The following is a 40,996-nucleotide window of genomic DNA, read 5'->3' as shown; positions in this document are numbered from 1 at the left end:
GGCGTATATTAAGGATCTACAGATTTTGTGCAACCCTTTTCGACATTTTCTTTCAATTTATTTTAAATAAAAGGGTATTCGTTCATAAAACCATCAAAGAACGCTCTTTTTGGTTGTTAAATAACCAAAACAACACAATAACAAGCTGGTTACTCTCATAGATCAGGCATAACCACGGGTACCGAACGCACAATTTTCATCTCTTGGGAATCGATCGCCACTTGATAGGCAATAACCTCTACTCCTTTCTCAACCACTTCAACAAATGCTTTTACATACTTTTTATCTATATGAGCAGCAGGCGTAACAGAACTTATTCCAGTATGGCTCACACAGAAGAACATTACTGCTCGATGACCTTCTTCAACCATTTTCGCCAGTTCGTATAAGTGTTTGCGACCACGATCCGTCACCGCATCGGGAAAATACCCCAAACCGTCCTCTTCTAATAAGGTGACGTTTTTCACTTCCACGTAACACTTACGACCATCATTGCCTGTGAGCAACCAATCAATACGGCTTTTCTCACCGTATTTCACTTCCGCTTTTTGTTCAGGGTAGTCAGCAAGTTCTTTCACCACACCATTGACAATGGCTTCACCAACCAACTTATTTGGGTAACCGGTATTAATACACGCTAGATACTGAGCGTCGACTTCCACCAGCTCCCAGGTGTAAGCCAGCTTACGCTTTGGGTTATCACTTTTAGATAGCCAAACACGAGCCCCATCCTGCTGACATCGTTTCATGGAGCCCGTATTTGGGCAATGAGCCACCACAACGTCACCGTTTGGCAATTCGATATCAGACAAAAAACGCTTATAGCGCTTAATCAATTTCCCTTCTATTAAGGGTGTTGGAAATTTCACAACAGAACTCCAGAATTTTTTTATGGGAACCATCACAATCTAAAACAACCACTCTCATATAAGGAAAGGTATTTTCATAGACCTTAAACAGACACCAACGTTAAGAGTGCCCTAGGCGGTTGCGCAAAACCAATTGGTGCAATAGGATCATTAGAGCCTTGATTTGGAGTTTTGCTTTGTGATGGATACGGTTCGTAATGTTAATCAGCATTTTTGGAGTAGCAAGGGTATTCCATTCCTTACAATACGCACAACTCAAAACAGCACGCAAAGCTATAAAACACACTGTCACTCCGAACTATCCATTGGCATCATTGAGTCAGGTACAACACTGTTAACCCTACCAAACAATGAGATGATGCTTGAAAAAGCGGACATGGTTCTTATTGAACCCAACGTCGTTCACTCCTGTAATCCCTTGCAGGGTCAGCCACGCAGTTACCACATGCTCTATATCGACAACACATGGTGCTGCCACTTGTTATCGAAACTCTATGGTTACGAGATCAAAAAATACGACTGCCAGCACAATTTACTACCAGCCCTAGGCAATGAGATAAAATTGTCGGAGATAATCCATGCCGTGTTAAATCAAGACAACGAGGAAACAGCAAGCCGCTTAGAAAGGCAGGTTTTTAGCCTAGTCAGCCGCTATTGCTCTCCTATTCTGGAACATGAGGACGAAAGCCATTTAGCCAGTGAGCTAAAAACTCGACTCTTACAAGATATAACACAGGCTCCGTCCCTTGATGTCATAGCGAAAGAGCTTGGCAAACCTGCGGAAACATTAATCCGCCGTTTTAAAAAGCATTACGGCATCACGCCAAAATCCTTTCTTAATAATAATCGGATTGAACAAGCTAAGATTTTATTGAGACAAGGAATGAGCATTGTGGATGTCTCCGCGGAAGTTGGCTTTTCAGATCAAAGCCAACTACATCGCACCTTTGTGAATTATACCGCTTCAACGCCTCGCCAATATCAACAAGGAACGTCAATTTTCGACAATATTCCCTGACACCCAAAGCCTATAGTTGGAAAAAATAATCTATAGGTAACTTGTTATGTCACTCGCAACCCTTCTTCCTGCGGCTTTTCCTGCATTAGCACTGGCTCACTTCGTCGCGTTATTAAGCCCAGGACAGGACTTTTTCCTAATTATTGCCCACTCTATCCGCCATCGATTACAAGGCAGTCGGTTTATCTGTCTTGGCGTCGCCCTAGGTAATGCGATTTATATCGCACTCGTTATACTGGGATGGGCAAATCTTCGAGATAATCAAATGGCTTTTGCATTGATTCAAGCCGCTGGTGCCATTTACCTTTTATGGGTTGGGCAAAAACTCCTACGCAGCAGAAAAAACAACGCACTACTGGAAACTGGTCAAGAGACGCCACCCTCCGCCATGCACCAACTCATCCTCGGATTAAACTCTGCTCTACTCAATCCTAAAAACGCTTTATTTTATATGAGCTTAATGACAGTCATCCTTGGCAGTGAGGTGACATTGATTCAACAAATCTCTTGCGGCGTATGGATGTTCCTTGTGGTGCTGTTTTGGGACTTATTTATCGCAACCGCCATCGGTCGCCCCCAGGTTCAAACCTATTTAAAAGCCTACATACACATAATTGAAAGAGTGGCCGGCGCCATTTTAATGGGCTTTGGCCTGACCTTATTTGCGGGATATTTTCTTTAACATTAATCTGGCTGTTTAAACCATGGGGGAATAGGCAAAATTACGTCTAGGAAAGACCAAGCCTGAAGGCTTTGACAGAGTATAATCTCCAACCTAAAGGGTGTTTTCCGACATTTACTGGTTACACCGCCAAGATTATTCCATTGTTTCAGGCTAGGTATGAAAGTAGAAGAAAGCTATCGTCGGGATTTAAACCTGTTAGTGGCGTTGCAAATCCTCGTTGAGGAGTGCAGTGTCAGCAAAGCTGCTGCTCGCTTAAACCTAAGCCAATCCGCCATGAGCCGAGTTCTAGGACGACTACGCACCTTACTATCGGACCCTTTATTTACTCGTCATGTTGTGTCCGTCATTGACCTTTATCTATCGCTCACCCAGTTCAGATAAAAAGTAACAGCGCAAACCATTAACAGTGGTGGCTATAAATCCAATGACACTGTGTCACCAAAGGCAATAATTTCTGTTTAAGATGGCCAGCATAGCTCGATTACCGTCCCACCCTTTTCATTTAGGTAGCAGTTAACATTTCCGCCATGCGCTTTTGCTATGGCCGCGACCACAGCGAGACCTAACCCGCTACCGTTTTTAGTATTGTCTTTGGCTCTGCGAAAAGCCGTGAATGCATGTGGTAGCAACTCCAACGGAATACCCGGCCCAGAATCTGCCACAGACAAGTAACAATCCTCATCTTTAAGTGCAGACGTGATGATTATTTCCCCCGGAAGAGCATACTTACTGGCATTTTCCAATATCGCTAACAAAGCCTGACGAATTCGAGTAGGGTCACAAATTACAGGCAATCTCGTTAAATTTAGCACCACATGCTGACCTGCCTCTTTAAGCATATTAGCGGATAAATCGGTAAGCAGCTTGATTTCGTCCGATAACTGGGTTTCTTCTAAGTTAACTTTTAACTCACCACTGTTCATTAAGCTAATAACACGAAGATCTTCAATTAAACGCGACAACCCTTCCACTTGAACCAAAAGTCTAACAAATTGGGCTTCATCTGGCGTAAACACCCCTTCTGCCAAGCCTTGTAGTCGTCCTCGTAAAATGGTCACAGGGGTTCTTAATTCATGGGCAATGGCCGCATTCCAAAAAGTGTGCTCTTCGGTCATACGCTGCAGCTTTTCTGCCAACAAATTTAGGTCATCAACCAATAAAGCGGCTTCACCAAGAGATCGATCCCCGACATGGGCGCGATAATTGAGATCCCCTTCGGCAATTCTTCGGATCCCTTCGGCAACCAAATTTAAAGGCTCCAATATGCGCTGGGATAACCGAATGGCGACATTGATTGCCAATAAAATAACTATTACTAAGGTTAATAAAATCCACAACCACTCTGGTCCTGTTGGGGCAAGGTTTTCCTCATTCGGCAGCACGTTAGGCCAGTACGCTTCCCATAGATAATAAAAAACAAACGACCCTATGGTGACCAATAAAGCGGATCCAATGGCTATTTTTATCATTGAAAAAGCAATTTGACGACTCAAACCACTTAATTTCATGAGTCACCTTTCAAGCGGTAACCAACACCACGAACTCCAGCGGGCACACCATGAACCCCAAAAGCATCGAGTTTTTTACGAATTTTACTAATGTGACTATCCACTGTTCGCTCTAGAGCATCCCCCTCTGGTAAACAAGAGACCAATAGCTCCTCTCGGGTAAACACGCGTTTCGGTGAACGAATGAAATGAGTTAAGAGCCTAAATTCGGTTAATGTCAACGCAAGTGAATGCGCTTCGCCGCTAACATAAACGGTTATGTCATGGCTTTCCAAATCCACTTCAAAAGGATCTGCACGCAATGTCTTACTCTTTGCAGAGGAGTTAACCTCTAAAGTACGTCGTAAAACAGCTTGCACTCTCGCCACCACTTCCGCCGGATTAAAGGGCTTCACGACATAATCGTCTGCGCCAATTCGAAGTGCCATCAGTTTATCCAAATCTTGATCCATCGCCGTAAGCATAATGACGGGGGTGTTACTATTTTGTCGTAACTGAGACAACACTTCCCAACCATCCTTTTTCGGCATCTGGATATCCAGCAAAATCAGATCCGGCTGAATAGAAGCATGAAGTTCAAGCGCCTGTTGTCCATCACCAGCATGAAGGACACGCATGTTATTACGCGTCAGATAAGCCGATAAAATATCAACAATTTCCAACTCATCCTCCACGATCAGAACCAATGCTTGACGATGATCTGGGCCTTCTTGATCAGACTTAGACATAACCTTGTGATTTTCAGAAAACAAATGCCCCTCCATCAAACCTCCACATTCACTCAGCAGAACCTCCACACACAAATAGTAAACTCACGAACAATTGAATTACTTAAACGCTTTTACGTTCATTTCCCCAAAGGATAGCGCAGTGAAAAAGATAAATACATGTGTATGTAGTGGCTTACATATCTTGATAATTAGCTTGTTGGTCGGTTGTCATCAGTCGAATCAAGAAGACAAGGATGAGATCGAATTAACAATACCCACTCCCTTAGTGTCAACGATTAAAGTAGAGCCTACGCCTCTTGAGATATATGAAACACTTCCTGGCCGAGTCATGGCCGTACGCACAGCTGACATTCGCCCACAAGTAACGGGGATCATACAACAAAGGCTATTCAAACAAGGGGCAGAAGTAAAAGCAGGCCAATCACTATTTCAGATTGATCCAGCCCCTTTTGTGGCAGAAGCCGACACGGCCAAAGCCAACTTATTGAGAGCACAGGTTACGTTCAAATTGGCTGACGACAAAGTCACGCGCCTCAAACCACTGCTAGCCGCCGATGCTATCAGTCGTCAGGATTATGACGATGCCGTGTTACTCCGTGACCAAGCGGGAGCCGATATTGCTGTTGCAAAAGCAACTCTGGCACGTCGTCAGCTTGATGTGACCTTTGCCAACGTGACAGCCCCCATATCAGGTCGCATTGAGCAAGCTTTAGTAAGTGAAGGGACATTAGTCAGTAGCACAGATACAAGCCCCATGGCGCGTATCCAGCAGATTGATCAAGTGTTTGTGGATATTCGTCGCCCCGCTACCTCGTTTCAAGCAACACGTGAAGCCTTAGCGGCAAATTCGGCGGGTGAATCGAATGCATCAGGCGCAACAATCGAAATTTTGCACAGTAACGGCCAACCCTATCCTATCAAAGGTCAGGCTTTATTCTCCGGCATTAATATCGACGTGAGCACAGGCGATGTTTTGCTACGCGTACTGGTTGATAACCCTCAACGCCTACTGTTACCAGGCATGTTTATCAGAGCAAAAGTTCTCCATTCAAGTTACCAAAATGCACTGATGGTTCCACAGCAAGCCGTTATGCATCTGTCGGGTGTACCTCATGTTTGGCGTATTGATGAGAAAAACTTTGCTCACTTTCAGCCGATAGCACTGGGGGAACTCATCCAGGGGCAATATCACATACAAGATGGAATAGAAGTCGGAGATATCATCGTCATCGAAGGAATGGATAGGCTTCAGGACGGTATGCTCGTCAATCAACACCCATGGAAAGAGTTCGACGCTCCTTCCGCACCTGTGACCCACTGATTAAGATTATTAGAGAGTCTGAAATTTATGTCCCAATTTTTTATACAGCGTCCAGTGTTTGCTTGGGTTATTGCGCTTTTCATTATTTTGTTTGGCTGTATTGCGATTCCAAAGTTGCCAATATCCCGCTACCCTTCTATTGCACCGCCTACCGTGAACATTATGGCAACCTATCCAGGTGCCAGCCCACAGGCAATGAATGATGGAGTGCTAAGTCTGCTGGAAGGAGAGCTCTCCAGCGTCAAAAACTTGCTGTATTTCGAGTCCTCTGCCGACAGCTCTGGCTCGGCCTCAATCACGGTCACATTTAAGCCAGGAACAAACCCTGATTTAGCACAAATTGACGTACAAAACCAAATGAAAGCGGTGGAGTCTCGCCTACCAAGGGCCGTACGCCAAGATGGCTTAACCATAGAGTCGGCTACCTCCAACTTTCTTATGATTGTGGGATTAAAATCCGACGACAATCGCTATGATGAAATTGCCCTAAACGACTACTTAGCTCGTAATCTGGTAAAAGAATTACGTCTTATAGAGGGTGTCGGACGCGTCCAGTCTTTTGGAGCAGAAAAAGCGCTGCGCATTTGGGTAGACCCAAACAAGCTCTATTCACTGGGTTTGACAATGAATGACATTAGCCAAGCGGTGACTGAACAAAATACACAGATCACCCCTGGAAGCATAGGTACAGCACCAACAGTAGAGGGCCAACGAGTCACGCTCCCCCTAACAGCACAAGGCCAGTTAACCAGCGTGCAAGATTTTGCCAATATCATTCTGCGCGCTAACAGTAACGGCTCAAAAGTCTTGCTCAGCGATGTTGCCAAGGTCGAGATAGGTTCTCAGTCCTACGGTTTTTTGAATCGAGAAAATGGCAAAACAGCAACCGCGGCGGCCATCCAACTCACACCGGGAGCAAATGCGGTCAAAACGGCCGAAGCGGTAGAGAAGCGTTTGGCGGAGCTAAGTCAAACCTTACCAGCGGGCATGTCCTATTCGACCCCATTTAACACAGCGCCTTTCGTTAAGGTTTCCATCAACAAGGTGATCACCACGCTCCTCGAAGCCATGGTGTTAGTCTTTTTGGTTATGTATCTGTTTTTGCAGAGTATTCGCTATACCTTAATTCCCGCCATTGTGGCTCCCATCGCTTTGCTGGGCACTTTCACCGTCATGCTGTTAACAGGCTTCTCTATCAACGTGTTAACCATGTTTGGTATGGTGTTAGCCATCGGCATCATTGTCGACGATGCCATTGTGGTAGTAGAAAATGTGGAACGCATAATGGCCGAGGAAGGCTTATCGCCGAAAGAAGCGACCATCAAAGCCATGAAAGAAATCACGGGAGCCATTATTGGCATCACACTGGTGCTCACCGCAGTATTCATCCCCATGGCGTTTGCTAGTGACTCGGTGGGCGCCATCTATAAACAGTTTAGTTTATCTATGGCCGTATCTATTCTGTTCTCCGCCTTTTTGGCTCTGACACTTACGCCAGCTTTGTGCGCCACTTTACTCAAACCAGTCAAAGGCCATCATCAGCAGACACGTTTTGCCCAGTGGTTTAACCGCAGTTTTAGTCGTATGAATAACCGCTATGAAACACAAGTTGGTGCCTTTGTGAGTCGTAAAGGCTTCATGATGCTGATCTTTGTGGTCTTGTGCGCCATTTTGATTCTTATCTACCGACAGCTACCGTCTTCCTTCTTACCAGAAGAAGACCAAGGCTACTTTATGACCAGTATCCAGCTTCCGGCCGACGCCACCACAGAGCGCACATTAGCCGTGGTAGAAAAGTTTGAAGAGCATGTACTCAGTCGCCCTGCAATTGAATCAACGATGACCGTCATTGGATTTGGTTTTTCCGGCTCAGGAACAAATGCCGCACAAAGTTTTACCATGTTAAAAGACTGGGATCACCGCTCCGGCACCTCAACACAGAATGAGCTACAACTTGCAGAAGCAGCCATGGCTGATGTTAAAGAAGGCTCTGTCATGCAGATGTTGCCGCCGTCTATTGAAGAATTAGGCACCAACTCTGACATAAGCTTTTTCTTACAAGACCGCGCGAACCAAGGTTACGAGCAGTTAAAAAATACTGAGTCTCAAATGATAGATCTTGCTCAAAAGAGCACATTGTTAAAGGACTTTTATACCGATGGCTTACCTGCCGGAACCAGCATTCACTTGGAGATTGATCGTCAGAAAGCCGAGGTATTAGGCGTGTCGTTTACCAATATTAGTGAAACCTTGTCTTCAGCAGCAGGCTCGACCTACATTAATGACTTTCCAAATCAAGGTAAAATGCAACAAGTCATTATGCAAACTGAGCCCTCAGCGAGAATGCAAATTGATGACATTCTGAGTCTACACGTACGCAACAGTAGTGGTGGCATGGTGCCACTATCGGAGCTGGTGACACCGTCTTGGTCAGAGTCCATCCCACAATTGCTTCGTTTTCAAGGCTATCCAGCCATCCGCATTGCAGGTAGTGCTGCGGCTGGCGTATCAAGCGGTCAAGCCATGGCAGAGATAGAGCAACTGGCTAAGCAATTACCACAAGGCTATGCCATTGCGTGGACAGGACAAGCATTGCAAGAACGTCAATCCGCCCAACAAGCTCCCATGTTGATGGCGCTATCTATGTTGGTGGTGTTCTTAGTGTTAGCGGCACTGTACGAGAGCTGGTCGATTCCTTTATCCGTCATGCTCGTCGTGCCATTAGGCTTGCTGGGTGCTGTGCTGGCGGTTGTTTTACGAGATATGCCTAACGATGTGTTCTTCAAAGTGGGCATGATCACCGTCATTGGTCTGTCTGCAAAAAATGCGATCCTAATCGTGGAATACGCCAAGCAATTACGCGAGCAAGGTTTCAGCTTGGCAGAATCTGCGATTAAAGCGGCTAAGTTACGTCTGCGGCCCATCTTAATGACTTCCCTTGCCTTTACTCTAGGAGTTTTGCCTTTGATGCTTGCCAGCGGTGCCAGTGCAGAAACGCAACGCGCTATCGGTACAGGTGTATTTGGAGGCATGATTAGCGCGACTCTGCTCGCTATTTATTTTGTGCCCGCTTTCTTCGTATTCGTAATGAGCATTCAAGAGCGATTGGCATCTTGGACAAACTCTAATAAGACACCACCAACAGACTTTAAAGGTTAATACTATGCGTTCTCTTGTTATTGTTATGACGGTATTGCTGGCGGGATGCTCTTTAACCCCAGAGTTAACCAAGCCAGCCGCGCCGATACCAGAAAACTTTGCCAACCAAAATAGTGTTGGCACACCTTCATCCTACACTATTTCCGACCTAGGATGGCGTAACATGTTCCGTGATAAGCGCTTACAAGCGCTTATCGAATTGGCATTAGCCAACAACCGAGATTTACGTATTGCCACGTTAAATGTGGACGCTGTCAAAGCCCAATACGGCATAGCACGAGCAGAACGGTTGCCCAATATTGGCGTTACATTGGATAGCACCAAACAGCGTTCAGTCACCACGGACGGCGGTGAAAATACATCCCAAATACAAAAACAGAGTGGTCTCAGCCTTGGTATCAGCGCCTTCGAAATCGATTTGTTCGGACGCGCTCGTTCCATGTCAAAGGCGGCTTTTGCCCGTTACTTAGCAAGTGACTATGGGCATCAAGCTGCACAAATGGCGTTGATCAGCGCCATCAGTGAAGCCTACTTCGCGGAGCAAATCGCCTATGAGCAACTAACATTGGCAGAAAACACACTTACGGATTGGCAGCAATCACTCAAGATAACCTTGCAATTACGCAAAGCGAATCAAGGCAGCGAGCTGGATGTGGCGCAAGCGGAGGGGCAGGTAGCAAGCGCCGAAGCGACTCTCATCGCCAATCAAAGGAGCTTATCCCAGGCAAAGAACTTACTGCGACTACTAGTCGGCGCTGACATTCCCACCAACCTACCGGCATCAGACTTATTCTCTGATCAAGCGGTAGCCACCTCGTTGTCACCGGGTCTGCCCTCCGACTTGCTGTTACATCGTCCCGACATTTTGCAAGCAGAGCAGAACTTGATTGCCGCAAACGAAGACATTGGTGTAGCACGAGCCGCCTATTTCCCGCGTATCTCACTGACCAGCTCCATCGGCTATGCCAGCCAAGATATGAAAAGCTTAGTTGGCTCGGATAATGCCACTTGGTCATTTGCACCGCAAATTAACCTCCCCCTGTTTCAAGGTGGTAAGCTCGACGCCGAGTTGGCCCTAGCGAAGGTGCGCAAATCAACAACGATTGCCGAATATGAAAAAGCCATTCAGACAGCGTTTAAAGAAGTGGCCGACGGACTGGTTGGTAGCGAAACGTATCAACTACAAACGACTGCACAAAAGAAAGTCGTCTCCGCCGCTGAACGCAGAGCCAGACTATCCAACCTACGTTATCAAGCGGGCATAGAAAGACGCTTGGAATTGTTGGATGCCCAGCGACAACTGTATGTAGCCAAACAAACCTTACTAGACCTTAAACAGCAAGAATTGAATAATGCTGTTTTCTTATACAAAGCCTTAGGCGGTAGATTGGAACTATGAATAAGACAAAAATACATTTATTACCCGTAAGTCGAGATGAGCTCAGCACCTTTAAAACCGAGCTACAAGAAACCTTTACTGCTGCTTTGGTCGATCAATTTAGTCAGTTTGGCAGTGAACCCATTCCCTCTGACGACGATATAAACGAATCTTTTAACGCCCAAGGTGCGGTAATACGACACATTTTTTACGGACAAGAAAAGATAGGAGGCGTAGTGCTGAAGATTAATGAAGATACCCAGCACAACAGCTTGGATCTATTCTTTATCTATCCCAAACACCATGGCAAAGGCTTCGGCCTAGCGACTTGGAAAACCATTGAAGCGACCTATCCTGACACTAAGGTATGGAGCACCGTTACACCCTATTTCGAGAAACGAAACATTCACTTCTATGTCAATAAGTGTGGTTTTCAGATTGTAGAATTCTTCAACAAGAACCACTTAGAAAAGAATGAAAAAGCCCGTAGCACCGATCCCCATGATACCAGTGACTCGAGTGAAGAAGAGTTTTTCAAATTCGAGAAGGTCATGATACAAAAAACATAACGACCTTATTGATAACACGAGAAAGCTTACTGATCGAATCCAGTAAGCTTTCATTCAATACAATCAAAGCCACCACTTTGGTTTATCCAGCCTTTTTGACTGCTAAAGTGTCATAAAAAACTCTTTAGTTTTTGATAATAACGGAAGCCGTTGTATTTTTGCGACTTGGATTCCCGACTTCGCGGGAATGACTAGAAAAGTAATTTGATAGTAAGTATGACGAGCCTATTCACAGGAAAATATTGGCTTCTCGCCTTAACAAGCGTTTGCCCCCTTTTGGAATACGACAATTACTACCTATTTCCTTCAGGCAATAAAAAAACCCGCTTCAAACGAAGCGGGTTTTTAGGTGTTTCTATTTATTCAGTTAAGACGTACTTAGCTGAATTATTCCCACTCAATCGTCGCAGGTGGTTTAGAAGACACGTCGTACGTCACGCGTGAGATGTGTTCGATTTCGTTAATAATGCGACCAGATACGGTTTCTAGCAATTCGTAAGGAAGGTGAGCCCAACGCGCTGTCATGAAATCGATGGTTTCAACGGCTCGAAGCGCAACAACGTATTCATAACGACGGCCATCGCCCACTACACCAACAGATTTAACTGGTAAGAAGACGGCAAAAGCTTGGCTTGTTTTATCATACCAACCAGAACGGCGTAGCTCTTCGATGAAGATAGCATCCGCACGACGAAGAATGTCTGCGTATTCTTTTTTCACTTCACCCAAGATACGAACACCAAGACCTGGCCCTGGGAACGGATGACGGTAAACCATGTCGTAAGGAAGACCTAGCTCTAGACCTAACTTACGCACTTCGTCTTTAAACAATTCACGAAGTGGTTCAACCAACTCCATTTTCATATCATCAGGTAGACCACCAACATTGTGGTGAGACTTGATAACATGAGCCTTGCCAGTTTTTGAAGCCGCAGATTCGATTACGTCAGGGTAAATCGTGCCCTGCGCAAGGAAGTCAATACCATCCAATTTAGATGACTCTTCATCGAAGATCTCAATGAAGGTATTACCAATGATCTTACGTTTTTTCTCAGGGTCGTTTTCGCCAGCCAACTTACCAAGGAACAAGTCTTCTGCATCAACACGGATAACTTTCACCCCCATGTTGTCTGCAAACATCTTCATTACTTGATCACCTTCGTTTAAACGAAGCAAGCCGTTGTCGACAAAGACACAAGTCAATTGGTCACCAATCGCTTTATGAAGCAATGCCGCCACAACAGAAGAATCCACGCCACCAGAAAGAGCTAGAAGAACTTTTTTGTCGCCAACTTGTTCTTGCATGCGTTCAATCGCATCTTGTGCAATGTTTGCCGGTGTCCACAAAGTATCACATCCACAAATATCTACGATGAAACGAGATAGAATACGGCCACCTTGTAACGTATGCGTTACTTCTGGGTGGAATTGTACACCGTAGAATTTCTTAGCTTCGTTCGCCATCGCTGCGATTGGGCAGCTATCCGTAGATGCCATCAAAGTGAAGTCTTCTGGCATTTCAATCACTTTATCGCCGTGGCTCATCCATACATCAAGCAAGGCAACGCCATTGTTTGCAATGTGATCTTGGATCTCATCGAACAATGCTGGGCCTTCATGCTTACGAATTTGTGCGTAACCAAACTCACGAATTTCAGAACCTTGAACTTTACCGCCCAATTGCTCTGCCATGGTTTGCATGCCGTAACAAATACCAAATACCGGCACGCCCAATGTAAATACTGCTTCTGGCGCACGAGGAGAACCGGGCTCAGGAACGGATTCAGGACCACCAGCAAGAATGATACCTTTAGGATCGAAGTCGATAACGTCTTGATCTTCCATATCAAAAGCACGAACTTCACAGTAAACACCAATTTCACGAACGCGACGCGCAATCAGCTGAGTGTACTGAGAACCGAAATCAAGAATAAGAATTTTATGAGCGTGGATATCTTGCGACATTATTAGCCATTCCTTTCACTCTACTTAAGAGACAAATCTTTTCGTAGAAGTAATCAATAAATAGTAAGAGCAGTAAATAAAGATGGGGCGTGTTGTACGCCCCATCTCAGTATCAAATTATCTTGGATTAACCAGCGTGATAATTCGGCGCTTCTTTTGTAATCGTCACATCATGGACATGACTTTCACGAATGCCTGCGCCTGTAATTTTTGAGAACTGTGCTTTCGTACGCATTGTCTCAACATCTGGCGAACCAGTGTAGCCCATGGAAGAGCGAACCCCGCCCATCAACTGATGGACAACCGCAGCCATCGGACCTTTAGAAGGAACACGACCTTCTATACCTTCAGGAACCAATTTCTCAACACTGCTTGAATCCTGGAAGTAGCGATCACTTGAGCCTTGAGATTGCGACATTGCGCCTAGCGAACCCATTCCACGGTATGCTTTAAAAGAACGACCTTGGAATAAAACAACTTCACCCGGCGCTTCATCTGTACCAGCAAGTATACCGCCAACCATGACAACACTTGCGCCAGCAGCAATGGCTTTACTGATATCACCAGAAAAACGTACACCGCCATCAGCGACTACAGGAATGCCGCGAGGGTTCATTACTTCAGCCACATTTGCCACAGCACTGATTTGAGGAACACCAACACCTGTCACAATACGAGTTGTACAGATAGAGCCTGGACCGATACCCACTTTCACGCCATCAGCGCCAGCATCAGCAAGGGCAATTGCCGCTTCAGCCGTCGCAATATTGCCGCCAATCACTTGAATGTGTGGGAAGTTTTCTTTTACCCAACGAACACGGTCAATAACACCTTTAGAATGACCATGCGCCGTATCCACAACAATGATATCAACGCCAGCATCAGACAAAGCTTTCACTCGATCGCCAGTATCTGCGCCAGTACCAACAGCGGCACCAACACGCAAACGACCTTGATCGTCTTTACAAGCGTTAGGGAAGGTAGTGGCTTTATTAAAGTCGGTTACAGTAACCATGCCACGCAATTCAAACTGCTCATTCACAATCAGCACTTTTTCAATGCGATTTTCATGGAGCAACTTGCGAATAGAACCAGATGAAGCACCTTCAAGCGCCGTCACTAGGCGATCTTTTGGTGTCATAATGTCAGAGACTTTTTTATCGTAGTCTTTAACAAAACGCACATCACGGCTTGTTACGATACCAACCAAGTCAGTACCTTGAACAACTGGAACACTTGAAATGCTGTTCGCAGCCGTCAAATCCATTAGCTCTTGAACGCTGGCTTCAGGATTGATGGTAACAAGATCACGAACGATGCCGCTTTCGAATTTTTTCACACGACGCACTTCACGAGCTTGCTCTTCAATGGTCAAGTTTTTGTGCACAATGCCTATGCCACCTTCTTGAGCCAGAGCAATCGCCATGCGATGTTCAGTAACGGTATCCATCGCTGAAGACGTAAGCGGAATATTTAACTCAATGTCTTTAGTGATTTTCGTTTTGAGGCTAACATCCTTAGGAAGAACTTCGGAATAGCCGGGGATAAGCAATACGTCGTCAAACGTTAAAGCTTCTTGCACGATTCGTAACATAATGGGGAGTTTCCAATGCCAACAAGGGTGTTAAGATGGCAAGTAATTCTACTCCAATAGTTGCATTCGGTAAATCAAAACCACGAGAGATTGATGAAAAATTTTACAACTTCAGCGCCACAAGAAACGGCTTTTACCGTATCGCAGCTAAATAGACAAATACAACAACTACTTGAAGCCAGTTTGCCGTGGATTTTAGTGGAAGGTGAAATCTCCAATCTCGCCAAGCCGAGCTCAGGACATTGGTACTTTTCCCTCAAGGATGACAAAGCTCAAATACGCTGCGCTATGTTTAAAGGCAAAAATGCCGCTGTACGCTTTAAGCCCAAAGATGGCGACATGGTTCGTCTACGTGCTCGCGTCACTTTTTACGGCCCAAGAGGCGACTGCCAACTCAGCGTCGAAAGCATGGAGTCTGCTGGCGAAGGCGCATTGCAACAAGCGTTTGAGCGACTAAAAAACAACTTACAAGCCGAAGGCCTATTCGCGCCGGAACACAAAAAACAACTGCCCACAAAACCAGAGCGTGTTGCAATCATCACTTCACCGGTTGGTGCTGCGGTGCGCGATATGATCATTGCCTTCCGTCGACGCTTCCCATTAACTGAACTGACAATTCTGCCCTCTTTGGTACAGGGCCAGGACGCTGCCAAAAACATCCTAAGACAATTACAGCGAGCTGATGGTAGCGGACACTTTGACGCGATTATTCTCGGTCGCGGTGGCGGTTCGCTAGAAGACTTATGGAGTTTTAACGATGAGACCTTGGCACGAGCAATTTTTGCTGCCCAAACTCCTATTGTTTCTGCCGTAGGTCATGAAACAGATTTCACTATTGCGGACTTTGTCGCCGATGTTCGCGCCGCCACACCGACGGCTGCCGCTGAGCTTTTAAGCCCAGACCGTAATCAATTGATTAGACAAATTGAACAGCAAGAAAAGCAACTGGTTCGACGCATGTCTCGCATTCTCGAACAAAGTCAGCAACAGCTCGACTTCATGACCAAACGTATTCGCCATCCAAAAGAACGAATCGAGCAACAACAGAATCAACTTGAACAACTCAAACGCCGTTTGCAACAAAGCATGCAGCGCAAAATATTAGAGCAACAAACCCAAACCACGAATTTGGCTCATCGCCTAGAAAGAAACAGCCCGACTCGTCGTGTCGATCAAGACAGACAAAAGCTCAAAGACACCGACGCTCGACTGGCTCGTGCATTGAGCAACACCCTAACTAACAAGCAAACAGCCTTTGCACGCATCGTCGACAAACTCAACCTCGTCAGCCCGCTTAATACTTTGGCTAGAGGCTACGCCATTGCATCAAAAGACAAGCAAGTGATTCGCTCCGTTAAGGACGTTAAAAAAGGTGATGCTATTTCGGTAAGGGTGCAGGATGGAGTCATTTCGTGTGACGTAACATCAAGTCAAATCTAACAATATGCTCCAGTAAGTTTGTACCAAGCTCAATAAATAAGACTTGGTACAGACCATTAAATGCCATCACGTCACTTTGAACAACTCGACTTTATCTTTTAGGTGTCTCATCTCTTCACCAATGGCATTGGTTGCTGCTCGACTTTGATTGAATAATTCGGCTGTCTGCTCGCTTTGTGCCGCCAACATAGATAAATGTTGGTTAATATCCTCCACAGAAGCATTTTGAATACCCGCCCGCTCGGCGACCTGCTCATTCATATCGAATAGTTGCTGCAAGAAGGCATCAAGCGTATTTACTTTTTCTGACACCAGCTTTTGACTGTCTAGGGTCTGAATACTTTTCTCACAGGCAACATCCATCTGCGATGTCACTTGAGTCGATGCACTTCTCAGCTGAGTAATGATACTTTGAATTTCATTGGTGGATTCGCTGGTTCGTTGCGAAAGCATACGAACTTCATCCGACACTACCGCAAAACCGCGACCATGCTCGCCCGCCCGAGCCGCTTCGATTGCCGCATTAAGAGCAAGCAAATTGGTCTGTTCTGAAATCGAGCTGATCACATCCAAAACAGAGACAATCTTCTCTATATTTTCATTCAACTCGGTCAAACTGGATTTGCTTTGCAACATATCGACTTCCAGTGCTTCGAGGAATATCAAACTGCTCTGAACTTCTTTATTCGCTTGCTGAAGCTCGGCATTACTTTGATCCGACAACTCACCCGCTTTGGTGGCTAAATCTTTTACCTGCGCACTCTGCTCAGTGATGTCTTGGGTAGAGTTAAAGATCTGATCCACCGATTGCTTCTCAGCCTCAGAGGCTTGAGAAAGTTCATCCACCTGTTGATGCAAACCAGCAATAGCACCATCGGTCGTTTTAACAGCATCATTCACAGTCAAAAGCGAACTTTTCAAAGTTGATAGCAAAGAGTTAACCGCGTCAGCCAAACCACCAATTTCAGCCTTGTCAGAACTTTTAATTTGATAATTGAGATCTAAGTTATCAGAAACATAACGAACATCCTTGCCAATAGCGACAATAGGACGAGTCAGCGAGCCAATAACGAAATGAAGAATGAGCAGAGAAATTAGAATAAAAACGATAGAGTAGAGAAACGCATTCTGTAACTGAGAATAAATCGGCGCCATGATCTGCTGTTTCGGCACCGCGAGCATAATGAATCTGTCTAACACTGGAACCCACAAAGAACCAAGATAAAAGACCTGTCCATTAATGGTCACATCATCCAACACCACCTCGCTTTTATTACCCAATAGGTTAACAATATGATTTTTGTCGATTAACTCCATAAATGGAGAATCGCCTTTCGCTTGAATCACACCATCACTTGTTACCAACATCGCACGGCCCTGCTGACCGACTTGGAGCTTCTGAACCATATTAATCAGCTTATCGGCATTAATTCCTAAGCCAGCTACCGAAAAAGGTTTATTGGTATTCGGATCCATAGAATCACTACGATAGTTAATAAACAGCATCGAATTTTCATACTGCAAATTCAATTCATAGTCATGACCCGTAGCCAAGAAGTTTGGATAAAACTCTTTGTATGGATAGTCTGATAACGGCGTCCTAAAAAAGTCTTTCTCATAGCCAAAATATTCCAAACCATTTGGGCCATTTAATACATAAAAAGTCGAGTCACTTCCTGCGATCTCTTTCACGGATTTCAGCTTAGCTTCTATGAACGCAATCTGGTTATCTGGCGCACCTTTACTCACCCAATCTTCAACGAAGTTGTCGTTTGTCATCAGATGAGAGGCTGTAATTAACGGAGTAATTTCTGTACTGATTTGCGAGGCTAGATTACTGAGATGGGTTGGTAAAACTTCTTTTTTTAACTGTTCTAGCTCTGTGTCTAGTGTGGAAAGAGCCTGAGTACTGACAGAAACAACAGTACTAACAACAAGCAACACAGCAAGAACAGAGAACATGCGACTTCTAATGGATAGACTTTGCCACTTCATAATAACGTCCTTATTATTCATTCTTATTGTAAAGTTATCGTCAAATACTACACCGCAACTCATGACAAAAACAAAACAATTTTCTTGCTATAAATAACAACGCCATGAACCAAAGAAAGCATTGACTCCAATCAAGAAAAAATTCATCTCTGAGAATCTTCACAACCCATAGCGCTCGATTTTCTTAATCAACCCTTGTCGAGAAATCCCCAACTGCTTAGCCGCTTGGGTGCGGTTGCCTTGATTCTTCTCTAAGGCTTGGGTAATCAAACGAATTTCAAGGTCACGCACCTGCTCATCCAGCGAAGCGTCACTTGTTGGCAAATTAACCGACGTTGGGCGAATTTTCTCGCCATTTGGGTACAATAGTTGAATGTCTTCCATGGTAATTCGTCCTTGTGGACAAATAGAAGCCACGCTTTCTAGCGTATTTTTCAACTCACGCACGTTACCAGACCAAGGCTGATCACGAAACCATTGCACAGCTTCGGGGCTAAGCTGTAATTGCTTAGTTTGCTGACTTTGCAAGCGCTGTAGAAATGACTGTAGCAACACAGGAACATCTTCGAGTCGCTCCGACAGCGCTTGGGTTTCAATATTGACACCCTTAATGCGGTAATACAGATCTTCTCGAAAACTACCTTCTCGGACTTTTTCAAGTAAGTCTGCATTGGTCGCAGAGATCACTCGAATGTCGATGTGCTTCTGCTCTCGTCCTCCCACAGGAAAGAAGGTACCTTCCTGCAACACCCGCAGCAACTTGACCTGCATAGCTAATGGCATTTCGCCGATTTCATCCAAAAACAAGGTACCGCTATCGGCCAAACTCAATAAACCGACTTTGTCTTTTTCCGCCCCAGTAAACGCGCCTTTCACGTAACCGAACAACTCGCTTTCTAATAAATCAGCAGGAATCGCGCCGCAATGCACAGAAACAAACGGCTTGGCTGCGCGATGACTCAAGTCATGCAAGGTGCGCGAAATCACTTCTTTACCGGTTCCCGATGGCCCAGTCACCAAGACCCGTACATCCGTCGGTGCGATTCGCTCCACCAGCGCCCTGACCTTTTGCGAACTCATCGAATGACCGATATACGCAGACGCACCTTGGGAAGAATGACTAACTTGCTTGAGCTGAGTCAGCTCTCGTTCTAAGGTGGTTTTGGTGATCGCTCGGCGCACTACAACCGCTAACATATCTGGGTCAATCGGCTTGGCAATAAAATCCCATGCGCCAAGCTCGATGGCTTTAAGCGCCAAGTCACGATCCGCATGGCCAGTAATAATAATCACCGGACGACCAGCAAATTCATCCATAGCGCCCAAGGTTACTTGCGGATCAAAATGCGGCGGCATGGACAAGTCTAATAGCACTAAATCCGCATCAAACGATGCCAAAGTACTTCGGGCTTCGTCTAAACTACCCGCCGTTTTCACATGATAATCTTGATTCGCCAACCAACGACTAGCCAGTTCGCGAAACGCTGGTTCATCGTCGACCAGTAATATTTTATTTTGTGTCATGAAATTCTCTATTTGAAATCGCAGCGCCAGAAAAATGGCGAGGTAAAATAAGCTCAAATGTCACCGGCCAAATCGAATCGGAACGGTGTCTAATCTTCCCGCCATGAGCATCAACAATACGGCGTACTATTGCTAAACCAAGACCACTGCCGCCTGCTCGCTTAGTCACAAATGGTTGGAACAAAGCCTCATCTTGTAGACTTGGGTCGATAGCGGGCCCATTGTTATGCACTTGGATGACTATCTGTTGATCTTGTTCTTTAGCTTCAATAGATAACTTGCCATCTGGCATATTGCGCAAAAAAGACACGGCGTTATCAATGAGATTGATAAACACCTGTTGTAATCGTTGTGGGTCAGCATCCAGCTCTATTGTTTCATTTATATCTAGCTCAACCGCCACACCTTCTAGCTGAGCCTGCGCCAGAATACTCGCTATTAAAGATCGTAACGGTGTAGCGACAACTTGTAACGTCAAGCCACCGGAATACACCAACATATCACTCACCAAACGATCGGCGCGTTTAAGCTGAGTCTGAATATGCTGACGCGTTTCGGCTGGCGCGTCATAGGCCGCCATTGAAATTATATTAAGTGGATTGCGTAGCTCGTGGGCCATTGCTGCTGACAAACTGCCCAACTCAACCAGATGCTGTTCGTCCATGCGTTTTCGTTCTGCCGCAGCCAAGGCCAGCGACCTTTCAAGCAAACCACAACTGGTCGAAAACAAGGATGCAAACACTTCCGCCGTCAAACGCATGCCAGGGCTGGCATCTTCCCAACCGATTAATACAAAGTGCCAATCAGAATCTGACCGAGACACTCGAATTGCCAAGGCATCATTCTGCTCCTTAACGGGATAAGCAGAACGTTGCAGCTGAATTGCCACACTACGCCTTATCTGTAGAGAAAGTAAACGCTCACCAATAGCGATCAATTGCGGCCAATCTTGCGCTTCTTTAAGCTGGGTTGACCAAGTATCCAACACAGCTTCATTTAATAAAGCGCCAGGATAAATAAGCCGAGAAACCAAACGACTCAAAGGCTGATAAATGACAGCCGCGACAACCAAGATAAATAGGGAATACAACCAAAGCTGCCAACTGGGAACATTCGCTAACGCCTGTAAACCAATTCGTCCAGACACCACACTGATCACTGCGATGACACAGAGAATTACCAGCATCATGGCAACCCAAAGCAAGGCCCGATTGGCGAACGCATTCACCGATAAAATTTGATAACGCACCACCGCGTAGACCAGCAACAGCAAATAAGTTGGCAGCAGTAACATAGGGTAAGGAAACCAACTTATACCAAAGGAGGGAAATACAAAGCTGGTCGCCAACAACAAGCCCCAAGCTCCAACACCAAACATGGCGAGAATGGAGCGTTTCTTGTTACCAGAATGTCGATACCAGCCAAACAACAGCACGCCATGAGCCAAGATGCCGATCAACACCGTATAGGCAAGATTCCATGTCCCCGCCTCAGTAAAGATAAAAAAGGAACGCGTGTCGAGCGTACTAATCGCATCTCCAGCGCCGATCCACCAGCTTTGTAATACCACAGCAAAACTGGTCAGATAAAACCAAGGCACCACTTGATATAAGCGCTCTAGCATCGGCTCTTTAACCGAGCCAGAGTTCACAAAACGAATCGCAAAGTGCAAGAAGAAGGTCGGCATCAACGGGTTGGCCAGAATGATATGAATGCCAATTTGCTCGTAGCCTTGAAACAAAACCACATGTCCAAAGCACCAAATCGCCATCATAATGGCAAAACCTGCCAAGGCTTGCAGATCGCTTTGCTTTCGCGCTCGCCACAATAACCAAGCCGCTACCAATACGCCGCATACGCTCGTCACCAGCATGGCAACTTCAAACATCAATGAAAGCGTCAAAATCGTAAACCTCGTTTACACCTGAAAGTGAGAAAATCGTAAACCTTTTTTACACCGCAAGCAAAGATATAAATTTTCCTTTTAAAATCAAAGATATAAATTCCATTAATAGTTGGCCTGTCCTTTGCTCTACTAAAAGCAATCTTTGATCCATATCAAACTATTATCAACTTATAGGACAAGCATCATGAATACTGGCTTTTTAATGACTGAAATCATCGCACTTTTTAGCATTGTAGGTTTAGCCCTATTACCTCTGGCCTTGCAGCAAATGCGTACGCTAAGAATTAAGAGAAACGCCTAACCTTATCTATATATCTCTTAACGCTTATTGATACCCAAGGGAGCCATTATGGACCTCGACGTTGCCATCTTATCTCGCATACAGTTTGCTTTTACTGTGAGCTTTCACATTATTTTCCCCAGTATCACCATTGGTTTGGCGACACTGATCGCCATTTGGGAAGGCATGTGGCTAAAAACACATAATCCTTATTACCTCCAATTGGCTAAATTCTGGATCAAACCTTTTGCGATAACCTTCGGTATGGGGGTGGTTTCTGGCATCGTTTTGTCCTATGAATTTGGCACCAACTTCTCCAAATTCTCGGAGATTACTGGCGCGGTACTTGGGCCGCTGATGGCCTATGAAGTACTGACCGCTTTCTTCATGGAAGCCGGTTTCCTTGGCGTCATGCTATTCGGGTGGCAACGTGTTGGTCGCAAGCTGCATTTCTTCGCCACTGTCACCGTTATGATAGGTACTTGGATTTCAGCGTTTTGGATCATAGTGGCGAACTCATGGATGCAAACACCGACTGGCTACAAGATTATCGATGGCAAGTTTGAAGTCGAAAGTTGGATGGCTGTCATCTTCAATCCATCAATGCCCTATCGCCTCACTCACATGGTGGTGGCGTCATTAATTACCGCGACTTTCGTGGTGGCTGGTATCAGCGCTTATTACTTGTTGAAAAAGAAAAACATTCCTTTTGCAAAAAAAGGCCTATCCATGTGCATGTGGTTTGCCTTGGTACTCACTCCACTACAAGCATGGATCGGTGATATGCACGGTTTGAACGTAAAAGAACATCAGCCGACCAAATTGGCGGCGATGGAAGGAATTTGGCCAGTGGAAGAAGAAAACGTCCCGTTATTGTTATTCGCTATGCCTAACATGAAAACCGAGTCGAATGATTATGCAGTCGGTATTCCAAACCTTGGTAGCTTGATCCTGACACACTCGTGGGATGGCGCGGTGCAAGGTCTAAAAGCGGTACCGCCAGAAGACAGACCGAATGTACCGTTAGTATTTTGGTCTTTCCGTGTCATGGTAGGTATTGGCTTTGGCATGATGGGTATCGCGGCACTAGCGCTCTTGTTACGCCGTAAAGGCCGCTTATATGAAAACAAAGCCTTCCTGTCTCTCGTAACATTATTTACCCCTATGGGAGTCATTGCAGTACTGGCTGGTTGGTATGTGGTAGAAATTGGCCGTCAGCCTTGGATTGTCTATAACCTGGTTAGAACATCCGAGATAGTATCGCCACTTCCAGCGGAACGCGTGCTCTTTACCTTAACCATGTTTGTCATCATTTACAGTCTGCTGATCGGTGTTTATCTCTACTTCATGCGTAAGCTGATTAAGAAAGGACCGCCATCAATGGAAACACTAGAGCAGCAACTGATTGGTATGAAAGCGCCGGGCTATGCATTGGCTTGGGTGAAGTCGCTAACATCGAAAGAACAACAATCGACAGATCTGAAAACAAAAGATCAACCAATAATCGCACAAGGAGATAAATGATGGATTTGGCCCTTTTCTACTTCCTTGTCTTAGGCTTTGCCATCTTTATGTACGTGTTACTCGATGGCTTCGACCTAGGGATTGGCATTCTCTACCCTTGGTTTAACCAAGAAGGCGAGCGTGATCATTTAATGCGTTCTATTTCACACGTTTGGGATGGCAACGAAACCTGGTTGGTGTTTGGGGGCGTGGTGTTATTCGCCGCGTTTCCTGCGGCTTATGCTGGCATTACCTCAACCTTTTACTTACCTATCATGCTGATGCTGTTTGCTTTGATCTTTCGTGGCGTGGCGTTCGAATATCGCTTTAAGTCCGATACGTCTAGACCTTATTGGGATTTCGCTTTTAGTGCGGGTTCTGCCATCGCGGCGTTTTGCCAAGGCATGTTGCTAGGCTCAATCGTTCAAGGCGTTCCCGTCGGTGTCGACAGTTTATCCAGTCTACATTGGCTAACGCCGTTTTCTATATTAACTGGCTTTGCCGTAATGGCTGGTTATGCTCTATTAGCCGCTTGTTATCTGTTTATGAAAAGTCGCGGACGCATTCAAGATCACGCAGCTAAGTTAGGCAAACGCCTCTTATTGATCACTATTCTAGCCATGGTCATCGTGAGTTTGTGGACAGTGGCCAGCCAAGTAGACATTCGTCAGCGTTGGTTCTCTGGTTTGAATTTCTTGTGGTTATCGCCCTTGCCTATTATCACCTTGGTGGTTGCATTGTTGGCTTGGAAAGATCTAAACAGTCACGCCACAGGAACCGTTCACCATGAAGGTCGACCATTTTGGTATGCTGCCACCTTGTTTTTATTAGGCTTCGCGGGGCTTGTGGTCGGCTTGTTCCCTTATCTAATACCAAGACAATTAACCTTTATGGAAGCCGCATCGCCTGACAGTAGCTTGCTCTTCTTGCTGCCGGGAATTTGCATCTTCGTGCCATTGATCTGCGCTTATACCTTATGGGGCTATCGCGTCTTTGCTGGCAAGGTGGAAGATTATCAGGAGGGCTACTAATGTCTCTAAAAAGCCTGAAAGAAAAAGCCGCCAAGCTCAAATCGTGGCAATGGTTTTTACTCTTATACGGCGTCGGTTTTATTGCAGTATTAACCGCGTCTTACGGCATTAAGCTGCTGATGACTGGATTGCCTTAAAGAGGCGTAGTTACCAAGAAAATTGATTAAAAAAAGCGCACATTTCATTTATAGAAATGTGCGCTTTTTAGTGTCGTTTGCTTGGTTTCCTAAATTATTAAGCTTCAGATTTGATGGTATTGGGCTTTGTTTGAATGCTTGCTTTGAATAGCAACCCTGCAAATAACACAATACCGATAACACGAGCGCCCAGCACAGCAATAGACGTGTCCGTTGCCGCTGCAGGCCAAGCGATTAATACCGCTGTGACCACATAGGTTAATCGAGTAGGCCAAGATAAGTTCTCACGTAACCAGCCAGAAAAACCGATGCTCATTGATGCAGTTGCCAAGGTCGCAAACGAGATCGCAGCGATAACACTTGCAGTTGTTCCGATTAACAAAATACCCGGCATAGTGACGAACAAGAATGGCACCAAGAGTTTTACAAAACCCAAACGCATAGATTCAATCGCCGTCTCATTAGGATCTGCTCCAGAAATAGTAGAAGCAGCGTAAGCGGCCAATGCGACAGGTGGAGTAATAGCTGACACCAAACCAAAGTAGAAAATGAACATATGCGCCGACAAGGTTTCCATACCTAACTGTGTCATCGCCGGAGCAACCAATACCGCGAGCAATAAATACGCCGCCGATGTCGGTAACCCCATCCCTAAGACAAAAGACGCCAACGCAGTGAGCAGCAAGACAGCCCACAAATTACCGTCGCCCAGTTCAATGATCAAACCAGACAACATCAAACCCATACCGGTTAAATTCAATATCCCGATAATCACGCCTGCTGCAGCTACGGCAGCTACGATTGGCAGAGTTGAAGACAATGTCTCTTTACAAGCAGCTATAATATCTAGCGCATTTATACGAGTGGCTTTTTTCCAAGGACAAACTAGCAAACCAGCTAGAATCCCCATAACAGCTGCTTGAGTTGGTGACTTGCCTGAAATCATCAGACCGATCAAAACTACCAATGGAAGCAGAAGATAGCTCTTCGTTCTCAGAGTTCTTAGTAACAACTGTAAGCCCGCTTCTGTATCTCTTGCTAAGTTAAGACGTCCTGCCTCAAGGCGAACCGAAATCATCAAGGCTAAAATATACAAAAGAGCGGGAACCAAGGCCGCCATTGCAACTTCAGCATAAGGAATCCCAATCATTTCTGCCATCAAGAAAGCAGCTGCGCCCATTACTGGCGGCATAATTTGCCCAGCCGACGACGCAGCGGCTTCAATAGCACCAGCCAATTTTGCGCTGTAACCCACACGTTTCATCAATGGAATGGTAAAGGTACCTGTGGTCACTACGTTCGCGACAGCACTCCCGTTAAGCGAACCAAGCAATGCACTAGATAAAGCCGCAGACAAACCAGGACCACCTTGCACACGCCCCGTCAAACCACGGGCTAAATCAACAAAAACCTCACCAGTGCCAATCTTAGTTAAGATGGCACCAAACAAACCAAATAGGAAAATATATTCAACGGCGACCCCCATTGGCACACCATAAACCCCTTCAGTCGATAACATCAGGGTTGAGGTAAAACGACTAATGTCATAACCACCGTGACCATATTTACCGGGGATCAAATAGCCAAAGTACGCATAAAGGAAAGCGAGGGTCATTAAGGTAATCAATGCCCAGCCTACCGCGACACGAACAAAAACAAACACCACCACAATAAGAGCAATAAAGATCAACCTATCTTGCTCTACCGACATAGCGCCACGCATGACAATATCAATGTAGTAATGCCACAAATAAGGTCCAGGAATTAACGCCAATAGAGCTAATAGATAAAACGCTCCACGACCCACGACACTTTTGTATCTCAGCGCATAAAACAGCATGGCAGCCGCTGCAACTAAAGAGAAAAACGACGATCTCAATAGCAACGCGGTAATGCCACCATAATACGCACCGTAAAGTACAAGACCGGCGATTCCAGCGGCGATCACACTAAACAATAAAGAGACTGCTAGACGTTCCTTGCCACCAGCGAATTTTGATTCAAGGAGCAAGCTTTGAAAGCCATTGCTGGAACCTGAATTCAACATAATGACGCTCCTATTTTCCGTTTACTTCGTCATAATATTTTTTCGCACCTGGGTGCAAAGCAATAGGAGTACGTTTCGCCGTTTCTAACGAAATTGCTTTTGCCTGCGGGTGAATTTGACCTAGTTCATCTAGATGAGAAAAAATAGTTTTGGTGATGTTATAAATTTTGCTCTGATCTTCTTTACCGCTCGTAAACAAAATCGCTGGATCATTAATCATCAAGACTTGTTTACTCTGATCAGGATAAGTGCCTGTTGGCAAAGAGAAAGCTTGGTAGAAAGGATATTTCTGAATCAAACTATCTAGTTTCTCAATACTGGCAGACAAAAGCTTCATGTCTGTTTGCGAGTCTAGGTCAATCAAAGAGGAAGTCGGTGCACCAGCCAAAACCACTGTAGCGTCAACTTGACCGTTCACCAGTGCTTTTACACCTTCATTGTATGAAAGAAAACGTGGTGTGATGTCGTCAAAGACACCGTACTCTTGCAACAAACGAGTTGCCAACACTGCAGCATTGCTGCCCGGAGGCCCCATGCTAACGCGCTTACCTTTTAACTGCTCAAAAGAGTCGACACCATTTCCGGAAATCGTTGCAACTTGCAATACGGCTGGATATAAATAGGCAATACTGGCAACATCCAAAGGTCCGCTCACTTTAAATGGGCCTTCGCCATTCTTAGCTTCAAATAGTGTAGAGGAAGAGGAAAGTCCAAGTGTCATTTGACCAGCGGCTACGCGGTGGTTGTTCTCAACAGACGCGCCGGTTACTTCAGCTCGCGCCGTGGTGTTTTCCATATATTTATTAAGAGTTTCAGAAATACCCGCGCCAATCACATAAAACAAACCACCGGTTCCGCCGGTACCAATGGATACGCGCTCAGCAGCTTGTAAAGGGCTATTTACTAAGGTCGCACACAAAGCGCTCGCTATAAGCAGTTTTTTAAACATAGTATTCTCCAACTTATTTTTGTTTTGTTATTGCCTAAAACACTTTAGCGAGGAAACCTTTCATGAACCTTTCATGGGTCTTTAATAACCCATAAAAATAAACTCTACGGTAATGACGAAGAATCGTTAGGAGAAGTAAACATAGCATTATCCCACTCATGATAAATGAGCCGTTTTTTGGCATCATCTGTCTGAATAAGTAATTCAAGGCCTAGAGGAATTGGGCGAAAAATCCCATGCGGTAACTTACTCAACTCATCACGACTATATGGACCTTTCACCTTGGTACTAATTGGCGTAATACCAGAGTGATTAGCAAGTATATGCTGTCCTTCTGAGGACAATAAAAGATCGATAAAACGCTTCGCTAATGTCGGCTGTTGAGCATCACGAGGAATAAACGCCGTGCGCATGATGATCGTCGTATAATCTGTCGGCATGATGGTTTTAATCCATTCATACTTTTGTGACCACTGATATGAATAAGCACCAACAAGATTATAAGCGATGAATATCTGGCCTTTTAAAAGCGCATTTAGCATAGAGGAAGTATCCGTATAAAGCCGAGCTTGATGCGTACCAAAAGCTTCTAACAGTCGCCCATAACTGCGAGATTGTTGTCCATCATAGGCCCACGCCAAATAACCCAAACCTGACTGTTGAATATCAAATAAGCCGATTTTATCGTCTAAAAGGTGATTCTTACTACGAATCAAATTCAATAACTGCTCGCGACTAAGCGGCAAAGCCTCTCCAACCAAAATGTCGCTATTTAGCGCCGTCACGATAGGTTCGTAGGTAAAACCAAACAGCTCATTTCGCCAATGTGAATCCTTGGGGACATTGCTAAGCTCTGGCGAATCATAAGCCAATGCGTAACCATCGTTCGCCAATTTAAATTGAAGATCCATCGCAGGGCTAAGCATCACATCCGGCCTAACATTAGGCTGCGAGATAAATTGCTCGTATAAATGACGAGTATTCGATTCGGTGTAATGAATTGCTACATTCGGGTATTTTTCTTGATATGCCTTAAACAAAGGCGAGATCGCCTGATGATTGATAGCGCCATAAATAGCCAGTACATTTTCTTGATACTTTGGCTGTTTATTCAAACTTGGAAAAGTAATATATGTCGTTTGTTGCGCCGCATCAGCAAAAACAATGTGACTAACCAAGATTAAGCAAAGTCCCAGCACATAACTAACTTTCATACGACAGCCCTTTTCGTTGGGGAAAAATAACTTCCACAATCAATCCGGTTGGCTGGTTGTCTTTTAAATGGAATCTGGCGTCATGATGCTCTGCGACTTCTTTGGCAATGGATAAACCAATCCCAGAACCAGAGGCAAAGTTATCTGGACTACGATAAAAATACTCAAAAATATGTTCTTTATCCTGGTCAGGAACGCCAATACCTTGATCTCGAATTTGTAACACTACTGAAGTCTCAGATAGCTCATCCATCACCATTAGCTCAACTTCAACAACGCTGCCCTTCGGACTGTATTTAATTGCATTTTCGATGATATTTTGCAGCATTTGTTTGAGTGCGAATTCATCACCGTTAACAGTAACTTGGATGTCTCCCAAATATTCAATTTCAACCTGTTGCTCTAGTGCCCAAACCACCAGCTCGCGACACGTCTCTTTGATCACATGATCCAAGGATACAGGACTAAAAGGATGACTCTGATAACGATGTGTTAACGTAGCACGACTAAGAAGTTGGTTGACCGTGTTAGTCAATACATTACTGCTTTCTAAAATATGTTGTAGCTGCTTTTGACGTAACACTTCATCAGTTTCATCTAGAGCGTTTTGCGCCTGTGAATTCAGACCAGCCAAGGGGGTTCGTATCTGATGGGCGGCTTCTGCCGTAAAGCGTTTTAAACGGCTTAATGTATTATCCAACTGAGTCATGAAGAAATTAATGCTCTTTAATAAAGGCGCTATTTCACTAGGTACATTGGCTTCCAGAGGCGATAACTCTTGGGGAGAACGTTCGGTTATGGCTTGCTTGATGGCTTGTAAAGGCTGTAATACCCGCCAAATAACAAAGAGCAATAGGAGTAAGGTAATAAAGAAAAACAAGGTAACAAACTGCAATGCCATTTGGCTGATTTCAGTCGCGGCTGCCCGTCGTGCGTCTAATGTTTGCCCAACAATAATAAAAACATCGTTAACGCTATCCGCCTCTAATAAGCGCTTTCCCAACGCAACAAAACGCACCGTTTCACCGTGATACATGGCTTCATAATAAATAGGAATAAATTTCTCTTTTTCGATGGATTGCTGAAGCAACTGGGTGAACGGAATATTGGGAAGATCTTTGTACCCTGTCAGCACCTGATACTGTCCATTCATAATGGAATAAAACGCGCGGTCTGAGGTAGATAACGCCAAGGTTTCAAAAGCAGAAACGGGTAAATCGATAAAGAACTGCGAATCCAAGAGACTAATATTCTCGGCCATTTGCAAAGCAGAACCATATAAAAGCCGATCATAAGACTCTTTTGCCGCCCTATTCGCATAGATATGAGCACTCCAAAGAGCCACAACGTTAATGACGATCAGCACCGTCGCCACCATCAAAATCAATTGCCGACGAATCGATGTAGTCGCCTTAGCCATGATGTTTTTCCAATAAGTAACCAAGGCCACGAATGGTTCTAATATTGATATCACTGTCTTGCAGAGATTTTCGCAAGCGCGCTACGTAGATTTCAATCACACTTGGATTTGGATTTTCATTAAAGTTATAAATATGTTCGATCAATGCCTCTTTGCTTAAAACCCGCCCAGTGTGACTGATAAACACCTCTAATAAACGAAACTCTCGTTGTTTTAGGTCAATCAGATTACCGTCAACGGTTACCGAACATGCTTGAAGATCTAAACTGACATTGCCATATTCTATGGTGTTTTGCGCTTGTCCTTGGCTACGACGCAGTAAGGCACGACAACGAGCCTCAAGCTCACCAAAGTCCACCGGCTTAGTCATATAGTCATCTGCACCTAAATCCAATAACTCAATGCGGTCTTTAATTCCATCACGCGCAGTTAGCACAATCACAGGCGTATTAGAGTGTTTTTTTCGCAGGGTTTGTAAAATTTGGTTCCCCGTCATATCCGGTAAATTTAGGTCTAATAGCATGAGATCGTATTCTTGCAAGGCCAACATCTGATTTGCCTGTAAACCGGTCTGAGCAAGGTCAAGACCATGCCCCATTCGACTGATTCTTTGGCTAATGGCTTCGCCTAAAATACGGTCATCTTCCACTACTAAAATACGCATGATACTGATGCTCTTGTGACGTCTTTATTGTTATAAGGCAGATTGAATGTGTGTGATATTCAGTTTATTACTCGAAACTTTGTCAATTTAGCCCATATTCCGGCGCGAAAGAATGGGCTATCTCTTCTATCAATACATAAAATGGAAAATGAATACGGTGCCTTTTGCAATTAAAGAAACCATTCTCGTCTGTGTCCTTCATTCTTTCTTCATCTGTCCATGTGCAAACTTATCGAAAACACGTAAAGTGGTTGGCTTATTTTCGCCTCACTATTGTACGGTTAAGGACTCAAGATGATTCGAAAGGATATGTTTTTAGCGCTGATTATTATTTTTGCGTGGGGCTTTAACTTTATCGTCATGCGTTGGGGGTTGGACGAGCTAACACCGATGATGTTAGGTGGCTTACGTTTCCTCGTTATCGGCATGATTGGCTGTTTCTTTTTTTCTCGCCCTAATACACCGCTGCTTTGGTGTATTGGCTATGCTTTGTCATTGAACTTCGGGCAATTTGCGTTTTTATTCAGTGCCATGTCTTTTGGTATGCCTGCGGGACTTGCGTCTTTAGTACTGCAATCTCAAGCTATTTTCACTCTGTTATTCGCGGTTTTGTTGCTGAAAGAAACGGTACGTCCTTATCAAGTACTCGCTATCGGCATTGCGATTGGAGGCTTGGCAGTCATCGGATTGGACAATGAAGATACGACCATGACGGCGCTTGGTTTTGGTTTAACCTTAGCGGCAGGATCAAGCTGGGCGATGGGAAACATTTTCACCAAGATCATCAGCCGAAAAGGTTACGATGCCAACCTAAACCTGATTGTTTGGTCTAGCTGGGTTCCGCCTGTGCCTTTTTTTCTTTGTGCGTATTTCATCGATGGCGGCGACGTTATGTGGAGTAACATCATTAATTTGAGCTTCAAATCAGTTGCATCGCTGGCTTATTTGTCAATCTTTGCAACATTCGTTGGCTACGGTTTATGGAGCCATTTATTGTCCCGCTATCCAGCGGCAACAGTCGCTCCGTTAACCTTAGGTGTACCTGTTGTCGGCCTAACCTCAGCTGAAATATTCCTGTCTGAAACGGTTAGTTCGATGCAATGGATAGGGATTTTAGTTGTGTTGCTTGGTTTGATACTAAATACATTCGGTGGACGCTGGCTGAAAAAAACCAGCCAGCGTACCATTTAATTTAAATAAGAAGCGAGTTAGCCCTTCCGATCTTGTTGCGCGTCTATTTTATCCGCAAGGCGTGCTACTTGAGCCTGTAAATCAGAGATTTGCGTCACCAAAGCCTGATGATTACTCTCTTGATTCTCATGTTCTTCTTGCGCCGTTTCCCGTGTCATCACGTCCAGCACGACACCCACCATCATGTTTAAAAACACAAACGCGGTTAAGAAAATAAAGATGATGTAGAAGATCCAACTGAACGGATAGACGTCCATGGTTTCATACATTACATGTCTCTTATCGGAGAAATATTGTTAACAAGGGAGTGAGTGAATGAGTAAAGGCCGCATCAATAAAGACTTAAAGCTTATACGAGAGCCATGTTAACAAAAATATAGTTAACATGGCTCTATGCATAGCAAAACTTAGCCTAAGAGATTGCAATCTGTTAACCAAAATTTATCGCTTATAAAGATCGACAACACCTCAAACAATTTGAGGTAAATCTTAACGAACGTCACTATAATTGCCATCACCTTAAAAGATTGACTGAAGAAACTATGTACGACGCTGTAAAAACCAAACTAAACAACCTCAAAAACAATAAGATTTTCGAACTGCTGGTTGTTGCAGTCATCATTATCTCTGCCCTTGAAATAGGTGCAAAAACCTTTGATTTACCCTACTCTGCAATTTCAATCACGACAGTCCTAGATGCCTTCATAACAATTTTCTTTCTTTTTGAGTTAACGATTCGATTTGTGGCTGATGAAGATAAAAAAACCTTTTTTAGAAAAGGCTGGAACGTCTTCGATACATTGGTAGTGGTTGTTAGCCTTATACCAATAGACAACTCAGAAATGGCTCTCCTTGCTCGTCTAGTGCGAGTATTCCGTGTTCTTAGGATGGTCTCTGTTGTTCCGGAACTAAGGATTTTGATCAACTCATTGATAAAAGCATTGCCACAATTAGGGTATGTGGTTCTTCTGATGTTTATCATCTTTTACATCTATGCGGCGATTGGTAGCTTTCTATTCAGTGAAATCAATCCATTTCTTTGGGAAGACATAGCTATCTCAATGTTGACATTATTTAGGGTGATGACCTTTGAGGACTGGACAGATATTCAATATGAGACCATGGAAGTCTATCCCATGAGCTGGATTTACTACATGTCATTCATTTTCTTTACCGCATTTGCGTTCTTAAATATGGTAATAGGCATAGTCGTCAACGTGATGGAAGAAGAACACCAAGCAGCAAGAGCAGACAAGCAACCTTCACTTAGTGAGCTACAACAGGAACTCAAGGAAATCAAAGCGGTATTATCAGAGTTACAGAAAAAATGACTTACAAAGATTTTTATAAGGGCTATTGTAGGGCTGAAGTTAAGTATTCATCTAAAAAATCTTAAGGTCATCCATATATGCTGCTGATTTATCATAATAATTGCTATCAAGAACGGTTTACGTCGAAGACATAAACGCCAAAGACGCTCAACCAAGGCTTTTTAAAACTATTTTCCCCATAGATATCAAAAAGATATGATAACTTAGATATTTTTCAATTTATTTACATTAGTTAGATGATTTAAACTTAAATGTAATTCTGAACAGGTTCACTTTATAGAGGGATATATGGGGATTTTAATTAAAAGCGTACGTATTTCGGGCTTTCGTGGCTTAAAGAATATAGAAGTTGAATTGGAAAAAACAACTATTCTAACAGGGATGAACAATGCAGGTAAAACTTCATTTCTAAAAGCGATTCAGGTTGCTTTGGGCAACCGTCAGTTTATATCTCAAGATGACTTCTTCATTTTTCGCAATCAAACCTCCCAGAAAGTAACAATAGACCTACTAATTATTCCCTCTGACGGAGAAGAATTTTCAGAAGATTGGGAAGTTTTACTGACAACTGATCGGTTACGTGTTGATGCAGAAGCCAATAGCTATGTTCCTATGCGAACTGTCGTAACTTTTGACCCTATCAATAATTCCTATAAAACAGAGCAATTTATCCTTTCTGAATGGCCAGCATTTAATAATGGAACTATAAACTGGTTTGATATTCCTGTAACCAACAAATCAAGCTTTAAGTTCGATGGGGTGCCATTTTTCTATATGGATGCTCAAAGAGACATAATTGAAGACATTAAAGTGAAAAACTCATACCTAGGACGGATGCTGTCAAAAATTGAATATTCAGCCAACGATATATTAGCAATTGAAAGACAGATTCAATCTCTGAATGAAAGGACGGTAGAAAGCAGCCCAATTCTTTCCAATATCAAAAGTTCATTACAGAATCTAGATTCTGCTTTGGGTAGTAATGGAGCGGGGATTGACTTAACACCTTTTACGAAAAAAATTAGAGACTTAAGTAAAGGACTATCAATTTATTATACTGATAACGAAGATAGCTTTTCTATGGAGTATCATGGAATGGGGACGAGAAGTTGGTCTTCATTGCTAGTTTTGAAGGCATTCATTTCTTTACTAAACCGAAACTCAGTTGCAGATAATTCGGTTTTTTTCCCTATTCTATGTATTGAAGAACCTGAAGCGCACTTGCATCCTAATGCCCAGAAAAAACTATACTCACAGATAAATGAAATAGAAGGTCAAAAAATCATATCTACACATTCTCCTTATATCGCAGCCGCCGCTAAACTGAAACAAATCAGAAGTTTCTATAAATCAGGAAATATTAACATCGGAGCAATAGATGTAACCCAATTATCTGCTGAGGATGAACGAAAAATCAAAAGGCAGGTTATTAATACTAGAGGTGAGATGTTCTTCTCAAAATTGATCGTCCTTTTTGAGGGAGAAACGGAAGAGCAAGCATTACCAATATTTTTCGAGAAATATTTTGGTAAAACTCCTGTAGAGATGGGGGTCGATTTTATAGGTGTTGGGGGGTATACATGTTATTTGCCATTTTTACGATTTACTGAGTCACTTAAAATTCCCACGTTGATTCTAAGTGATGCAGATGGACAGCATATAATTGATAAAGTTAATAGCCAGCTCATAATAGCCAAACCTACAGCATTACTTTCAGAATCTATAATATTCTTAGATAATGGAAATGATTTTGAACGGCAGTTAATTGTAGATGGATTTCAAGCAAGTATCAGAAAGGCGATACTTTCATTTGATGAATATACTAATGAACAACATCGCAACGCCGCAGCCCCAAGAAGAGCATTAGAAGTTGAAAGGTTTAATGATGATACTCTTTACGAGAACCTGACTGCACATAAAACTAAATTTGGCCCAATTGTAGCCGAACACATCACTATGGATGAGGATGTGCTGCCAAGTAAAGTTACGCTATTGTTTGATAAAATTAGTGCTATCTTATCAGCAGTTGAGGAGTAACGAATGTTAAATGAAGTAGAGCTATCTGCAAAGCAAAGGGAAATAGTCTTCAGTCCGAATACGGCTATCTTAGTCAAAGCAAGCGCTGGAAGTGGAAAAACAAGAGTGTTGACAGAGAGAATTCGACACCTCCTTAAGCAGACCAACAAAAAAGTGCTTGCTTTGACCTTTACGAATAAAGCAGGCTCAGAAATAAAAGATCGACTATCTGACATTGATAATATTGAATCGAGAACTTTTATTGGGACATTTCACGGATTTTGCCAATCAGTATTAGAGAATCATGGTTCTCTAATAGGCTTATCAACCATGCCCCATATTTTTGAAGATGAAACTGATAGGCTTGAATTGGTAGAGGAAGCTATTTCGATGACTCCATCTTATGAGTCAAATTATAGATCTCAATCAAACAAGGAACAGAAAGCATTTAGGTATAGAGTCTTAGAGTATGTATCCCAAGTAAAAAGAGAATTGATTGATGATGGACAAAAACTTGGTTTGCATACAGATGATGAAAATATAGTTTTGTTATACCAAAACTATCAAGATATTTTGCACAATCAAAATGCTATTGATTTTGATGACCTCTTACTAAAAGTGCATAGCTTATTTTTCCGTTTCCCTAAAATTGCGAGTCTATATAGAAGAAGTTTTTATGCTATCTGTATTGATGAAGCTCAAGATTTAAATAATTCTCAATACCAGGTTTTACTAGCATTAACTGGTAACAAATATGATTCTGTCATGATGGTTGGAGATTCAAACCAGTCTATCTATCATTTTAATGGATCATCTCCCACTTATATGACGGATAGATTCGTTAAGGACTATTCCGCAAAAATTACAAATCTTTCTGAAAACTATCGTTCGTCTTATTTTGTTTTATCTGCGGCAAATAAATTAATACCAGAGACCAAAGATACTTCGGGAGTTGTTAAGCAAGGTATATTTGAGATCAATGCATACCCGAACGAGTTTAATGAATCAGAAGCTGTAATAGAAAAAATAAATAAATTAATTGATTCTAAGTATCATAGTGATATTGAAGGTCAGATTTGTTATGAAAAAATTGCAATCTTAGCTAGGAATAAATATGTTTTTAACCAAATTGAAGTGGAGTTAGAAAAGCAAGGAATACCTTATTATTTTAAAATGACGCCTGGATCATTGAGGTTTGAATCTGAGATAATGAAGACTTTTGATTTAGCTCTAAGGGTTAAATTAAATCCACAAGACCGACTGCATAAAATGAGGTTGATTGAGCGATGTGGATCTAAAGCTGAGGCAGATTGCTCTTTGGAACAGATATCAAAGGAAGTAACACCCACTGAGCTTAGGGATATACTGGGATTAATACTTTCGGTTAGCGATGACGGTAGTAACTTAAAGAGGCTACTAGTTGACTTTCGAGACTCACTAGCTATTGCAGATGAAAATGAAAAAAACATGGTTTTCAATGATATCAATGAACTGATAAAGCATTGGTTGAATTATGCTAAGAAAACAGACAATAAATCTTTGCACCAATTTAAAAACGCAATGGCATTAGGACAAACTCATTCATTGACAGAGCATACAGGTATAACCCTTAGTACTGTACATACAATGAAGGGGCAGGAGTTTGATATTGTATTTGTTATTGGGTTAGATGATGAAACATTCCCTGATTACCGTGCTGTAAGAAACAAGGGTATTGAACTTATACAAGAAAAAAATAATTTATATGTAGCGTTCACTCGGGCTAAACGGTTTCTTTTTTTATCTTACCCTCAACAGCGAACGATGCCATGGGGTGGAGTGAAAAATAGAAAATACTCTCGTTTTTTGCAAGTATTCTGTTAACTTAAAATCATGTTAAAACTTTAGCTTAAATAGATATTCGCATATAACTTACATTGGAGACGACAGTTTTAAATTTGAAGACTTAGAAAAATCATTAATGTTCTAGTTAACTATTTTCTCTTAACCTATTAATGTAATGGATCAGACCTAGGCTAAGCTAGGAACAATAAGACGGTGGTGTAATGTCAGGTCTATCGCAACTTTATCTGCAATAGACCTGAAATATCGTTTTATAAGATACAAGCTTCTCTGAGGGCTCTACGCTCTTCTAAAATTGCTTCAAACGCATCGTTTACAGGCGTTTCTTTATTCATATTAGCTTCAACATGTATAATAGCACCAGCTGCTTCTGCAAATGCTTGAGCTGAATTTGGTTTAGAATGAGTTTCTGCCATTTTATTAATTATATCAGCGGTAGTTATGTTTTCTTTTTTGGCTCGGCTCAACGCATTTCTGTCTTTTCTAAATGCACCTTGTTGTGTCATCGTTTTCTTTTTCATATTTACCTCATAATCTATTGTGATAATTGGATGGGATACCTAGCAGGAAGCAGCAGCTCATTAGCTAACTCCTTAAGGCACTTAGTTAGATTATATTTAAAAGCAGCTTGCACCAAGGGTCGACTAGGGGGATGATTTATGACCCTACTTTTACTTTACTTCTGACTAAACATGACTTCAAAACGATACTCAGGCCCACTTGTCGATCAATGGTTTAATGAATTAGATGCTGTAATTCAGCATGATATATTATGCTATCTTGTAGAATGTCGAGTACTCGAGACTGATGAATCATCATTTGATGGATTTCAATTTTTATCTATAGATCATGAGCTTATGGAAGCAATGCATATTTATTTAGATAATATCCTTGAGGTAGAAGATGAGACAAATTTAGCAAACTTAGAACCTACGGTAGGTTCATTGGTGGGATATAATCAAACGGAGCGTTTCCTAGACGAACAGGATTTTCTTATACAAGTTATCGAAAGAAAACGTTATGAAGAACTTAGTGGGCAAGCACGAGAAGCGCTTACAAATAGGTATCCATTAGCAATAAATACTGTTAAATACCTGATAGAGAAAATAGATGAGCAACCTTTGCCGCCATGCTTGTGGTCACAAAAACTTAACGAGCACTTTCGCATTGACAAGTTATGGTATGATAACAAGCTTGACGACATTTTGATTTTTCACACTATTTTAATGAAGAGCCTAGAAGAAAACAAAAAAAATATATGCCAAATTATCCAGAAGAAGCCTGAATTAGTAATATCAAATAAGAAATATCAATATATTGACATCGTACTTGAAGAGCATAAAGGTGAAGTTCAGCTGGTCAGCAACTACAAATTGAGCAAAATATTAGAGCTAGAAGAGCCATATCGACAGAGGGTTCTCGATTACTGTGATAACTTGCAAAAAAACAATATTGACAATTACATTAAGAACGTCACTTCAGCTACATCTATACACAACAAATACACATCTGTACCTCCATCAAGAAAAAATCTGGCCTCTAGATATGATGGTTACTCATCACTACTTATTGGCTTATACTGTATAAAAAATGAACACCTTTATAAAAAAATAAATTATCGCGAATATGAAGTCGAATTTGATAGTTTTAGGGATTTTGTTGAAAAATCTCTTTATGAAAAATTTGATTTTTTAAATGATAGCTTTAATATTTGGAGAGAAAAAAACAAAACACACTGTGAGTCTGATGATTTAAAAAGCTATATAGATAATACCCTTACTAAACGCATTAAATTGAACATTAAAAAAGTTCGTGACATAGTGAAGGAATTTGAAATCATCTACTTCCCCACCAATTGATAAATTTAAATCATACGAAGACATATATAACCTGAACTATTTTAAACTAGGAATAATTTTAACAATCATGGAATTCAAGGTTAATTAGTCGTCCCTGAATAATGGCGTTTCAGGCAAGAAGCGCCATGCTATTTTTAGGTTTTTCTAGTGGGAAAACTATTTTCAGCCATAATCGTCTTAAAAATGCTCCAAAATATGGGGTACAACAAAGCCACTTCAGTAGCTTACGTAGGTTCTGACCACAGGCACTTAAGATCACGTTGATCGCATCGCCCTGTACTCCTTTTAAGAAGCATCGTCTGAGTTTTCCATCCGATTTGAGATGCCCTATGATGGGTTCTACACTGTTTCGTCTTCCCATCCAGTGCTTCTCTTTCTTAGGGACTCCGCGTTTTTGACCTGCAATCAAGACGTTAATGTCTTCCACGCCAGACCCTTTATACCCTCGGTCAACAAAACAGGTTTCTGGTTTTTTTCCTGTCAGGGTTTCAACTTGTTGAAGTTGATCTTTTAACGTATGCCCATCATAAGGATTGCCTGGATAGCTTCTTGCTCCCACGATAAAGGATTCTTTCGCGGTCACGGCGATACTGGCTTTCACACCAAATTCGTAGCGTTTATGCGCTTTGCCTTTGGATATACAGTCCACATTGGGTTCATGTAGGCTGTACAGCTTATTTTTGCTCTGGCGACTTTGTTTTAGTAATCGATAAGCTTGGTTGAGTGTGTCTTCCTGTTTTTGGGTGAGCATTAACCCTTGTTGTTTTACTTGTCTATCAATATCTCGCAGGACTCGCCCTAAAAAACCTTTCACTTGCTTAATCGCTTTTTCCATCCGATTGTATTGTTTGGCGTGACCATAACGTCCAATTTTAGGCATTAACTCATGACAGGCGTAGTCATAGGTTTGTCTTAACGTGATGTTTTGTTCTTTGGCGACCTTAATAAGCTGCTGTCGAGCCTTGTTATAGAGCTTGGCATCGGTTGGGAAGGTGATGTTTTTTTCTTGTACCGTGGTGTCTACTACGACTCGTTTTAGGCTCGCTGGTTTGATGACTTTTAGCTTTAGACCTGCTTGTATCGTCTGGGTAAGCAGCCATTCGCAGCCTTCTTCTCCTAACCGTTTTCGCCATTTTACAAGACTGGTTAGATGACACGGGAAGTTGTGTTGGAAAAAGGTTTCGCCGCAAAAGTATTGGTAATAAGGCGATTCAAGCCATTGCTCTAATACCATTTCGTCAGACAAGTTATGCAAGTGCTGCAAATACAGTAACCCCGTTATAAGACGCGTTGGTAGCGCGGCTACACCAACCGTTGAGAAGTGTGCCCCCAATTCGTTATCCAACAGGTTCCAATCAATGATCTTAGCCAGTCGAACTAAAGGATGATTGGGATTAATGATGTCTACGAGCTGAGGTTGGAACAAATCTTTTTGCGGCATGGTCTTTGTCTGACGAGGCTTCATAAAACTCACCCATTCTACAACTTTTTAGGTCTAAAGGCGTATTTATCGTAAGATTTAGGTATTAACTATCTTATAAAAACACATTAGATTCAATAGGTTGAGAGATTTTCAGGGACGACTAATTAAGTCATTGAGATTTACCTCCTCCGCAGTTACAACACCTTAAAACAAGATACATCAACTATAAATTTTTAATATCTATAGCAATCTCAGGTGAGTTTTCACGCTGCTCTACGACTTTTTCTAAGTCTAAGTCTTCCAACTTCTCCAGCTCGATGATTAGTGCTTTTTTGGAAGTATCGTCCAAACGGGAAATCAAGCACGCCAGTTCAGCACTTAGGTCGTCCTCACACAAAAAGTAGTTCAGCGGGACATTGAGTTCTTG

Annotated in this window: 32 protein-coding genes and 1 pseudogene; 16 read left to right on the top strand and 17 right to left on the bottom strand. The window is 43.1% G+C overall.

The window, feature by feature from the left end:
* Window positions 1–155: 155 nt before the first annotated feature.
* Window positions 156–869 carry a DNA/RNA nuclease SfsA gene (gene sfsA, locus KPL72_RS19465; protein WP_219704127.1) on the bottom strand — a complete coding sequence of 238 codons (714 nt, stop codon included), beginning with the start codon at window positions 867–869 and terminating at the stop codon, window positions 156–158.
* Window positions 870–1,050: 181 nt separating this feature from the next.
* Between sfsA and KPL72_RS19460 the strand changes: the two genes are divergently transcribed.
* From KPL72_RS19460 to KPL72_RS19450, 3 genes are all read left to right on the top strand, one after another.
* The gene (locus KPL72_RS19460) at window positions 1,051–1,887 is read left to right on the top strand and encodes an AraC family transcriptional regulator (RefSeq protein ID WP_219704131.1); all 837 of its coding nucleotides are present in this window, start codon (window positions 1,051–1,053) and stop codon (window positions 1,885–1,887) included.
* A gap of 46 nt (window positions 1,888–1,933) precedes the next feature.
* Complete coding sequence (locus KPL72_RS19455; protein WP_219704125.1) at window positions 1,934–2,569, top strand: LysE family translocator; 636 nt, start codon at window positions 1,934–1,936, stop codon at window positions 2,567–2,569.
* Window positions 2,570–2,728: 159 nt separating this feature from the next.
* Window positions 2,729–2,953 (top strand): LysR family transcriptional regulator, encoded by a 225-nt coding sequence (locus KPL72_RS19450; RefSeq protein ID WP_219704124.1) that lies wholly within the window; start codon window positions 2,729–2,731, stop codon window positions 2,951–2,953.
* A 77-nt stretch (window positions 2,954–3,030) separates the two neighbouring features.
* On the opposite strand, the gene KPL72_RS19445 is transcribed toward KPL72_RS19450, so the two are convergent.
* Together KPL72_RS19445 and KPL72_RS19440 are read right to left on the bottom strand one after the other, a co-directional pair.
* The gene (locus KPL72_RS19445) at window positions 3,031–4,080 is read right to left on the bottom strand and encodes an ATP-binding protein (RefSeq protein ID WP_072841980.1); all 1,050 of its coding nucleotides are present in this window, start codon (window positions 4,078–4,080) and stop codon (window positions 3,031–3,033) included.
* Entirely contained in the window at window positions 4,077–4,832 is a 756-nt protein-coding gene (locus KPL72_RS19440; protein WP_232728931.1) for a response regulator, read from the bottom strand. Before KPL72_RS19440 ends, KPL72_RS19445 begins: the two co-directional genes overlap by 4 nt.
* A gap of 118 nt (window positions 4,833–4,950) precedes the next feature.
* Between KPL72_RS19440 and KPL72_RS19435 the strand changes: the two genes are divergently transcribed.
* The 4 genes from KPL72_RS19435 to KPL72_RS19420 are packed head-to-tail and all read left to right on the top strand — an operon-like array spanning window position 4,951 to window position 11,238.
* Window positions 4,951–6,132, top strand: a complete 1,182-nt coding sequence (locus KPL72_RS19435; protein WP_072841982.1) for an efflux RND transporter periplasmic adaptor subunit — start codon at window positions 4,951–4,953, stop codon at window positions 6,130–6,132.
* A gap of 27 nt (window positions 6,133–6,159) precedes the next feature.
* On the top strand, window positions 6,160–9,291 hold the full coding sequence (locus tag KPL72_RS19430; protein WP_072841984.1) for an efflux RND transporter permease subunit: 3,132 nt from the start codon (window positions 6,160–6,162) through the stop codon (window positions 9,289–9,291).
* A 4-nt stretch (window positions 9,292–9,295) separates the two neighbouring features.
* Window positions 9,296–10,690 (top strand): efflux transporter outer membrane subunit, encoded by a 1,395-nt coding sequence (locus KPL72_RS19425; protein WP_072841985.1) that lies wholly within the window; start codon window positions 9,296–9,298, stop codon window positions 10,688–10,690.
* On the top strand, window positions 10,687–11,238 hold the full coding sequence (locus KPL72_RS19420) for a GNAT family N-acetyltransferase (protein WP_084122631.1): 552 nt from the start codon (window positions 10,687–10,689) through the stop codon (window positions 11,236–11,238). The genes KPL72_RS19425 and KPL72_RS19420 overlap by 4 nt, the downstream gene beginning before the upstream one ends.
* Before the next feature lie 387 nt (window positions 11,239–11,625).
* Here KPL72_RS19420 and guaA read toward each other — a convergent pair whose 3' ends face one another.
* Both guaA and guaB read right to left on the bottom strand, forming a co-directional pair.
* Window positions 11,626–13,203: a glutamine-hydrolyzing GMP synthase gene (gene guaA, locus KPL72_RS19415; RefSeq protein ID WP_219704122.1), complete on the bottom strand. Its 1,578-nt coding sequence runs from the start codon at window positions 13,201–13,203 to the stop codon at window positions 11,626–11,628.
* Between the two features lie 127 nt (window positions 13,204–13,330).
* A complete protein-coding gene (gene guaB, locus KPL72_RS19410; RefSeq protein ID WP_212916834.1) occupies window positions 13,331–14,797 on the bottom strand; it encodes an IMP dehydrogenase in 1,467 nt (488 codons plus the stop codon).
* A gap of 93 nt (window positions 14,798–14,890) precedes the next feature.
* On the opposite strand from guaB, the gene xseA reads away from it, so the two are divergent.
* Window positions 14,891–16,237: an exodeoxyribonuclease VII large subunit gene (gene xseA, locus KPL72_RS19405; RefSeq protein WP_219704120.1), complete on the top strand. Its 1,347-nt coding sequence runs from the start codon at window positions 14,891–14,893 to the stop codon at window positions 16,235–16,237.
* Between the two features lie 66 nt (window positions 16,238–16,303).
* On the opposite strand, the gene KPL72_RS19400 is transcribed toward xseA, so the two are convergent.
* From KPL72_RS19400 to KPL72_RS19390, 3 genes are all read right to left on the bottom strand, one after another.
* Complete coding sequence (locus KPL72_RS19400) at window positions 16,304–18,232, bottom strand: methyl-accepting chemotaxis protein (RefSeq protein ID WP_219704118.1); 1,929 nt, start codon at window positions 18,230–18,232, stop codon at window positions 16,304–16,306.
* A gap of 159 nt (window positions 18,233–18,391) precedes the next feature.
* Window positions 18,392–19,756 carry a sigma-54-dependent transcriptional regulator gene (locus KPL72_RS19395; protein WP_219704117.1) on the bottom strand — a complete coding sequence of 455 codons (1,365 nt, stop codon included), beginning with the start codon at window positions 19,754–19,756 and terminating at the stop codon, window positions 18,392–18,394.
* Window positions 19,743–21,659, bottom strand: a complete 1,917-nt coding sequence (locus KPL72_RS19390; RefSeq protein WP_249422360.1) for a sensor histidine kinase — start codon at window positions 21,657–21,659, stop codon at window positions 19,743–19,745. Before KPL72_RS19390 ends, KPL72_RS19395 begins: the two co-directional genes overlap by 14 nt.
* A 352-nt stretch (window positions 21,660–22,011) precedes the next feature.
* Between KPL72_RS19390 and KPL72_RS19385 the strand changes: the two genes are divergently transcribed.
* Genes KPL72_RS19385 through KPL72_RS19375 form a run of 3 tightly spaced genes read left to right on the top strand, consistent with a single transcriptional unit; the run spans window position 22,012 to window position 24,613 of the window.
* Window positions 22,012–23,466: a cytochrome ubiquinol oxidase subunit I gene (locus KPL72_RS19385; RefSeq protein WP_219704116.1), complete on the top strand. Its 1,455-nt coding sequence runs from the start codon at window positions 22,012–22,014 to the stop codon at window positions 23,464–23,466.
* Window positions 23,463–24,476, top strand: coding sequence for a cytochrome d ubiquinol oxidase subunit II (cydB, locus tag KPL72_RS19380; RefSeq protein ID WP_249422359.1), 1,014 nt, complete (start codon window positions 23,463–23,465; stop codon window positions 24,474–24,476). Before KPL72_RS19385 ends, cydB begins: the two co-directional genes overlap by 4 nt.
* On the top strand, window positions 24,476–24,613 hold the full coding sequence (locus tag KPL72_RS19375) for a hypothetical protein (RefSeq protein ID WP_212916839.1): 138 nt from the start codon (window positions 24,476–24,478) through the stop codon (window positions 24,611–24,613). The genes cydB and KPL72_RS19375 overlap by 1 nt, the downstream gene beginning before the upstream one ends.
* A gap of 97 nt (window positions 24,614–24,710) precedes the next feature.
* Here the strand turns inward: KPL72_RS19375 and KPL72_RS19370 are convergent, their stop codons facing one another.
* From KPL72_RS19370 to KPL72_RS19350, 5 genes are all read right to left on the bottom strand, one after another.
* Window positions 24,711–26,660: a TRAP transporter permease gene (locus KPL72_RS19370; protein WP_219704115.1), complete on the bottom strand. Its 1,950-nt coding sequence runs from the start codon at window positions 26,658–26,660 to the stop codon at window positions 24,711–24,713.
* A 10-nt stretch (window positions 26,661–26,670) separates the two neighbouring features.
* The gene (locus tag KPL72_RS19365) at window positions 26,671–27,609 is read right to left on the bottom strand and encodes a TAXI family TRAP transporter solute-binding subunit (protein WP_219704114.1); all 939 of its coding nucleotides are present in this window, start codon (window positions 27,607–27,609) and stop codon (window positions 26,671–26,673) included.
* Window positions 27,610–27,713: 104 nt separating this feature from the next.
* Window positions 27,714–28,823 (bottom strand): ABC transporter substrate-binding protein, encoded by a 1,110-nt coding sequence (locus tag KPL72_RS19360; RefSeq protein ID WP_219704113.1) that lies wholly within the window; start codon window positions 28,821–28,823, stop codon window positions 27,714–27,716.
* Window positions 28,813–30,243: a sensor histidine kinase gene (locus tag KPL72_RS19355; protein WP_219704112.1), complete on the bottom strand. Its 1,431-nt coding sequence runs from the start codon at window positions 30,241–30,243 to the stop codon at window positions 28,813–28,815. The genes KPL72_RS19360 and KPL72_RS19355 overlap by 11 nt, the downstream gene beginning before the upstream one ends.
* Window positions 30,236–30,907, bottom strand: a complete 672-nt coding sequence (locus KPL72_RS19350) for a response regulator transcription factor (RefSeq protein ID WP_219704111.1) — start codon at window positions 30,905–30,907, stop codon at window positions 30,236–30,238. Before KPL72_RS19350 ends, KPL72_RS19355 begins: the two co-directional genes overlap by 8 nt.
* 294 nt (window positions 30,908–31,201) lie before the next feature.
* On the opposite strand from KPL72_RS19350, the gene KPL72_RS19345 reads away from it, so the two are divergent.
* Complete coding sequence (locus tag KPL72_RS19345; RefSeq protein WP_219704110.1) at window positions 31,202–32,098, top strand: EamA family transporter; 897 nt, start codon at window positions 31,202–31,204, stop codon at window positions 32,096–32,098.
* 17 nt (window positions 32,099–32,115) lie between these two features.
* Here KPL72_RS19345 and KPL72_RS19340 read toward each other — a convergent pair whose 3' ends face one another.
* Window positions 32,116–32,367, bottom strand: coding sequence for an ion transporter (locus tag KPL72_RS19340; protein ID WP_346729535.1), 252 nt, complete (start codon window positions 32,365–32,367; stop codon window positions 32,116–32,118).
* A 273-nt stretch (window positions 32,368–32,640) separates the two neighbouring features.
* On the opposite strand from KPL72_RS19340, the gene KPL72_RS19335 reads away from it, so the two are divergent.
* The 3 genes from KPL72_RS19335 (at window position 32,641) to KPL72_RS19325 (ending at window position 37,308) form a co-directional block, all read left to right on the top strand.
* A complete protein-coding gene (locus tag KPL72_RS19335; protein ID WP_219704109.1) occupies window positions 32,641–33,429 on the top strand; it encodes an ion transporter in 789 nt (262 codons plus the stop codon).
* A gap of 288 nt (window positions 33,430–33,717) precedes the next feature.
* Complete coding sequence (locus KPL72_RS19330) at window positions 33,718–35,466, top strand: ATP-dependent nuclease (RefSeq protein WP_219704108.1); 1,749 nt, start codon at window positions 33,718–33,720, stop codon at window positions 35,464–35,466.
* A gap of 3 nt (window positions 35,467–35,469) precedes the next feature.
* Entirely contained in the window at window positions 35,470–37,308 is a 1,839-nt protein-coding gene (locus KPL72_RS19325; RefSeq protein ID WP_219704107.1) for an ATP-dependent helicase, read from the top strand.
* Window positions 37,309–37,538: 230 nt separating this feature from the next.
* Here the strand turns inward: KPL72_RS19325 and KPL72_RS19320 are convergent, their stop codons facing one another.
* Window positions 37,539–37,808, bottom strand: coding sequence for a hypothetical protein (locus KPL72_RS19320; RefSeq protein WP_219704106.1), 270 nt, complete (start codon window positions 37,806–37,808; stop codon window positions 37,539–37,541).
* Window positions 37,809–37,979: 171 nt separating this feature from the next.
* Here KPL72_RS19320 and KPL72_RS19315 point away from each other — a divergent pair, with 171 nt between their 5' ends.
* Window positions 37,980–39,146 carry a hypothetical protein gene (locus KPL72_RS19315; RefSeq protein ID WP_219704105.1) on the top strand — a complete coding sequence of 389 codons (1,167 nt, stop codon included), beginning with the start codon at window positions 37,980–37,982 and terminating at the stop codon, window positions 39,144–39,146.
* A gap of 109 nt (window positions 39,147–39,255) precedes the next feature.
* On the opposite strand, the gene KPL72_RS19310 is transcribed toward KPL72_RS19315, so the two are convergent.
* Window positions 39,256–40,611, bottom strand: coding sequence for an IS5 family transposase (locus KPL72_RS19310; RefSeq protein ID WP_219704104.1), 1,356 nt, complete (start codon window positions 40,609–40,611; stop codon window positions 39,256–39,258).
* Window positions 40,612–40,792: 181 nt separating this feature from the next.
* A pseudogene (locus KPL72_RS19305) lies at window positions 40,793–40,996 on the bottom strand (hypothetical protein); the annotation flags it as partial.

Source organism: Marinomonas lutimaris (assembly GCF_019426345.1).
Taxonomy (GTDB): domain Bacteria; phylum Pseudomonadota; class Gammaproteobacteria; order Pseudomonadales; family Marinomonadaceae; genus Marinomonas; species Marinomonas lutimaris.
This window is presented reverse-complemented; position numbering and strand designations above follow the sequence as displayed.

Excerpts from the sequence above, each read along its gene's own strand:
- KPL72_RS19460 (WP_219704131.1), top strand. The coding sequence starts at position 1,051 with ATGGATACGGTTCGTAATGTTAATCAGCATTTTTGGAGTAGCAAGGGT.
- KPL72_RS19455 (WP_219704125.1), top strand. The coding sequence starts at position 1,934 with ATGTCACTCGCAACCCTTCTTCCTGCGGCTTTTCCTGCATTAGCACTG.
- KPL72_RS19450 (WP_219704124.1), top strand. The coding sequence starts at position 2,729 with ATGAAAGTAGAAGAAAGCTATCGTCGGGATTTAAACCTGTTAGTGGCG.
- KPL72_RS19445 (WP_072841980.1), bottom strand. The coding sequence starts at position 4,080 with ATGAAATTAAGTGGTTTGAGTCGTCAAATTGCTTTTTCAATGATAAAA.
- KPL72_RS19430 (WP_072841984.1), top strand. The coding sequence starts at position 6,160 with ATGTCCCAATTTTTTATACAGCGTCCAGTGTTTGCTTGGGTTATTGCG.
- KPL72_RS19425 (WP_072841985.1), top strand. The coding sequence starts at position 9,296 with ATGCGTTCTCTTGTTATTGTTATGACGGTATTGCTGGCGGGATGCTCT.
- KPL72_RS19420 (WP_084122631.1), top strand. The coding sequence starts at position 10,687 with ATGAATAAGACAAAAATACATTTATTACCCGTAAGTCGAGATGAGCTC.
- guaA (WP_219704122.1), bottom strand. The coding sequence starts at position 13,203 with ATGTCGCAAGATATCCACGCTCATAAAATTCTTATTCTTGATTTCGGT.
- guaB (WP_212916834.1), bottom strand. The coding sequence starts at position 14,797 with ATGTTACGAATCGTGCAAGAAGCTTTAACGTTTGACGACGTATTGCTT.
- xseA (WP_219704120.1), top strand. The coding sequence starts at position 14,891 with ATGAAAAATTTTACAACTTCAGCGCCACAAGAAACGGCTTTTACCGTA.
- KPL72_RS19400 (WP_219704118.1), bottom strand. The coding sequence starts at position 18,232 with ATGAAGTGGCAAAGTCTATCCATTAGAAGTCGCATGTTCTCTGTTCTT.
- KPL72_RS19395 (WP_219704117.1), bottom strand. The coding sequence starts at position 19,756 with ATGACACAAAATAAAATATTACTGGTCGACGATGAACCAGCGTTTCGC.
- KPL72_RS19385 (WP_219704116.1), top strand. The coding sequence starts at position 22,012 with ATGGACCTCGACGTTGCCATCTTATCTCGCATACAGTTTGCTTTTACT.
- cydB (WP_249422359.1), top strand. The coding sequence starts at position 23,463 with ATGATGGATTTGGCCCTTTTCTACTTCCTTGTCTTAGGCTTTGCCATC.
- KPL72_RS19375 (WP_212916839.1), top strand. The coding sequence starts at position 24,476 with ATGTCTCTAAAAAGCCTGAAAGAAAAAGCCGCCAAGCTCAAATCGTGG.
- KPL72_RS19370 (WP_219704115.1), bottom strand. The coding sequence starts at position 26,660 with ATGTTGAATTCAGGTTCCAGCAATGGCTTTCAAAGCTTGCTCCTTGAA.
- KPL72_RS19365 (WP_219704114.1), bottom strand. The coding sequence starts at position 27,609 with ATGTTTAAAAAACTGCTTATAGCGAGCGCTTTGTGTGCGACCTTAGTA.
- KPL72_RS19360 (WP_219704113.1), bottom strand. The coding sequence starts at position 28,823 with ATGAAAGTTAGTTATGTGCTGGGACTTTGCTTAATCTTGGTTAGTCAC.
- KPL72_RS19355 (WP_219704112.1), bottom strand. The coding sequence starts at position 30,243 with ATGGCTAAGGCGACTACATCGATTCGTCGGCAATTGATTTTGATGGTG.
- KPL72_RS19350 (WP_219704111.1), bottom strand. The coding sequence starts at position 30,907 with ATGCGTATTTTAGTAGTGGAAGATGACCGTATTTTAGGCGAAGCCATT.
- KPL72_RS19345 (WP_219704110.1), top strand. The coding sequence starts at position 31,202 with ATGATTCGAAAGGATATGTTTTTAGCGCTGATTATTATTTTTGCGTGG.
- KPL72_RS19340 (WP_346729535.1), bottom strand. The coding sequence starts at position 32,367 with ATGTATGAAACCATGGACGTCTATCCGTTCAGTTGGATCTTCTACATC.
- KPL72_RS19335 (WP_219704109.1), top strand. The coding sequence starts at position 32,641 with ATGTACGACGCTGTAAAAACCAAACTAAACAACCTCAAAAACAATAAG.
- KPL72_RS19330 (WP_219704108.1), top strand. The coding sequence starts at position 33,718 with ATGGGGATTTTAATTAAAAGCGTACGTATTTCGGGCTTTCGTGGCTTA.
- KPL72_RS19325 (WP_219704107.1), top strand. The coding sequence starts at position 35,470 with ATGTTAAATGAAGTAGAGCTATCTGCAAAGCAAAGGGAAATAGTCTTC.
- KPL72_RS19320 (WP_219704106.1), bottom strand. The coding sequence starts at position 37,808 with ATGAAAAAGAAAACGATGACACAACAAGGTGCATTTAGAAAAGACAGA.
- KPL72_RS19315 (WP_219704105.1), top strand. The coding sequence starts at position 37,980 with ATGACTTCAAAACGATACTCAGGCCCACTTGTCGATCAATGGTTTAAT.
- KPL72_RS19310 (WP_219704104.1), bottom strand. The coding sequence starts at position 40,611 with ATGAAGCCTCGTCAGACAAAGACCATGCCGCAAAAAGATTTGTTCCAA.